Here is a 41,709-nt window from a genome sequence, read left to right on the forward strand (position 1 = left end):
GTTTGTGGGGTATGTGGCGTCAATCTGGGGGGTTTAATGATCCTTGCGGCTCTGGTGGCCCTTATCGCGCTCGGATAAGGGCCACCAGAGCCGCAAGGATCTTGCATGACACCGGCAGGAGGCACCCGTGCCATCCAGCCTGACGGCACCCGGACCGTGCCTCGGCTCGCCGCGATCTGCCAACGCACGAGCTAGCGGAGAACGCGGCCTCGCAGCACGATGCGACGGGGCGCGCGGACCACGCGGAGATCGCTGCGGGGGTCGGTGTCGTAGACGACCAGGTCGGCGAGGCCGCCCTCGACCAGGCCGGGCAGCCCGAGCCAGATTCTCGCGCCCCACGACGCCGCGGCCAGCACCGCCTCGGCGGGCATCCCGGCCATCGTGTGCAGCAACATCATTTCCTCGGCGGCCTCGCCGTGCGCGATCCCGCCGCCCGCGTCCGTCCCGACGTAGATCGGCACGCCCGCCTCGAACGCGGACCGCACCACCTCCGGATTGCGGTCGCGGAGCGCGCGCATGTGCGCGGCGTACCCCGGGAATTTGCCCTCGGCCTGGGAAGCGATGTCGCCGAACGTCAAAATGTTGATCATCGTGGGGACGAACGCGGTGCCGCGCCGGGCCATCTCGTCGATCACATCCGGGCTGAGTCCGGTCCCGTGCTCGACCGAGTCGACCCCGGCCCGCACCATGATCTCCACACCCTCCTCGGAGAACGTGTGCACCGCCGCCCGCGCGCCCGCCGCGTGCGCCGCCTCGACAGCGGCCGTCAGCGTGGCCGCGTCCCAGGTCGGCGCCAGGTCCCCGGCGCCGCGGTCGATCCAGTCCCCGACCAGCTTCACCCAGCCGTTCCCGGCCTTGGCCTGCTCCGCGACGGTCGCCGGGACATCCGCGGCCTCGACCTCGACGGCGGTGTTCCGCAGGTAGCGCCGGGGAGCGGCGATATGCCGTCCCGCCCTGATCAGCCGTGGCATCTCCGGGTCGTCATCCAGTTCGGCGTAGGGCAGCGGCGACCCAGCATCCCTGATCGCAAGCACACCCGCGTCCCGGTCCACGAGCGCGAACCCGCGTGCCTGCTCGACCGACTCCGCCGGCGCCCCGCCGGGCGCGATCCCCGGATGACAGTGGGCGTCCACAAGCCCCGGCAGCACGAACCCGCCGTCCACCACGGTCTCCGCCCCGGGCTGCGGCTCGAACGTGACCCGGTCCCCGACCAGCCACAGATCCCGCACCTCATCATCGGGCAGCAACACCCCACGCACATGCAACGCCATGCGCCCAGTCTTACCCGATCAGCTGCCGGACCGGCCGGATCGGTGCGCAAGCTGCTCGCTTCCCGTTCGGTGGCCCCAGACGACGGGCCACCGCATCCAGACCGATCAGCGACGGCGGCTGGGCGGACCGAGCGCCCGATCGCGTCGCGCCGTGAACGCCGGAAGGTCGATCGCGGTCTTCCACGGCCGCTCGGTCACGAAGACGTCTTCGGTCTCGGTGACGACCTGGTAAAGATCGCCCATGAGCACCCGCTCGGTAAGCGAAATCTGATCACCGCGAGGGTCGATCACCCAGTAGGTCTGCACCCGGGCGCGGGCGAACAACGCGGTCTTGTCCCGCCGGTCTCGTGTCCGGGATTCCGGCGAGATGACCTCGGCAACGAGCAGCGCACCCCGAATCGGCGCCGGGCTCACGCCCGAGTCCTTTTCAGGGATGATCACCACGTCGGGTCTGGGCTCATTACGGTGATCGACAGCCAGGGACAGATCATTCACGACCATGAGGTCGGATGGGCACTCCGCCTCCAACGCGTTCGCCACGTGACGACAGATCCAATTGTGAACACCAACCGCTGACGGCAAGCTGATCAACCTTCCGTTGATCAGCTCGTACCGAAGGTCCGGCGGAAGCTGCGCCAGATCGTCGACCGTCCAGTCGTCCCGGTCGGGCAGGGTGGGCGCCAACGTCATCAGCTCCTCCTTCGAAGTAAGTCGGTACATCTGAGGGGATGTCACCAACTTAATCGACTATGCCGCCTTCGCGCTGGCCGCGCACCCGAACGGGTGAGCGAAATCAGGCCTCGTCGTCACGCTTCTTGGGGGGCTTGTTGAGCTTGTTGAAGTCGAGGTTGGGGAGTTTGAAGCCGGGCATTCCGCCGCCGAGCGCGTTCGGGTCCATGCCCGGGGGGAGCTGGGGCATGCCGCCCATGCCCGGGAAGCCACCGGGCATCCCGCCGGTACGCGGCCGGTTGTTGCCGCCGCCCTTCGTACCCTTGCGCTTGTTCTTGGGGGATTTTGTGGCCTTGCGGCGGTTGTTCGCGCCGGGGAGGCCCATCATGCCGCCCATCTGCTTCATCATCTTCTGCGCGTCGGCGAAGCGGTTGAGCAGCTGGTTCACGTCCATCACCTGGACGCCGGCGCCGTTGGCGATGCGTGCGCGCCGGGAGCCGTTGAGGATCTTCGGGTTGGTGCGCTCGGCCGGGGTCATCGAGCGGATGATCGCGGTGACCCGGTCGAAGTGCTTGTCGTCCAGCTCGGACAGCTGGTCCTTCATCTGGCCCATGCCGGGCATCATGCTCAGCACGTTGGCGATCGGGCCCATCCGGCGGACGGCGACGAGCTGGTCGAGGAAGTCCTCAAGCGTGAACTGCTCGCCACCGAGCAGCTTCGCCGTCATCTTCTCCTTCTGATCCTCGTCGAAGGCCGCCTCGGCCTGCTCGATGAGGGTCAGCACGTCGCCCATGCCGAGGATCCGGCTGGCCATCCGGTCCGGGTGGAAGACGTCGAAGTCCTCCATCTTCTCGCCTGTGGACGCGAAGAGGATCGGCTGGCCGGTGACGTGGCGGACGGAGAGCGCGGCGCCACCGCGGGCGTCGCCGTCGAGCTTGGAGAGGACCACGCCGGTGATGCCGACGCCGTCACGGAACGCCTCGGCGGTACGCACCGCGTCCTGGCCGACCATGGCGTCGATGACGAAGATGACCTCGTCCGGGTCGACGGCGTCGCGGATGCCGGCGGCCTGCGCCATCATCTCCTGGTCGATGCCGAGGCGGCCGGCGGTGTCGACGATGACGATGTCGCGGGCCTGGCGCTTGGCGTGCTCGATGGAGTCGCGGGCGACCTGGATCGGGTCGCCGGCGCCGTTACCCGCGGAGGGTGCGTAGACCTCGACGCCGGCCCGCTCGCCGAGCACCTGCAGCTGGTTCACCGCGTTCGGCCGCTGGAGGTCGGCGGCGACGAGCAGCGGCTGGTGGCCCTGATTCTTGAGCCAGCGGGCGAGCTTGCCGGCGAGTGTGGTCTTACCGGCGCCCTGGAGGCCGGCGAGCATGATCACGGTCGGCGGGTTCTTGGCGAACTGGAGTCGCCGGCCCTCGCCGCCGAGGATGCCGATCAGCTCCTCGTGCACGATCTTGATGACCTGCTGCGCCGGGTTGAGCGCGTCGGAGACGATCGCGCCGCGCGCCCGTTCCTTGAGCGTGTGGATGAACGCCTTGACCACCGGCAGCGCGACGTCCGCCTCAAGCAGCGCGAGACGGATCTCGCGCGCGGTGGCGTCGATGTCGGCGTCGGTGAGCTTGCCCTTGCCGCGGAGCTTGCCGAAGATCCCGGAGAGGCGGTCACTCAAGGTGTCAAACACTGCTCAACATCCCATTCCTGCTGAAGTACGCACGGCACAGAAAGGCCTGAGGCTAGGGTAGCCGCTCCGTCAGTCAAGGGCTGCGGCTGCCAGCACAGCGGCCGACACCTTGTCCCGCAGCGACTCGTCCATCCCGGCCCCGACCAGGTAGAACGCGTCGACGACGTCGCCGCCGAGCGTGGAGATCCGGGCGGCGCGCACTGATGCGCCGGCCTCTTCGAGCGCGGTCGCCAGCCGGTAGAGGAGCCCTGCCGAGTCCGCGGCGCGCACCTCGAGCACCACCGCGTCCGTGGCCACCTCGCGGTGCCAGACGACCTTGGGAGCCGCGCCGGTACGGGTCTGGACCGCGCGCCCCCGCAGCCGCTGGGTCACCGACACGTCGCCGTTGAGCACCCGGCGCAGGTCCGCGGTGAGCGCGATCGGTTCCGCGGGCGTGCCGTACCGCGGCTGTACCCGCAGCTCAAGCACCGCCCGCTCCCCCACTGTGGTCACGTCCGCGGAGAGCACGTCCAGCCGGTGCAGGGAGAGGCAGCCGGCCACGGCCGCGAGCAGCCCGCGCCGGTCCACGGCCGCGACCGCGACCCGGTCCTCGCCGTCCAGGTGCACCGCGGGCAGCGGCGCGTCGAGCAGCGCCGGGTCCGGGGAGGCGAGGCGGGGCAGCGCGCCGGTGTCGAGCGCGGTGTGCACTCGGCTGACCAGCTCCTTTATCAGCCGCCCTTTCCAGTCCGACCAGGCGGCCGGCCCGGTGGCGGTGGCGTCCGCGCGGGCGAGCCCGTGCAGCAGGTCGAGCGTGAGCGGGTCGACGACCGCGTCCGCGACGCGCCTGATGGTGACCGGGTCGCTGAGGTCGCGGCGGGTGGCCACCTCGGGCAGCAGCAGGTGCAGCCGGACCAGCCGTTCGATGAGTGCGACCTCGTCCGGCGGATATCCGATGCGTTCCGCGATTGCGGCCGCGATCGGCGCACCTACCGTGCTGTGGTCGCCGGGCAGGCCCTTGCCGACGTCGTGCAGAAACGCGGCGAGCAGCAGCAGGTCCGGGCGGTCGACCTCGCGGGCGAACGCGGTGGCCTCGGAAGCGGCCTGGACCAGGTGCCGGTCGAGCGTGTAACGGTGTACCGCATTGTGCTGGGGCAGGCTGCGCATGCGGGCCCACTCCGGCAGCCAGCCGTCGACGAGGCCGTACCTGTCGCAGGTCTCCCAGGTGCCGGGCAGGCCGGGGCCGGCGCCGAGCAGCGTGATCAGCGCGGACCGGGCCGCCTCGGGCCAGGGCGCGGGCAGCGGCGGGCAGTAGGTGGCAAGCCACTCGCAGGTGGCGCGCGCGATCGGCAGCTGCGCGACCGCGGCGGCAGCGGCGACCCGGAGCGAGAGGCTGGGGTCCGGGCGCGGGCCGATCGCGGTACGTGCCAGCACGAGTTCGCCGTCGTGCTCGACCACGTCGCGGGCGACCGGCCGGCGGACCGGCGCGTTGGAGCCGAGCGGGCGGCGGCGGCCGGAGCGCAGTCGTTCCGCGGCCCGCCAGGCGTCGTCGACCGCGTGCGCGATGGTTCGCGCGTCGCCGGACACCCGGCGCAGTAGCGCGTCGCCGTCGTCGAGTCCGAGCGAGGTGGCCACGGTCTGCCGTTCCTGGGCGACGAGCCGGTCGACGCGGCGGCCGACCGCGAGGTGCAGCGCGTCGCGGACGTCGAGCATGTGCAGGTTGGCGGCGCGGACCGCGGGGCGCATGGTGTCGGCGATCCCGGCTCGGCCCATGCCGCGGAGGATGGTGACGTCGCGCAGCCCGCCGGCCGCCTCCTTGACGTCGCCCTCAAGCAGGAAGGCCAGCTCACCGTGCGCGCGCCAGCGGCTGTGGGTGACGTCGCGAAGGGCGTCCAGACGGCGGACCGCGGTGCGCCGCCACTGGTCGGCGGACTCGCTGATCAGCCGGGCGGACAGCGCGGCGTCGCCGGCCACGTGCCGCGCGTCGAGCAGGCCGAGCGCGGCCTTGACGTCCTCGGAAGCCACGTCAAGAGCTTCGTCGACGGTACGGACGGAGTGGTCAAGCTTCAGCTTCGCGTCCCAGACCGGGTACCAGATCGTGGCGGCGAGCTCCTCGACGCCGGGCACGCCGGTGTGCACGAGCACCAGGTCGAGGTCGCTGAACGGGGCGACCTCCCGGCGGCCGAGCCCACCCACCGCGACAAGTGAGACGCCGGGTACGCCGGCCGGGAAGAGCGTGGTCAGCCAGGTGTCGAACGCCGCCGCACGCGAGGTGCGTGCGGCGGCGCCGATGGTGTTCATATTCGCGTTGCTTACAGCGCGTCGAGGCCGCGCTCGCCGGTCCGGACCCGGATGACGTCGTCGACGGTGGTCACCCAGACCTTGCCGTCGCCGATCTTCCCGGTACGGGCGGCGGTGACGACCGCGTCGACGACCTTCTCGACGTCGATCTCGTCGGTCAGCACCTCGACCCGGATCTTGGGCAGGAACTCCACCGTGTACTCCGCGCCGCGGTAGACCTCGGTGTGCCCCTTCTGCCGGCCATAGCCCTGCACCTCGCTCACGGTGAGCCCGGCGACGCCGAGGGCGTGCAGGGCCTCCTTCACCGCGTCGAGCTGGTACGGCTTGATGACCGCGGTCACCAGCTTCATGCTCAGTCCCTCCATCGTGGCAACTTAACCGGCGACCTTTTCGGCCTTTTCACTGGCCGGGGCGGGCTCGACGCTTGTGTCAACGCCGGCCGAGGGGGCGATGCCCGCCATGGCGAACGCGCCGCCACCTGTGGGAGCGGAGAAGTCGTACGCGCTCTCCGCGTGCTCGGTCTGGTCGACGCCCTGCGACTCTGCCTCGGCCGTGACGGTCATGCCGATCGTCTTGTCGATGGCGAAGCCGAGGATCATCGAGATGATCAGGGAGTACGCGAGCACCGCGAACGCCGCGATCGCCTGCTTGCCCAGCTGCCCAGCGCCGCCGCCGTAGAACAGGCCCAGCGGGCCCGCCTCGCCGTAGAACTTCTGGGTGGCGATCAGGCCGATGGACAGCGCACCGACGAGGCCGCCGACCATGTGCACGCCGACCACGTCGAGCGAGTCGTCGAAGCCGAGCTTGTACTTCAGGCCGACCGCCAGGGCGCAGATTGCGCCGGTGACGATGCCCAGGCCGATAGCGCCGATGGGCTCGACGAAGGCACAGGCGGGGGTGATCGCGACCAGGCCGGCGATCGCGCCGGAGGACGCGCCGAGCAGCGTGGGCTTGCCGTCGCGGATCCACTCCACGACGAGCCAGCCGATGATCGCGGCGGCGGTGGCGACCTGGGTGTTCAGGAACGCGACACCGGCGATCGCGTCGGCCGCGCCCTCGGAGCCGGCGTTGAAGCCGAACCAGCCGAACCAGAGCAGGCCGGCGCCGAGCGCCACGGTCGGGACGTTGTGCGGCTTGTAGGCGCCGGACGGCCAGCCGTTGCGCTTGCGCAGGATGATCGCGAGGCCCAGGGCCGCCGCACCCGCGTTGATGTGGACCGCGGTGCCGCCGGCGAAGTCGAAGGCGCCCAGCTCGAAGATCCAGCCGCCGCCCCAGACCCAGTTGGCGACCGGGAAGTAGACGATCGAGGCCCACAGGACCGCGTAGATGATCCAGCCGGCGAACTTGCCACGGTCGGCGAGCACGCCGCTGATCAGCGCGACCGTGATGATGGCGAACATCATCTGGAAGACCGCGAAAACGAACGTCGGGACCGGGACCAGCTCCGACCAGGCGCCGGTGAGGTCCTGCGTCATGAACGCGTACTGCGAGATGTCGCCGAAGTAACCGTTCGTCTTACCGAACGCGAGTGAGAAGCCGTAGAAGACCCAGAGCAGGGACACGATGCCGATGGAGCTGAAGCTCATCATCATCATGTTCAGGATGCCCTTGGACTTGGTCATGCCACCGTAGAAGAGCGCGAGGCCCGGCGTCATGAGCAGGACAAGAGCGGATGAAACAAGCAACCAGGCGGTGTGCCCGGAATCGACTTCGACCGGCACGCTGCCTCCTCTCGGTTTGAATTCCTCCATCCCGGTGGCAGGGCGGCGTCGCCCCGTCGCCGGTTGGGCGAGAGCTTCGCGGGCCGCTGTTTCGCGCTGGGTCTCCAGACCGTTTCCTGAGAGTCACGCCTTGTTTCCAACGTGTGAAGAACTTCTCACCATCAGCAGAACGGATGGTGACAGATCACCTGATCAGCTAGCTTTTCGCCACGATCGACTATCGCAGAGTGTACTCAAGTGCATTCCGCTCGTAGTCGAGCAGCCGCAAATCGCGCATCGGGCGACGGAGATGCCCCTTCTGCACGATGGTCACGAACGCGGGGTCGCCTGCCGCGGCCATCCGCCGGATGCCCTCGACGTGGTCGACGATGCGCTTGCGGATGGTCCGGACCAGGCGGTGCCGGTCGCGCGGGATCAGCCCGTAGGCGTCCGCGAACAGCCGCAGGCGCCGGGGCCGGTTCGGCCGCTTCCAGCCGAGCGTCTGCGAATCCCGGTCGGAGAAGAGCGGCACCCAGGTCCAGGCCGCGTACGCCACGTCGTAGATCCGCGCGCCGGGCGAGGCCAGGTCGAAGTCGATGAGCGCGAGCGTGCCGTCCGGCCGCCAGATCACGTTGTGCGGCGCGGCGTCGTGGTGACAGATCACCTCGGTGTCCGGCGGCGGCGGCCCGAACGAGCGCCATACCGCCCCGGGCGGCGGCTGGAAGCCGTACTGCGCGTCGTGGAACATCCGCAGCATGGTGGCGACCGTGACAAGCGCCTCGTCAGTGACCCAGTGCTCGGCAAGCGGATATTCACCGCACTCGCCCTCGAGGTACGACAGCACCTCGCGCTTCTTCTCGTCTATGCCGAGCGCGCGCGGTGAGCCGCTGAAGCCGACGTACTCCAGGTGGCGCAGCAGCGCGTGCACTGACGGCGTCCACGGGCCCGCGTTGCGGCGCACGGTGTCGCCGACGCGGTGCACGGTGCTGACGTTGCCACCACGCAGCGGCACCTCCTCGTACCCCGGCTCGGGGTGCAGTTGTGGCACCGGCTGTGGCCGGGCCGGCTGCTGGGGCTGCTGCGGCGGGTACTGGTGCACGGGCGGCGGCTGATGCGGCGGCTGGTGCTGCGGCGGCGCCTGGTGATACACGGGCGGCGGCTGCTGTGGCGGCTGGGAGTGCTGGGGCGCGTAGGGCTGCCCGCCCCCGCCCGGCGGCGGCCACGACATGTTCGGCGCGTGGTTCGGATGCGTCATCGACGGATTACGCGTCAGACCCGAGGAGCGCGTCGACGAACTGCACGGGCTCGAAGGGCGCCAGATCGTCCGGGCCCTCGCCCAGTCCGACCAGCTTGACCGGGATGCCCAGCTTGCGCTGCACCGCGATCACGATCCCCCCCTTCGCCGTGCCGTCCAGCTTGGTCAGCACGACACCCGTCACGTCGACCACCTCTGTGAAGACTCTTGCCTGCTCAAGACCGTTCTGCCCGGTGGTGGCGTCGAGTACCAGCAGCGTCTCGTCCACCGGCCCGTGCTTCTCCACGACCCGCTTGACCTTACCCAGCTCGTCCATCAGGCCGACCTTGTTCTGCAGCCGGCCAGCGGTGTCGACCAACACGGTATCCACCCGGATCTCGATACCCCGTTTGACGGCGTCGAAAGCGACGCTCGCCGGGTCTGCCCCCTCCGGCCCGCGGACCACCTCGGCGCCGACCCGGGAACCCCAGGTGGCGAGCTGCTCGGCGGCGGCGGCCCGGAACGTGTCGGCCGCGCCCATCAATACGGTACGCCCGTCCGCGATCAGCACCCGGGCGATCTTGCCGCATGTGGTGGTCTTGCCGGCGCCGTTCACGCCGACCACGAGCACGACGGCCGGGCGGTCGCCGGTGGGCGAGGACTTCAGGGTCCGGTCCATCGCCGGGTCGAGCGCCTCGACCAGCTCCTCGGCCAGCAGCGCGCGCACCTCCGCGGCGGAGCGGGTGCCGAGCACGCGGGTGCGCTCACGCAGCCGCTCGACGATCACTGTGGTCGCCTCGATGCCGACGTCCGCGCCGATCAGGCTGTCCTCGACCTCTTCCCACGTGTCGTCGTCGATGTGGTCGCGGGCGAGCAGGCCGAGCAGGCCCTTGCCGAACACGTTCTGCGAGCGGGACAGCCGGGCCCGCAGCCGGACGAGCCGCCCGGCGGACGGCTCGGGCCGCTCGACGGCCGGCGCCTCGGGAACGACAGGCGCTTCCGGAACGGCAGGCGCTTCCGGAACAACCGGGGCGTCGGCCACCGGAGAGGGAACAACCGGAGAGGGAACAACCGGCGCCGTGACGACGGGCGGCTCCGGGGAGGGCGTAACGGGCGGCAGTGTGGGCCGGCGGCGCAGCCGTGGCACCACCAGACCGATCCCGCCGAGCACCAGCACGCCCAGCAACGCAAGAGCGACGACCACGTAGTCCATTACCGAATCCTGTCAGATAGCCCCACGTGCGTCCCGCCGACCGCACCACCCCTTACCGGGACGGCCCCGGCCCCGTTCAAGCAACGCCCGGGCTCAGCCCCCGGGAACGGGCGGTCGACCCCCGGCCACCGTCCCGGTCAGGTGACCCGCGACACGCCCCGGCTGGCGCGCGGTGGCGGCGGGTGGGCAGGATTAGGCCCACCATCCCCTGGAGGTCCGTTCCATGACGACCGACACGTTGCTCGTCGGGCCGCTGCTGCGGCGCATCGCCGGCACCCGGGCCACGATCTGGGTGGAGACCGCCCACGCGTCCGAGGTCGAGGTGCGGGCCGGCGAGGCGGGTGGGCACGCGACCACGTTCTCGGCGTTCGGTCACCACTACGCGCTTGTCGTGGTGGAGGGGCTGGCAACCGGCTCCGCCACCCCCTACGAGGTGTACGTCAACGGCGAGCACGTCTGGCCGCCGGCGGACTCGCCGTACCCCCGCAGCATCATCCGGACCCGGGGCGACGCGGAGGGTGAGACGACGGCGAAACTGGTGTTCGGGACCTGCCGGGAGACGACGCAGCACGCGACCACGCGGCGGCTGCCGCCGGACGCGCTCGACGCCTACGCGCGCCGCCTGATGCAGCACGAGGGCGACCCCGGGGCCTGGCCGGACATGCTGGTGCTGCTCGGCGACCAGGTCTACGCGGACAAGACGTCGCCGACCGTCCGCCAGCAGCTCAAGGCCCGGCGGTTGCCGCACCACGGGCTGCAGGACGACGTGCAGACGTTCGACGAGTACACGAAGCTCTATCTAGAGTCGTGGCGCGATCCGGAGATCCGCTGGCTCTTCTCCACGGTGCCGTCCGTGATGATGTTCGACGACCACGAGATCATCGACGACTGGAACTCGTCGGCCGCCTGGCGCACGGACATGAAGAACGAGCCGTGGTGGGCCGAGCGGATCGTGAACGGACTCGCCTCCTACTGGGTCTACCAGCACATGGGCAACCTGGCGCCGGAGCAGCTGGAGCTGGACGCGCTCTACCCGAAGGTCGCCGCGGCAGGTGACGCCACCGAGGTGCTGCGCGAGTTCGCCGCCCGGGTGGACCAGGAGGCGGACGTCGGGCATCTGCCGGACAGCTGGAAGTCGCGGCAGTACCAGTGGAGCTTCGCGATCGACCTCGGGCGTACCCGGCTGGTGGTCCTGGACAACCGCTGCAGCCGGGTGCTCGACCCGGACCATCGCGCGATGCTGCCGGCGGCGGAGTGGTCCTGGTTCCTGTCCCAGGCGCACGGCACCACCTTCGATCATCTGGTGGTGGGTTCGTCGCTGCCGTGGCTGATGCCGCCGGCGATCCACCACCTGGAGGCGTGGAACGAGCGGATCAGCGCGTCCCGGCGGCCCCGGGTGGCAGCGTTCGGCGAGAAGCTGCGCCGCGCCGTGGACCTGGAGCACTGGGCCGCGTTCCAGACCTCGTTCGAGGCGATGGCGGACCTGTTCCGGGTGGTGGGCCGCAGCAGCACCGGCCCGGCGTCCATCTCGGTGCTCTCCGGTGATGTACATCACTCGTACGTGGCCCGTGCGGAGTTCGGCCGGGACATCCCGACGCCTGTGCACCAGCTAACCTGTTCGCCGATCCACAACCAGGTGCCGAGCTTCATGCGGCCGCTGATGCGGATCGGCTGGTCGCGCTGGGCCGCGGTGGTCGCGCGCGGGATGGCCGCGCTGACCGGCGTGCGCGGACCGTCGCTGCGCTGGTCCAAGCGCGGCGACGGGCCCTACTTCGGCAACGCGGTCGCCACGCTTACCCACCGGGGGCTTGAGGCGCGGGTGACGATCGAGGGCACCACGCCCGGCGGTGAGCTGGACACGGTCGCCGACGTGGTCCTCACGAAGCAGTAACCTCCGCGTACGGCCCGTTGTTGAACCACAACGCGTCGATGGTGAACGCCTGTCCACTGCCCGTGAACCGCACGACGAGGCGCTCCGGCGACGGCTGGGCCACGTCCGCGGTGAAGCCGCCGGCGGGTGTGGCGGACACCAGGCTCACCACCTGATCCCGGATCTCGATCACCGTCTGCCCGCCGTCAACCTTGAAACTTCGGACATATGTCACCTTGCCGTTCTTTTCGGTCGCCGTCCACCCGTTCACGACCGTCTGTTTCGGCGCGGACGACGTCGGCGACGGCGTGGGAGCGCTACTACGAACCACTGACGGCGTCGGTGACGGTGGCGCCGAGGTCCGTGGCGCCGAGGAGGTCGGCGCCGTCGTCGGCGACTCGGTCACTGTCGGTGAAATCGCGGGCGGGGCCGGCGCAATCGGCGAAGGCGACAACCTGCGCAGATCTGACGCGGACAGCGGAATGCCGCGATCCGGCAGCGCCGTCTCCAACACGGGGCGTAACCCCACCCATACCGTCGCCACACCGAGCACGGTGGCGAGAAGCCACGCGAGCATCCCGCCGCCTTGCTGCCAGATCCGCACGGGACTCATAGTGCCAACTCGGGATAGCGTGCTGCCATGCCCCTCGTCCTGCTCGTCGACGACGACCCCACGGTGCGCGGCGCGATCGCGCACACGCTGACCGATCTCGGTCACGCCGTCCGCGCGGTCGGCAGCGCCATGGAGGCGTTGCAGGAGATCACCAACAACCCTCCTGACCTGGTGATCCTCGACCTCGGCCTGCCCGACCTCGACGGTGCGGACGCGTTGCGCATGCTTCGCACCATCTGCGACGTGCCGGTGATCGTCGCGACCGGACGACGCGGCGAGCTGGACATCATCCGCCTGCTCAACGCGGGTGCGGACGACTACGTGGTGAAGCCGTTCTCGACCGCGCACCTGGCCGCCCGGGTCACCGCCGTGCTGCGCAGACACCGCCCGGCCGCGCCGCAGCAGAGCTCCGAGCCGATGCGCGTCGGCGGGCTGTGCGTCGATCCGTCCCGCCGCTCCATCACGCTCGACGGGGAAACCCTGAAACTCACCCGAAAGGAGTACGAGCTGCTCGCCTACCTCGCCGGCCGGGCCGGGCAGGTCGTCACCCGCAAGGAGTTGGTGACCGAGGTGTGGCGCGCGCCGTACGCCGGCTTCGAGAAGACGCTCGACGTCCACATCTCGTGGCTGCGCCGCAAGCTGGGCGAGACCGCCGCCCAGCCCCGCCTGCTGCACGCCGTCCGCGGCGTCGGCATCATGCTTGCCGATCACAGTTGAGGGCCGCGCTCGCCCGGCTCGCGCTGGCCGTGACGACGATGGTCGCGTTGTCCTTCGTCGTGCCGCTGGCCCTCGTCGTGATGGAGATCGCCGAGGACCGCGCGGTCGTCGACGCACAGCAGCAGGCCGCCGGCATGGTCGCGGCGCTTGCCGTCTCGGACGATCCGGACGTGCTCACCCGCGCCATGGCCTCGACCGCCGCCGGGGCGGACGGGCGGCTCGCCGTGCACCTCGCGGGCTCGCCGGTGATGGGCGTGACAGTGGCCGACCCGTCGGACGTGCAGCTTGTGGAGTCCCGCCGGCAGGCGACCACCGCGACCGTGCCCGGCGGCCTGGTCTACCTGCAGGCGACCGCGATCGACGGGAACCGTACCGCCGTGATCGAGGTCTTCGTGCCCGACTCGGACCTGCGCCGGGGCGTCCACACGGCCTGGATCGCGATGGCCGGCCTGGCGATCGTGCTGGTGGCCGGCTCCGTGTTCGTCGCGGACCGGATCGGCGTGCGCCTGGTCATGTCCGCCCGGTCGCTTGCCGGCGCGGCCCGCGCGTTCGGTGCGAAGGACCTGTCCGCGCGCGTCACGCCGCAGGGCCCGTCCGAGCTGCGTGAGGCCGGCGCCGCCTTCAACACGATGGCCGACCGCATGATCCAGTTCATCGACAAGGAGCGCGAGCTCGCGTCCGACCTGTCGCACCGGCTGCACACGCCGCTGACCGCGCTGCGCCTGGACGCGGACCGCATCCCGCCCGGCCCGGTCGCGGACCGGGTGCGCCAGGCCGTGTCGGATCTCCAACACGAGATCGACGAGATCATCAGTGGCGCACGACGGCCGGTCACCGAGCGTACCGACGCGCAGACCGACCTGGTCGACGTGCTGGCCGACCGGCTCTCCTTCTGGGCCGTGCTCGCGGACGACCACGGCCGCCCCTGGCAGGTCGTCGGCGCGGACCGCCCGGTCTTCGTCCCCGTACCCGAAGAGGATCTGATCGGGGTCGTCGACGCGCTCATCGGCAACGTCTTCGAGCACACGCCGCAGGGCACGCCCTTCCTGGTCACGGTCTCCGAGCAGGCGCTGACCGTCTCCGACGCCGGCCCCGGCATCGCGGACGCGCGCGCTGCGCTCCAGCGGGGTCACAGCGGCGGCGGCTCCACAGGCCTCGGCCTGTCGATCGTCCACCGCGTCGCGATGGAGCTGGGCGGCGGCGTCGAGATCGGCCGCGGCGAGCTCGGCGGAGCGCGGGTCACCCTGCACCTCAAACCGGTCGAGGCACACGCGCTATCTTGATCGGTCCGTCTCGCCTGAACGGCCGGCACGCGCGCCGGCGGAGGGAAGATCCATTCCGTGAACATCCTCGAAGCGGTGCTGCTCGGCGCCGTCGAAGGCTTCACCGAGTTCCTGCCGGTCTCCAGCACGGGTCACCTCACCATCCTGGAGAAGCTGCTCGGCTACCAGATCGACGCGCCCGACATCACGGCCTTCACCGCGATCATCCAGGTCGGCGCCGTGATGGCCACGCTGCTCTACCTGCGCATGGACATCATCCGGATCATCAAGGCCTGGTTCGGCGGTCTGTTCAAGGCGGAGAACCGCGGCACCCTCGACTACCGGTTCAGCTGGGCGGTCATCCTTGGCTCGGTCCCGATCGCGATCATCGGCCTGCTGTTCAAGGACCAGATCGAGACCACGCTGCGCAGCCTCTGGTTCGTCGGCAGCGCACTCATCGTGTGGAGCTTCGTCATGTGGTTCGCCGACCGCGCGGCCACCCAGGTCCGCCACGAGGCGGACGTGACCTGGAAAGACACGCTGATCATCGGCATCACTCAGTGCCTGGCGCTGATCCCCGGCGTATCCCGCTCCGGCGCCACCATGTCCGCCGGCCTGCTCCGTGACCTGGACCGCGTCACAGTCACCCGCCTGTCGTTCTTCCTGTCGATCCCCGCGCTGACCGCCGCCACCGCACTCCAGGTGATCACCGAGTTCGACAACATCTCCAACGGCGTCGGCTGGGTGAACACGCTTGTCGCGACCGTCGTCAGCTTCATCGTGGCGTACTTCGCGGTCAACTGGCTGCTCAAGTTCGTCGCCAAGCACAGCTACACGGTCTTCATCGTCTACCGCCTCATCCTGGGCACCGTCGTACTCGCCCTCGTCGCCACCAACACCATCTCAGCCACCTAAAGCCAATTCATCCACCCACTCTGTGGGGTAGTCCGGCCCGCACGCTCCCGCGGGCAAACCTCGCGCCGGGCTCCGCTGGCGCTCCGCTCGCCGCTCGGAGCCGGTTCCGCCGGACTTTCACCCCACCACCCCAGGGCGGGTCCCCCGATCACCGGGAGACCCGCCCTTCCCCACCCCGCCCACCCCGGCCCTCGGACCGGCCGCCCTCAATGCGACGTCAAGAGCGGCACCGAGACCAGGCACCCCGTCACCGCCACCCTTCACCGGACCTCACCGACGCAGAGTCAAGAGCAGCAACGAATAGCAGCCACCACGCCACCCCCCAGACCTAACGCATCGCAAGGTCAAAGCGGCACCGCAGCCCGGCAACCACGCCACCGCCGGCCCCGGCAAGACCTCACGCACCGCAAGGTCACGAGCGGCACCACAGCCTGGCAACCACGCCACCGCTGTACCCGCCACCTCACGCACCGCAAGGTCAAGAGCGGCACCGCGATCCGGCGCTCGCTGCCGGCCCTTCGCCAGGCCCCGGGCGCAGGCTCTCTCAAGAACGACGACGCTCACCGCCAGCCTCGACAGTTCCAGCAAGACGCAAGATCGAAAGGGCAGGCGCTTCGCGCCCGAAATTTCGGCTTATCTGGCTACTTGCGCATAGCGTTCCCGCCGTCGTACGACCCATGCGGAATGATCATCCGGCGCGCATCCAGAATGGATCAATGAGTGGAGCAAAAGATAGGTCAACTAGCGAAGTTGACCTATCTTTTGCTCCACTCATTGATCGTCGGACGCGAACCTCCAACCACACGGTGACTGTCCCGCTCCGCTGAAGGCTTTGAAGTGACGCATCGGCCTCGGGCGCCCGCGTTCCAGGGCCGCGCGGCGGCGGCCGCCGGGAGGTGGCGTCCAGCTGACCGAATGCAAGATCGTTGTTTCGCTCAGGGATGGTTCGCGAGCACGGAAACAACCCTGAGCGAAACAACGATCTTGCTGACCACCTGGAAGTCGATGGCCAGCAAGGCGTGCGCGGCATTTAGGACATGCTGATCTTTCGCAGTGAGGGTGCGGCGCAGGCCCTTCGTGTCCTAATGTGCAGACTCGACCGCCGGCGGGTGCGCTCACCCCCACTCCAGAGGGTCAGTAATGTCGTGGATGCCGAGGCGACGCATCCGCAGCGCCAGGCCCGCACCGCGCGCAGCCGTCCGTTTCGGTGCCGGTCCTTGCGCTCACCCAGGCCAGAGCCGAGCTGACCGGCCGCCGCTGAGGCGATAGCCGCGCCCCAGGAAGCGACCGGAAGCGACTGTCTCGGAGCAAGCGGGCTAAAGCCACGCCGTGAGCGAGAAGATCGGAACTGCCGTCGTCCCCAGGCCAACCCGAGCGCCCCGGGAGCGCACCGCCCGACTTCGTTGACGTTTCCGGCACAGCAGCGCCGTCGTCAGGGCTTTAATCCGAAAAGATGTCGGCCCGGTCCGGCAGAATCGCGCGCATGACGACCGAATGGACCGTGCCTGTCATCGAGCGCGCCTCCGAGCCCTTTGTCGCTCCCGAGCGGGAGATGCTGGAGGGCTGGCTGGACTGGCACCGCCACACCCTGCTCACCAAGTGCGCGGGGCTGGGCGCCGCCCAGCTGAGAACCGCAAGCGTGCCGCCGTCGAACCTGACGCTGCTCGGCCTGGTGCGCCATATGGCGGAGGTGGAGCGCTGGTGGTTCCGGGTCTTCACCGGCGTCGCACCTGAGTTGACCGACATCTTCTGCACCCCGGACCAGCCGGACGGCGACTTCGAGAACGTCGCGGAGGCGGATGCGGAGCGGGACTTCGCCACGTTCATCTCCGAGACGGAGGAGGCGCGCGCCGCCGTGAAGTCGGTCGGCCTCGACCACATCTACCGGCACCCGACGAAGGAGACCGAGAAGAACCTGCGCTGGATCTACGTGCACATGATCGAGGAGTACGCGCGGCACAACGGTCACGCCGACCTGCTGCGCGAGCGCATTGACGGCGTGACCGGCGACTGAGGCCGCTACAGCTCCAACGCGGCCCGGACGTAGCGGAGATCGTCCGGGCCGCTCCAGCGCAGCGCGGACAGTCCCGCGGCCCGGGCGCCGCGTACCGCCCGGTCGTCGTCGTCGATGAAGAGCACGAGCGGCGGGGGTACGCGTATCGCCTGGCAGGCCGCGACGAAGAACTCCTTGGCCGGCTTGTGTACGCCCACCGCCGACGAGTTGACCACCACGTCCACCTCGCCGGCGAGACCGAGCGTGTCCAGGTCCGCGTCGAGCACGTCGGTGCCGTTCGTGGCGATCCCGACCGGCAGGCCTGCCGTGCGCACGGAACGGATGAAGTCGAGCACGTCCGCGTCGACGGCGCCGCGATCGGCCTGCCACTCCGCGACCGCGGCCTGCGCGCGCTCATGCCCGCCGGCCGCGAAGACCAGCTCGCCGACCACTGTGGACATCCACTGTGCGTGGGTGACCTCGCCGGCAAGTGCGGGTTGCATGCGGCCCCACACGGATGCGGTCTCCCAGAGGCGGCCGGGCTCCATCCCGTACCGCCGCTCGATCTCCTGGGTTGTGGTCGTGGAGAAGTGCCGGAGCACTCCGTCCAGGTCGACGAGCAGGGCACGTGCCCGCTGCCTACGCATCCGCGCTCTCCTTGACGATCTTCTGGCTGATGACCTGGGTGACGCCGGCGCGCATGGTGATGCCGTAGAGCGCGTCGGCCACCTCCATCGTGCGCTTCTGGTGGGTGATGATGATCAGCTGCGAACGCTCGCGGAGCTGCTCGAACAGCGTGATCAGGCGGCCGAGGTTGACGTCGTCAAGCGCCGCCTCGACCTCGTCCATGATGTAGAACGGGCTGGGGCGGGCCCGGAAGATCGCGCAGAGCATCGCCACCGCGGTGAGCGAGCGCTCGCCACCGGAGAGCAGCGACAGTCGCTTGATCTTCTTGCCGGGCGGGCGGGCCTCGACGTCGACGCCTGTGGTCAGCATGTCCTCCGGGTCGGTCAGGATCAGCCGCCCCTCGCCGCCGGGGAAGAGTACCTGGAAGACGTGCTCGAACTCGCGGGCCGTGTCCTCGAACGCGGACGCGAAGACCTCCAGGATCCGGTCGTCCACGTCCTTGACCACTGTGAGCAGGTCCTTGCGCGTGGCCTTCAGATCCTCCAGCTGGTCGGAGAGGAACTTGAACCGCTCCTCGAGCGCCGCGAACTCCTCAAGCGCCAGCGGGTTGACCTTGCCGAGGAGCGTGAGGTCGCGCTCGGCCTTGGCGGCGCGCTTCTCCTGGGTGGGCCTGTGGAACGGCAGCGGCTCCGGCGCCGGCTTGCCGTCCTTCTCCGCGGCGGTGACATCGGCCTGGGTCGGCGGCACCGGGTTCTGCGGACCGTACTCGCTGGTCAGGGTCTCGACGTCGAGCGAGAAGTCCTCGGCCGCCTTAGCCTCCAACTGTTCCAAACGCAGCCGCTGCTCCGCGCGGGCCACCTCGTCGCGGTGCACCTCGCTGGTCAGCCGGTCCAGCTCGCCGGCCAGCTGCCGGGCGGTGGAGCGGACCTCCTGCAGCTCGGCCTCGCGTGCGGACCGGGTGGTCGCGATCTGGTCCCGGCTGGTCGCGGCCTCGGCCAGCGAGGACGCGATCCGGACCAGGGCCGCGCCGGCGCCGGTGGTGACCGCCCGTGCGATGGCGGCCCCGCGGGCGCGCGCGGCCTTGCGGGCGGCGGCGCGCTCCCGGGCCTGCCGTTCCGCGTTGGCCTGCCGCAGCAGCGAGTCGGCGCGGCCGGCGATCGACGACACCCGTTCCTCCGCGGTACGAACTGCGAGCCGTACCTCCATCTCGTTCTGCCGGGCCTGGGGAACGCTTGCGGCGATCAGGTCGCGCTCGTCCGTCGACGGTTCCTCGTCAAGCGGTGTCTCCTCCGCGGCGCGCAGCCGTTCCTCAAGCTCCTCAAGCCGCATCAGGTCCTGTTCGCGAGCCTGCTCGGCCTTGGCGCGGGAGGTGGCGAGCCGGTCGGTCTCGGCCTTGGCGGAGCGCGCGGCGGCGCCCAGCTCGGCGAGTCGGCGGGCGGCCGCGTTGCGCTGGCTCTCCGCCTCGCGCTTGGCCGCGGCCGCGACCTGCACCTCTTCCTTGCGCGCCGCCACCTCCTCGCGCGCCTCGGCCAACTCCTCCTTGAGCCCGGCGATGGTCGCCTCGGCCGTCTCCCGGTTCGCCCTGGCCTCGTCGACCGCGGCCTGCACCTCGATGTAGCTGACCGCCTTGCCGGAGCCGCCCGCGGCCGCGAACGCGCCAAGCACGTCGCCCTCGGGTGTGACCGCGCGCAGTTCGGGGTTGTTCGCGGCGACCTGGGCGGCCTCTTCAAGCGAGGGTACGAACACCACGTCGCGCAGCGCCCGGTAGACGGCGGGCCGTACCTGCTCCGCGCAGGTGATCAGGTCGGGGGCCCAGGACGCGCCGTCCGGCAGCTTGGGCCGCAGCGCGTCGAGCGAACCCAGGTCACCAGGTCCGGCCTCGCCCGCGACAAGCATCGCGGCCCGGCCGGCGTCGGTGATCTTGAGGGTGCGCATCGCCTCGACGGCCTCGTCGACGCCCGTGACCGCGACCGCGTCGGCAAGCGCGCCGAGCGCGGCGGCAAGCGCGGCCTCGTGGCCGGGACGCACGCTGAGCAGCCCGGCAAGGCTGCCCAGCAGGCCGGGGACCTGCCCGGCCTTGGCCAGCAGCGCGCCCGCGCCGTCCTTGCGCTTGAGTCCCATCGCGAGGGCCTCCTCGCGCGCCTTCCAGCTCGCCGCGTCCTTCTCCGCCTTCCGCTCGGCCTCGGTGAGGTCGCGGACCACCGCGGACGCGGCGTCGTGCGCAGCCACGGTCTCCGCGTGCCGGGCGTCGAGGTCCGCGTTGTCCCGGTCGGCCTCGGTCGACTCGGCCGAGACCGCGTCCACGGCCGCCTGGGCCCGCTCCGCGCGCTCGGCCGCGTCGGTGTGCGCGGTCACCAGGCGGGAGATCTCCTCGGCCGCGGTGGACGACCGGGCCTGCGCGGCGCTGACCTGGCCGGTGAGCTTCGCCAGGCCCTCCCGGCGGTCGGCGATGGCCTTCGCGGCGTTGCGAAGCGCGCGCTCCGCGTCCGCCAGCTGCCGCTCCAGGTCCTGCCGGGCCTCGACCGCCTCGGCCAGCCGTGCCTTGTCCTCCTCGAGCGCCTCCCGGAGCTCCTCCTCCTGGGCCCGTACCTCCTCGGCCTGGGCTTCGAGCATGTCGGGGTCGCGGCCGGGCCGCTCCTCCTCGCCGGGCGCGGACAGGTGCCGCAGCCGCTCGCCGGCCAGCTGCTCGGTGGAGCGGAACCGTTCCTGCAGCGCGGAGAGCTTGTACCAGGCGTCCTGGGCGGCGGCGAGCAGCGGCGCGTCCTCCGCGTGCGCGGCCTCAAGCGTGGCGAGCCGCCCCTGGGCGACCTCGTTCTCCTTCTCCAGCTCGCCGCGGCGGGTCCGGAGCGCGGCCTCGTCCGCGATCTCCTTGTCAAGCGTGGTGCGGAGCGTGGTGAGGTCGTCCGCGAGCAGCCGTAGGCGCGCGTCGCGCAGGTCGGACTGGATGCCGGCGGCGCGGCGGGCCACCTCCGCCTGGCGGCCGAGCGGCTTGAGCTGGCGGCGCAGCTCGGCGGTGAGGTCGGTCAGCCGGTTCAGGTTGACCTGCATGGCGTCCAGCTTGCGGATCGCCTTCTCTTTCCGCTTGCGGTGCTTGAGGACGCCTGCCGCCTCCTCGATGAACGCGCGGCGGTCCTCCGGCTTCGCGTGCAGCATCGAGTCGAGCCGGCCCTGGCCGACGATGATGTGCATCTCGCGGCCGATGCCGCTGTCGGAGAGCAGCTCCTGGATGTCGAGCAGGCGGCAGCCGTTGCCGTTGATCTCGTATTCGCTCTCACCGGAGCGGAACATCCGGCGGGTGATCGAGACCTCGGTGTAGTCGATCGGGAGCGCGCCGTCCGTGTTGTCGATGGTCAGCGTGACCTCGGCCCGGCCCAGGGGCGCACGGCCGGCCGTACCGGCGAAGATGACGTCCTCCATCTTGCCGCCGCGCAGCGCCTTCGCACCCTGCTCGCCGAGCACCCAGGCGATCGCGTCCACGACATTTGACTTGCCGGAGCCGTTCGGGCCCACCACGCAGGTGATGCCGGGCTCCAGGCGCATGGTGGTGGCGCTGGCGAAGGACTTGAAGCCCTTCACCGTAAGGCTCTTGAGATGCACGTTCCCGTATCCTCACCCCGGCGCCCCGCCGCAGGACGCCGGCGGGCAAGAATCCGCAGGGTAACCCGCGGCGGCGAGCATCACCCGGTGACCTCGTCGAGGCAGGGTGCCCCGGGGGCCTAACGAGCGGGCCAGGGTTCCGGGAACGACTCGCGGCCCCACGCTAGCCGCAACGGAGAGGAATGCGCCAACATCACCCTTTACAAAAGGCTGCGCGCCGCCACGAATGATGTGTCGGCGCGCTGTGTGATTCAGTGGGATTCTGTTGTTCGTCAGGCGTTGCTACGGTGACACTGCTGCAGCTGTTCGAACTCTGCAGTGGGCGCCGGGTGGACCGACGCCCCTGGAAATCAGGTCAGCGCCGGTTCGCGCAGACTCAGCAGATCATCCGCCTCGGCGGCGGCAGCGGCGAGCCGATCGTTGTCAGCACGCAACCGCGTGATCTCGAACTCCAGTGCCTGCACCGTGGAACGCAGTCGGTTGACCTCGTCGACGAGGCGCCGGTCTTGCGCCATGCCGACGTGGCCGTAGAGGGCCTTCGCCATTTCGTCTCCTCGTAATGCGCTGCCGGAAAGGCCGGCCAACGCGCGCCCATCAAATCGCGACTCCACACTCGTGGGCACACACGGGCGTGATTGGGCGCGACTGGCGACCCCTCCATAGTCCGCCGCGTCGCCAAAAGAGTCAAGCGCGGCGTGTCCAGCACCACGTCCATCACCCTGGGTAATTAGCATTTTGCGGACGGTCCGACGGTTCTTAGGTCTTCCCTAGGTCTTCCTTAGGTCTGTTGGAAGTCCCTGGTCACCCGATTAGGTTCGGATGGCAATCTGCGCCCATCGATCGCGCTGCGTGAGCACGCGGTTTTTACCGTCTGTGGAGGCGTTCACCCCGTGTCACGGCAAGCCGAGCGAGCGACGAGCCAGCAAGAGCTGCCCCGTGCGGAGGAGTTCACCTCTGGTGGGCGGCACAGCGCGAAAAGGGTCAGGAAGTCCGGTCGACGCCGTGTTCCCGGCGGCACGGTAGGCCTGGTGGCTCTGGTCGCGGCCGTGCTCGCCATCTTCGGCGTCGCCGCGTACGTGATCCCGCCGAACCTCGGCGGCGGCAGCGGAGGCGACGACTCGTCCTATGACGCGAGCGCGGGCGAGGCCAACCGCGGCGATCTGGCCCCGGACCCGGCCGCCGACCGCAGCTCCCCGCGCGCCACCACCACCACCACCACCTCCGCCGAACCGGCCGCGCCGGACCAGGTCAGCGGCGAGGCGGTGATGGGCGAGAACCCGGCCAGCCCGTCGCCGAGCGCTTCTCCGTCCGCGCCGGCCAGCAGCGCGCCGGCCGCACCGAAGCCCGCGCCGAAGCAGACCGGCAGCGGCAACGGCAACGGCGGCACGTCGTCCAACGGCGGCAGCTCCTCCGGCGGCAGCGGTTCGGGCGCCAGCAGCAAGATCACCTCGATGGAGGACGCGGTCACGGCGCTCGTCAACGAGGAGCGCGCCACGGCCGGCTGCGGCAAGGTCACCACGAACGAGAAGCTGCGCACCGCAACCCGCGGGCACAGCCAGGACATGGCCGACCAGGACTACTTCGACCACAAGAGCCTGGACGGGCGCTCGCCCTGGGACCGGGCCGGCGCCGCCGGATACGACAACGCGATCGGCGAGAACATCGCCAAGGGCCAGCAGACGCCGGAAGCGGTCATGGAGTCCTGGATGAACAGCGACGGCCACCGCGCGAACATCCTCAACTGCAAGGCCAAGGAGACGGGCGTCGGTCTCGCCTACGACGGAAACACCCCGATATGGACGCAGATGTTCGGTTCCGGCAGCTGACCCGACCGGGTACGACCGCTGTCCCCAAGCCGACAACCGGCGCTTCGACCTGAGGAAAGCTCGTTGCGCACGGCGTGACCCCGAACTGCTCTTCCGAGCGCGACCCGTACCGGCGATAGGTCACCGGTGCGGGTCGCTCTCGTCACCGAGGCCGGGACACCGGCCGACGCCTGGGCCCGACGACTGATCGGCGCCGTCACCGGGCACACGTTCCACCTGCTCCGGCTGGAGGCCCGCGACACCCACCCGCTGCCGGCCCACGTCGCCTCCGTCCGGAACGTGCGGCCCGGGAGCCGCGGGCCGTCGCTCCCCCGCGCGGACCGGCCCGCCGCCGTCACCGCCGCCATGCTGCTGTTCCGCGGCATGCTCAGCGACTCCTCGCACCGGCAGTTCGCGGACGGGCTGCATCGACTCGCCGTGCTCGCCCGCGACGGCCGGCAACCACTGCACGGCGTGCCGATCGCCGGCGCACTCCTCGACGCGGCCCGGGCCGCGCGGGGCGTCGACAGCACGGTCCCCCGGCTCACGCTGAGACAGGCCCGCCACGCCTCCGGCCTGCTCGAACGCGTGCTCCGGCCACTCGCGGTCCCGGCGCCGGACGCCGACGTCACGCACGCGGCCGCGTCCGGGCCACCGCTGCTGATCGCGCTCGCGGCCCGCTGGCACACCGGCACGCCGTACCTGCTCACCGAACACGACATCCACCTGCGGCGGCGGTACCTGGCACCCGGCGACGACGAGCCGGTGCGCACGGTGCTGCTGCGCTTCCACCGCGCGCTGGCCCGGCTCGGATACGAATCCGCCGCGCTGGTGATCGCTGCAGCCCGCTTCCACAGGCGCTGGCAGCTCCGGCACGGCGCGGACCCGGAACGCGTGCTCGTCGTACCGCCCGGCCTCGACGACCCCGGCCACACCCCGGAACCCGCCGCGCAGGTGCTGCTGTGGCGCGGCAGCATCGGCCCGGACGCGGAGCTGCCCTGTCTGATCAGCGCGTTCAGCCTGGTCCGGGCGCGGGTTCCGGGCGTGCGGCTGCTTGTGGACGGGCCGGTCACGGACCCGTCCTACGCCCGCCACTGCCGCGACCTGGCCCACCGGCTCGGCCTGGACGACGCGCTCCGGTTCGTCGACGACCCGCAGGCGGACGGGCAGGTCGCGGTCGCCACCGATCTGACGGACGGCGTGGCGTACACCCTGGTCAAGGCCTTGATGACTGGTCGTCCGGCGGTGGCCACGGACGTCGGGGCGGCGGCGGAGACGGTCGGCGACGGCGGCCTCGTCGTGCCGCCCGGCGAACCCGGCGCGCTCGCGGACGCCTGCACCCTGCTCCTCACCGACCATGCCCTGCGGCGGCGCACCGGCGCCACGGCCCGCCGCCGGACGCTCGCCCGGCACGCGACGCTCCCCGCCTACGACCACCTCTACCGCGACCTGGGGTACCGATGAACGTTCCGACGGTCGCCGAACTCACCCGCTCCGCCCGCGCGGCCGACGCCGACGACGTGGCCGCCGCACTCGAGGCAGGCGGGCTGACAGACCACGGAGCCCTTCGCGGGTACGGTGCGCCGACCGTCTTCGCGCTCGGTGAATCGCTGCTCGGGCACCTCCGGCGCAGACGCTGGATCCGGGCGGGCGTGCGCTCCGGCCGCGTCCCGTATCTGCGGGCGTCGCTGCGGCGGGCCGCGCTCTACGCGATCCCGGTGCTGCTTGCGGCCGTGGCACCGCTGGACCGGGCGGGGTGGGTGATCGTCGCGGGCGTGCTGCTGCTCGGGTGGCCGGCGGTGCAGGCGTTGACGTCCGTGGGCCGCCTGTACGGGCCGGCCCGGGGCCTGCGGGTGGCGGTGGCGGGATTCGCGCTTCTGGGGATGGCCGCGGCCGGGCTGGTCGGGGCGGCGCTGTGGTGGACCGAAGGCGGCCTGGGCGGGGCGGCGTGGGGGGTGGCGGGTTCGGCTGGGGTGGCGTCGGAGGTGACGGGCTCGGGCGGGGCGCCGTCGGAGGTGACGGGCTCGGGCGGGACGGCGACGGAGGCGACGGGCTCGGACGGGGTGGCGTCGGGAGCGGCAGGCTCGGACGGGACGGCGACGGAGGCGACGGGCTCGGACGGGACGGCGGCGGAGGTGACGGGCTCGGGCGTCGAGGGGTGGGGCTCGGCGGTGCGGGCCGGGATGCAGGGGGTGGCCGGGGCGGAGCCGAGGGCTGTGGCGTGGTCGGCTGCCGCGGGGTTGGCGGTGTTCGCCGCGCTTGTCGCGGCCGTGGTGACGGGCCGGGAAAGGGCGATGCTGCGGGCGTTCCTGCCTGCGTGCGCGGTGGCGATCGTGATGGCCGACGATGGCGGGCCCGCACGGCTCCCGACCGCACCGGCCCTGCTGGTGTGCGTCTTCGGCGCGGCACTGTGGATGCTGCGGCCCGTGTCGTGGACCTGGCGGTCAGCGCCGTGGCCATCTCGCCGTCCGCCGCCGCCGTCTCGCCGTCCGCCGTGGCCGACTCACGAACGGGCGGGGCTGGCCGGATCGGAAGGGACTGACGGGCGTCCGACGGCCGGCCCCGGCGTCTGGCGTACCGCTGCCGGGCATGCCCTCATCGGTTTCGGCCAGATCACCACGTTCGTGCTGGCCTGCCTCCTGGTACCGGGCAGCAGCCCGATGCCGCCGGTCGCCGTCCCGATGTTGATCGCATTGCCGCTGCTGGAGGTGTTCGCGGGCTGGCGCGCCGCCCAGACGGCCGGTGCGCTCGACGCCTATGACACAGTCCGCGCCTATCGACGGCACATAGGCGGCGTGACGCTGGTTTCGATCATCGGACTCACGCCGCCGCTGCTGGTAGGGATCGCTACGACACTCGCGATCCACCTGGTGCCGCATCCGCTGGCCGAACACGCGACGGCTCGGGCCACGGCGCTCAGCCTGACCGCGGGACTGCTCCTCGCCGGTCTCCACGGCGTGATCCTGTTGCTCGCCGCGCAGGGCCGCATCACAACCGCGGCCCTGGTCTCCCTCGTGCCCGCCCCGCTTGCCGCCGCCGCGCTCTGCTTCGGCGCCGCTCTCGTCGATCGGCCGGCTATTGACCTCGCCCTGTCCGTTCTGGCCGGGGCAGCGGCGGTCAGCTACGGCGCCGGTCTGCTGAGCGCCGCAATCGGCCCCGGAGCAACCCGATGATCCTTCCCCGACTCCGCCGGGCCGTTCCACCTCGGCATATTGATCCGGGCGGCTCGGCAGATCGGACGGTCTTTCCCCGACTCCGCCCGGCTGTTCCGCCGGAACGTGCTGATCAGGCGGGCTCGGTACCTCAGGGGGGAGATCTCGGTCCAGCGGCGGTGCCAGATGCGCAGGCCTTCCCTGTGGCTTGGACCGCGACGCGTCGGGCGGTGCCTGAGGCCGCACCCATCGCCGAAGCGGATGCTTCCGTCGCACTGGCGGCACGGGCCGAGACCCACCCAGTAGACCCGGTAGACCCGGTAGACCCGGTAGACCCGGCAGACCCGGCAGACCCGGCAGACCCGGCAGACCCGGCAGACCCGGCAGACCCGACAGAACCGACAGAACCGACAGAACCGACAGAACCGACAGGATCCGCAGGACCGACCGGATCCGCAGGACCGACCGGATCCGCAGGACCGACCGGATCCGCAGGACCGACGGGACCGACAGGACAGACGGGACAGACGGGACAGAAAGGACCGAGAAATTCTGGAGAGCCGCGCAGGATCACCACGACAGCGACGCACGCGTCACCATCGACAGAGGCCGAGGCCCGCCCGACGGCAGCGGCAGCGGCAGCGGCAGCGGCAGCGGCAGCGGCAGCGGCAGCGGCAGCGGCAGCGGCAGCGGCATGCGAGCCCATCACCGCCGCGGCACCACCTTCGCTCCTGACGTGGGCCGGGAGCCGCCCGGCGGTCTCTGATCCGGACTCGGCGCAGGAGCGGCATCGCACCGTGCCGATCCTGCTGCCGTTGGCGGCACACCGGTACTCCCCCGCCGAGACCTGGGCAGCTGTGGCCGGGCCGGGCTGTACGGTCACCGCGGTCCTCGACCTGCCGCCGGCCGAGACGGACGCCGCCGTTGCCGTGCTCACCCGGGCCGGCGTGCGAATGTTCGGCCGGGTGGATCTGGAGCACGGCGAGCGCCCGGTCACCGCGTTGCTGGACGACCTGGCCGGCTGGGTCCGGCACCCGGTCGCCGGCCTGCTGCTGGACCGCTGCCCGGCGGACGCGGACGAGCTGGGCGCCGTGGCGCTCGCGGTCCGCCACGCGCGCCGGCTCGGGATCGCGGAGGTGCTGCTCAACGTGGGTGCCGACCCGCATCCCCGCTACCGGTGCCTGGGGGTGGGAGTCATCGGTTTCGCCGGGAGCTGGCTCGACTACCAGCGTGCCGAGACCCGGCCGGGCGACGCTCACCTTGTCTTCGACGTGCCCGCCGCCCTGCTCCCGCTCGCGCGGCGCCTGATCACGCTCCGCGGCGCGGGATGGGCGCTGGCCACCCCGGTAGCCGCACCCGCCCATGGCACCCACGCCGGTGAGCACCCACGCCAGTGACCGTCCACGCCAGTGACCATCTACGCCAGTGACCACCCACGCCAGCGACCACCCACGCCAGCGACCACCCACGCCAGCGACCGCCCACGCCAGTGACCATCCACATCAGTGACCACCCACGCCGGTGACCACCCGCGCCGGAACGAGTCCGCGCCCCCACCCGGTGATCTGCCGAGCTGCCCTGTCCCAGACCGGCGCCTGCTCCGCCGGAGCCGCAAAGGAAAATCACCCGGGGGTACGAGTTCCCCGCGCAGCGACCGGCCGCGGTGATTGTTCCTGGTCGAAGGCCTGACCCGCGTTCCGGTTTTCTGACCGTGCACCGCGGAACGTGCAGGGGGGAGCGCCAGCGACGACCGGAGCCCGCGGGAGCAAACGGGCCGGACCACCGCGGAAGCGGGAATATCCGCTTTTATCGGGGTTTGGGTTGGCAGCGGGGACAGCTGAAGCTGGACCGGTTCATGAACGACTCGCGGCGGATCGCGGCGCCGCACCTGCTGCACGGCAGGCCCTCCTGGCCGTAGACGTTCAGCGCCCGATCGAAGTAGCCGCTCTCCCCGTTGACGTTGACGTAGAGCGCGTCGAAGCTGGTGCCGCCTTCCTTGATCGCGGCGGACAGCACGTCGCGGACATGGGCGAGGAGGCGCTCGATCGCCGGCCTGCTCAGCGCGTCGGTGGGGCGCGCGCCGTGTAGCTTGGCACGCCACAGCGCCTCGTCCGCGTAGATGTTGCCGACGCCGGAGATGAGCGACTGGTCGAGCAGCGCGCGCTTGATCTCGGTGTGCTTGCGGCGGAGGCGGTCCGCGAACGCGAGGTCGTCGAAGAGCGGATCCATCGGGTCGCGGGCGATGTGTGCGATCTCGCTCGGCAGTTCGGCGCCGCCTGTGGAGACCGCGAGCCCGCCGAACGTGCGCTGGTCGATGAAGCGCAGCTCGGGCCCGTCGTCGTCGAACGCGAACCGGACGCGCAGGTGCGTCTCGTCCGGCGTGCCGGGCGGCTGGACCAGCAGCTGGCCGGACATGCCGAGGTGGCCGATGATCGCGTCGCCGGAGTCAAGCGGCAGCCAGAGGTACTTGCCGCGGCGGCAGACGTCCAGAATGGTGCGTCCGGCCAGGACTGACGCGAAGTGGTCGGCGCCGGGCACGTGGCGGCGGATCGCGCGCGGGTGGCGGACCTCGACCGTGTGCAGGCGGCGGCCGACGACCCAGGTGGTCAGGCCGAGCCGGACGGTCTCGACCTCGGGGAGCTCGGGCACATCGATCCTCAGATGGTGTAGGGCCAGACGGTGACCAGGTAGGCGCCGTACCAGAGGCCGAACGCGGCGTAGCCGGCGAGCGCGGGGACGATCGTGCGCCAGCGTGCCCGGCCGAGTGCGGTCGCCAACGGCAGGAGGACCAGCAGCACGGGTACGAGCAGGCGCGGCTTGGAATGGTAGTAGCCGCCCTGCCCGACCACCAGCACCAGCGTGACCAGCCCGTAGGCGACAAGCGGCCACCAGGGGCGATGAAGCACGGCGACGAACGCGAGCACGACCGCGCCGATCAGGATCCAGGCGACGCTTACCTGCACCCAGCTGTTCCCGGTGCGCATCGTGCCGTCGAGGAAGGCAAGCGTGGTCCGGCCGAAGTCGAACGTGGACCCCCACCCGGCGGTCTGGATGCGGAACCAGGCGTCCCAGTCGCCGATGCGGTGCCCGGCCCAGAGAAGGTAGGCGGGCGTGCCGGCCATCGCCACCCCGGCCGCGGTCAGCGAGGTGATCCGCTCCCGCGTCGTCGACGTGCGCCAGGCGAGCAGCGCGGCCACGCCGAGCGCAACGGTGAGCGCGAAGCCGGTGGGGCGGGTCAGCGCGCCGGCCAGGCCGAGCACGCCCATCGGAATCCAGGCCCGCTTGTGCGCGGCGAGCAGCGCGCCGGACGCGAGCGCAAGGAACAGGCCCTCGGAGTAGCCCATGTTCAGCACCACTGACATCGGCTGGGCGATCACCAGGACGGTGAGCGCGTAGCCGGTGCGGCGGTCGTAGAGGCGCGTGCCGAGCTGGAACAGCGCGAGCGCGGCCGCGGCGCCGCACACCCAGGTGACGACGAGCGCGGCGTCCGGCAGGCTCAGGCCGGTGAACGAGGTCAGCCGGATCAGCGCGGGGTAGAGCGGGAAGAACGCGATGCCGTTGCCGACGAGCACGCCGTCCTGGTCGTAGCTGTAGTTCGTCGGGTAGCCCTCGCCTGCGACGGTGACGAACCAGCCCGCGTCCCAGGAGAGCAGGCTGTCCGCGACTGTCGCGCCGGGCTGCGCCAGCCAGCCGATGGCGGCGGACTGCAGGCCACGGAGGAGCACGTAGAGCGCGAGGATGATTGCCACGTGCCAGAGCGGGGAGAACCGCTCCGGCCCCGCCCGCCCGGTGTCCTCGGCGGCGGCCTCGGTGACGGTGGTCACTGACCGCCGTCCGGGAGGTCGGGCAGGTCCGGCGCGCCGCCCGCGCTGAGCGAGCCGCCGCCCTGGGTGGAGAGCGTCTGCCAGGCCGCCTCAGCCGCCCGCTGCTCCGCCTGCTTCTTGCTCCGGCCCTGCTGGCCGCCGTACTCCCGGCCGGCCACGTGGACCCAGGCGGTGAACGTCTTCGCGTGGTCCGGCCCGGCCTCCTCGATCTTGTACTCCGGCACGCCCAGGCCGAGCGACGCGGTGAGCTCCTGCAGGCTGGTCTTCCAGTCCAGGCTCGGGCCCTGCTTCGAGGACGCGGCCATCAGCGGGTCGAACAACTTGTGGATCACCTCGCCCGCGACGTCCAGGCCGTGCTGCAGGTAGATCGCGCCGAGCAGCGCCTCAAGCGTGTCCGCAAGGATGCTGGCCTTGTCCCGGCCGCCGGTGGTCTCCTCGCCCTTGCCGAGGAACAGGTACGCGCCCAGCCCTTCCGGCCCGAGCGTGCGTGCCACGTCCGCGAGCGCGGTCATGTTGACCACGCTGGCCCGCAGCTTCGCCAGTTTGCCCTCGGGCAGGTCCGGATGGTCGTTGAAGAGCGCCGTGGTGATCACGACGCCGAGCACGGAGTCGCCGAGGAATTCCAGCCGCTCGTTCGTGGGGAGGCCGCCGTTCTCGTACGCGTACGACCTGTGGGTCAGCGCGCGCTCCAGCAGCTCCAGCTCCAGCGACACGCCGAAGGCGGACTCCAGGTGGCCTACCGGCGGACGCTTCCGCTTGTCCCGCTCACTCATGATCTACCCTCGATAAGGTCGCAGAAGGCCGCCACGGCGGCACGTCGATGCAGGTCGGCGGCCAGGGCGATGCCCGAGGCCAGGTCGGCGCCGGTGGCGGCGCCATGACAGACGACCACTGTCCCGCCGATGCCCAGCAGGACGCCGGCGCGGGGTGGGGGTTCTTCGAGCGCGGTCGTGCCAAGGACGCCTTCGACGCCCTTGAGCAGTACGTTTCCGGTGAAGCCGTCGGTCACCAGCACGTCGGCGAGTTCACCTGTGGAGACCTCGTAGCCCTCGACCAGCCCGGCGTACCGGGCGGCGCCGGGCAGTGCCAGGCCGGTCAGTGCGACGTCGGCGGCACGGCGGGGATGATCGCCCTTTCCGGGCTCGGTGCCGATGGAGAGCAGACCGAGGCGTGGGGCGGGCAGGCCCATGACGGCGATGGCGTACGCGGCGCCGAGCAGTCCGTGCTGTACCAGGGTGGTGGGACTCGCCTCGATCGAGGCGCCCACGTCGAGCAACAGCACCGGGCCGTGTGCGGCCGGCAGGACAGCGGCGAGCGCGGGACGGCGGATGCCGGGAAGCCGGCCGAAGGCGAGCACGGCCGCCGTGACGATGGCGCCGCTCGGGCCGGCGGACACCATCGCGTCCGCGTGGTTCTCCACGACGGCGGCGGCTGCCGCGCGCACCGTGGTGTCGGCGCGGCCCCCGGAGGCCGGGGCGTCCGCCATGGCCACCCCCCGCCTCGCGCCGCGCACGGAGACGCGGTCGCGATCGTTCGGCGGGAGGGCGTGGATGATCTCGTCGGCCACCTCTGAGGGGCCGACGAGCAGAAGATGCAGGTCGGAATCGGCCCGGCACGACCGCAGAGCGCCGTCAACCACGACGGCGGGTGCAGAATCCCCGCCGAGGAGGTCGACGGCGATCCGCGCGGTGCCCGGCTCCGATGGAGGAGCCGATGCACCGGGCAGTCGCCGTTGTGCGGACGCGCTCCGACCTGCGGTCGGATGCGTCACCGCGCGGCGTCAGACCTCGAGGACCTGACGGCCGTTGTAGGTGCCGCAGGTGTTGCACGCGGTGTGCGGCAGCTTCGGCGAACGGCACTGCGGGCAGGCCACGGTCGAGACCGCCGTGGTCTTCCACTGCGACCGGCGAGCCCGGGTGTTGCTACGCGACATCTTGCGCTTCGGGACGGCCACGGTAATTACTCCTCGGGTTTGGTCAGGTTGTGCAATGCGGCCCAGCGGGGGTCGGCCAGCTCGTGGGAATGATCCGCGGGCAGGTCGTCCCAGTGCACCCCACACTCGGAGCACAACCCTGGGCAGTCCTCGCGGCACAACGGGTTGGTCGGCAAGGCCAGCACCACCGCGTCCCGCACAGCCGGCTCCAGGTCGATCAGATCGTCCTGCACCCGGCCGAATTCATCTTCGTCGGTCGTCTCGTCCAACACGCTGTTCTCGTACGCGAACAGCTCCTGGACCGTGACGGTCAACGAGTCGCTGATCGGGCGGAGGCAGCGGCCGCACTCGCCGGAGACCGGGCCGGACACGGTCCCGGTCACGAGCACGCCCTCGGACACCGACTGCAGCCTCAGGTCCAGGCTGATCTCGGCACCCTGCGCCACGCCGATCATCTCCACGCCGAGGTCCGCCGGCGCCTCGGTCACCCGGACGACTTCACGCATCGCTCCAGGGCGGCGCGGCAGTTCCCGGGTGTCGAGAACGAGCGGCGACCGAGGGTTGAGGTGACTCGCGGGTTTCTTAGGCATAGCAGTCTCCGGCCGTGAAGGCGGCCGACGAAAAAGGTTACCCGACCGCTGTTGCCAGCGTCGAATCGCCCCAGGCCGCACGTGCTAAAACGGGAGGGGCCGGTCACCCTCGTCAGTTCCGGCGAACGAGCCGATCTCCCGCAAAGCGTGCATCTTGTCACGGCCGCGCTCGATCGATGCGAGCGCACGGGTCAGGAACTGCTCGAAGTTGGCAAGCGCGGTGTCAACATAGTCGTCGACCTCCTCGCGCAGCCGCTGGGCCTCGGCCCGCGCCTCCGCGACGATCCTGGCGCCCTCGTGCTCCGCGGAGACGGTGATCTCGTTCACCGAGACCAGGCGGGCGTGTTCGGCCTCACCCTCCGCGATGATCCGCTCGGCCTCACTGCGGCCCTTGTCGATTATCCGGTCGCGCTCCTCCAGGAGGGCCGCGGCCTTCCGCAGGTCCGTGGGGAGCTCGGCGCGGAGGTCCTCGAGCATGCCGATCATCTCGCCGCGCTCGACCATGCAGTTCGTCCGGGACATCGGCACGGAGCGGGCCTGCTCCACGATGTTGATGACCTCGTCGATGCGGTCGAGCGGGTCCATACGGTCGGACGGGTCCACCGGCGCCTCACTCCTGTCACTGACTGCGGCTGCTCCGCCGTTCTGCTTCCCTCATCATGGGCCCATCGGACCCGTTACGGCGAAACCCTCTTTACCGGCGAGTCGGATCCGTCGCCGTCTCGTTACGCCCGGTTCTGGCGCAACCGGTCCTGCAGACGCCGGTCCACCTCGTCCGGCAGGTGCGCGGAAACGTCGCCGCCCCACTTCGCCACCTCCTTGACCAGGCTCGACGAGAGGAACGAATAGAGCGGGTTGGTCGGCATGAACAGCGTCTCCACGCCGGCCAGCCCGATGTTCATCTGGGCCATCTGCAGCTCGTAGTCGAAATCACTCACCGCCCGCAGACCCTTGACCACCACACCCGCCTCATGGGTACGGCAGAAGTCGACAAGCAGCCCCTGGAAGGACGCCACCCGGACGTTGCCGTAGGAGGCAGTCACCTCGGTGAGCAGCTCGATGCGTTCCTCGATGGTGAAGAGCCCGAGCTTCGACTGATTGATCAGGACTCCGACTATCACCTCGTCGAAGAGCCTGCTGGCCCGACCGATGATGTCGAGATGGCCGTTCGTCACCGGATCGAAGGATCCTGGGCACACCGCGCGTCTCATGATCGGCGACCGTACCAAAGCGTGGTCTCCCCGTACTTCCGGCTGCGGATCGCAGTGATGCCCTCCACCCAGGCCAGCCCGGCGCCACGGCTGGAGCGTTCCACGACCACCACCGCGTCCTCCGCAAGCCAGTCCTGTTCCACAAGCGTCGCGAGCATCTCCAACACCTCAAGATCCGGCATCGGGTACGGCGGATCCGCGAACACCAGGTCGTAGGGCCCGCCGTCCGGCCCGGCCGCAAGCGCGGTGTTCACCTTCGCGGACTGCAGCACGGCCCGGCCGCGCGCGTCGAGCGCCGCGATGTTGCCCCGGATGATCCGCCCGGCCTTGGCGTCGTGCTCCACGAGCAGCACGTGCTCCGCGCCCCTCGACAGCGCCTCCAGCCCGACCGCGCCGGAGCCGGCGTAGAGGTCCGCGACCCGGGCGCCGTCCAGGTCCAGCAGCGTCTCAAGCGTGCTGAACAGCGCCTCGCGTACCCGGTCCGAGGTGGGGCGGGTGTGCGAGCCGATCGGCACTGTCAGCCGCCGCCCGCCGAGCGCGCCCGCGACGATCCTTGTCACACGAGTCCCTTCGGTGGTGCGAAGGAGCCGTCCGGCTCCGGCGGGTACGGGTGCACAGCGATCACCGCGCGCACCGGGATCGGGCCGTAGATGTGCGGGAACAGGTTCTCCACGTCCACGCCGTCGCCGGGCTCCCAGCGCGGTGGCTCGGGCAGCCGGGACTCGTCGATCTCCAGTAGCACCAGGTCGGTGCGGCCACGCGCCCGGATGGTCGCCGGGATGTGCACCTGGGCAGCCGTCGAGCAGTGGATGAACCCCTCGCTCGCAAGCGTGTCCGCGGTGTACTCCCCGGCTCGCTGCGCGTCCGCCCAGACCTCGGCGGCGCAGAAGTGCAGGATCATGAAAACTCAGCCCTTCTCCAGATATTCGGCGCGTTCGCCGTCCACGAGTGCGGCCACCGACGCGGCGAGCGCGGGATGGCGGTCCAGCTCCGGATCCTCCCGGACCAGCGCCAGCGCCCGCCCCCGCGCCTCCGCGATCAACTCCTGGTCCTTGCGCAGCGAGAGCAGCCGCAGGTGGGAACGGCGGCCGGACTGGGCGGCGCCGAGCACATCACCCTCACGGCGCTGTTCCAGGTCCAGCTCGGCAAGCACGAAACCGTCAGTGGTGGAGGCGACCGCGTCCAGCCGGACCCGCGCGGGCGTACCCTCAGGCGCGTCGGTGACCAGCAGGCACAGGCCGGGCGCGCTGCCCCGCCCGACGCGCCCGCGCAGCTGGTGCAGCTGGGAGACGCCGAACCGGTCCGCGTCCAGCACGATCATCACTGTCGCGTTCGGCACGTTCACGCCGACCTCGATGACAGTGGTGGCGATCAGCACGTCCAGGTCGCCGGCCGCGTAGGCGCGCATCACCGCATCCTTCTCGTCGGCCGGGAGCCTGCCGTGCAGGATGCCGATCCGCACGCCCTTGAGGTAGTCCTCCGCGAGGATCGGCGCCACCTCAAGCACCGCGAGCGGGGGCCGTTTGGCGTCCGAGCCGTCCGCCGGGGGCTCCACGTCGTCGTCGCCCTCCTCCGCGCCGATCCGCGGGCACACCACGTACCCCTGATGGCCCTTCTGGATCTCCTCCCGCATGCGCCGCCAGGCGCGGTCGAAGAATGCGGGCTTCTCCGCGTTCGGCACGACGTGGGACGCGATCGGGGAGCGGCCCTGCGGCAGCTGGGCGAGCACCGAGACCTCCAGGTCGCCGAAGACGGTCATGGCGACCGTGCGCGGGATCGGCGTGGCGGTCATCACCAGCACGTGCGGCGGCTGCGCGGCCTTGGCCCGGAGCGCGTCCCGCTGCTCGACGCCGAAGCGGTGCTGCTCGTCCACCACGACCAGGCCCAGATCCTTGAAGTCGACACCCTCGTAGAGCAGCGCGTGCGTGCCGACCACGATCCCGGCCTCGCCGGACGCGACCTCGGCCAGCGCGGCGCGTTTCGCCTTCGCCCCGAGCGAGCCTGTGACAAGCGTGAGCCGGGTGGCGTCCGGGTCCGAGTCCAGCTCACCGGCGCGGCCGAGCGGGCCGAGCAGCTCGGCGATGCCGCGGTGGTGCTGCGCGGCCAGCACCTCGGTCGGGGCCAGCAGCACGGCCTGGCCGCCCGCGTCCACCACCTGCAGCATGGCGCGCACCGCGACAAGCGTCTTGCCGGAGCCGACCTCGCCCTGCAACAGCCGGTGCATCGGGTGCGGCGTACTCAGGTCGGACGCGATCTCCTCGCCCACCTTCGCCTGGCCCTCGGTCAGCTCGAACGGCATGATCACGTCGAACCGCTCGCGCAGGCCGCCGTCGCGGCGCGGTCGCGGGCGGGCCGGGAGCGAGGTGGCCCGCACCTTGCGCTGCACGAGCGTCAGCTGCACCGCGAACGCCTCGTCCCACTTGAGACGCTTCTTGGCGCTGCCCAGCGGGCCCCAGTCCGCCGGCTTGTGGATCTCACGCAACGCCCGGTCCAGGCTCATCAGGTCGTGCTCGGCGCGCAGCGCGGCGGGCAGCGGGTCCTCCGGCATGGTGATCACGCCCATCAGCACGTCCACCGCCTTCGCGATGGTCCAGGTCGGCACCGCGGCCGCGGCCGGGTAGACCGGGATCAGCTTGCCCGCGAAGTCGTCGATCGCGACCTCCGACTCCTCGTCGAAGAGCGTGTAGTCCGGGCTGTTGAGCTGGCGCTTGCCGCGGAAGTCGGTGACCTTGCCGGCGAACATGCCCCACCGGCCCGGCGTCAACTCCCGCTGCCGCCAGGCCTGGCTGAAGAAGGTGAGCGAGATCGTGTTGCCGGTGTCGTCGCCGACAAGCACCTCAAGCAGCTGGCCCCGGCGCTGCCGCATCTGCCGGGACTCGACCCGCTTCACCTGCGCCATGATCGTGACGTCCTCACCGACCTCCAGCTGCCGGATGTCGGTGTGCTCGCCGCGCTGGTCGTGCCGCCGCGGAAAGTGGTAGAGCAGGTCACCCGCGGTGTGCAGGTTGAGCCGCTCGGCGAGCGGCTTTGCCGATTTCGCGCCGAGGACCTTCTCCAGCTGTGTGTCGACCGTGACGGCCGTCTCCGTCATGCGTTCACTCCACGCCGATCAGCAGGGGGTAGACGGGCTGGCCGCCGTCGTAGCCGCGCGCCTCCACGAACGGCCACCGGGCCGCCAGGTGGGCGCGCAACGCCGGCTCCAGCCCCGACGGCGCATCCGCGCCGAAGAGCAGCGTGACAAGCTCGCCGCCGCCGCCGAGCAGCCGGTCCAGCAGCACCGTGCCGACCTCGGTCAGCTCCGTGCCGATCAGCGCGACCTCGCCCTCGATCAGCCCGAGCGCGTCGCCGGCCCGGCAGCGGCCGGCCATGGTCAGCGCCTCCCGGCTGGCGCGGGTGACCTCGGCCCAGCGGCAGGCGCCGGCCGCCTCGGCCATCGCGATCACGTCGTCGTCGAAGCCGCGGGCGTCGTCGCGGACCGCGAGCGCGGCGAGCGTCTGCACCGGCGAGCGGGTCGGCACCACGCTCACCCGGGGACCTTTCACCTCGCGGGCCGCCGCGACCGCGACCGCGCGGGTGTCGCCGTCGTTCGGCAACAGCACGACCTCCGCGGCGCCGCTTGCCGAGATCGCCTCAAGCAGCTCCTGCGGCGACGGGTTCGGCCCGACGACTATCGCGTCCTCGCCGATGTAGAGCGCGGCGAGCCCGGGGCCGTCAGCCATCACCACCGCCACCCGGGTACGGGTCGTGGTCAGGTGCGCCGGCTGATCCGCGAAGCGGGTGACGGAGATCTGGTGCGGGCGGCCCGCGACCACGCCGGCCTCGATCGCGGCGCCCACGTCGTTGACGTGGACGTGGACGTGCCAGACCGGTGGGCGCCCGCCGGAGCCGACCACGACAAGCGAGTCGCCCAGGCCGCCCAGCGCGCGCCGGAGCCGGTCGACCGCCTCGTCCTCCGCATCAAGCAGGTACTGCACCTCGTAGGCGTAGTCGAGCGAACCTGTCTCCCGCGGCGCGGCGGCCGGGCGGGCGACCGGCACGGCGGGCGCCGGCGGCTCCACGACCGTGCCCGGAGCCGCGCTGAACGACTCGACAAGCGCGTCCAGCAGCAGGCACAGGCCGCGACCGCCGGCGTCGACAACACCGGCCCGGGCCAGCACCGGCAGCTGCTCGGGCGTGCGGGCCAGCGCCACCGCCGCGGCCTCGGACGCGGCGCGGGCCACCTCGGCCACGTGCCCGGACCCGGCCCGGGACGCGCCGTCCGCGGCCGCGGAGAGCACAGACAGCACGGTGCCCTCCACCGGCTCGGCCACCGCCGCGTAGGCCGCCGCGGTCGCCGCGCGCAACGCGGCCGCCAGATGCGGGCCGCGCACCTCGGGCACGTCCGCGAGCGAGTCGGCCAGGCCGCGCAGCACCTGAGAGATGATCACGCCGGAGTTGCCGCGCGCGCCGAGCAGCGCGCCGCGGGCCAGCAGGTGCAGCGCGTGACCGTGTGCGGTACGCCCGGTCTCCGCGGAGTTGTCCAGGTCGAGCGCGAGCGCGTGCTGCGCGGAGGTGAGGGTGAGCACCAGGTTCGTCCCGGTGTCGCCGTCGGGCACGGGATAGACGTTGAGCTCGTCGATCTCGCGCTGGTGGGCCCGCAACGCGCTCAGCCCGGCGCCGCTCCAGCGGCGCACGACCGTCACATCAAGGGTGTCCAGCACAGAAAAAGCCTATAGTCGGTCACCGACACTTTCGCGCTCAGGAAGGTCTCCGACACCCGATTCGCTGGTCGGGACCCGCGTCGGGTAGCCTGGTCGGGTTGCCTAGGCCTAGTGCGCGGGTGACCTCATTGTCTGCGGCCCGCGCCGCGGGACTTCCATGCGACCTCAGGTCACATGGAGAGCATCGTTTCGATCGACAGCAGGAGACTTCCGTGGCTAGCGTCTGCGACGTCTGTGGCAAGGGGCCGGGCTTCGGCCACAACGTGTCCCACTCGCACCGGCGGACCAACCGCCGCTGGAACCCGAACATCCAGACGGTGCGCACCCCCGCCGGTGGCGGCAACACCCGCAAGGTCCAGGCCTGCACCTCGTGCATCAAGGCCGGCAAGGTCACCCGGGCCTGAGCCCGAGTAAAACGCTTCTGTCGTACGCCCCGTCGCTCCGGCGACGGGGCGTACGCGCGTTTGTGAGCGTTTCCCCCCGGCGCCCCCACCCCGCTCCCTACTCTGGGACGGGGGTGTGCAGATGGGAAAAACCACCGATCCTGCCGGCGATGAGGCCGTGCTGTCGCTCTCGTTCGACGGCCGGATCACCGACGTCGGCGAAGGCGCACGCACGCTGCTCGGGTACCGCCCGGAGGAACTTTTCGGCCGTCCCGTCGAAGAGGTCATCCCGGAGCCGGGCGGGCTGCTCACCGGCCCCGGCCACGACCTGGGCGCCGCGATCGGCGACGGCTCCTCCCGCTTCGAGCTGAGCTGCCGCTGCGCGGACGGCACCGTCTTCCCCGCGCTGGTCACGGTCTGGCGCAGCATGGAGGAGCACGGGCTCACCATCACGGCAGCGATCCGCCGGCTGAGCGCGGAAGACCAACTGGCCGGCGCGATCAACCTGGTCGGGGCGCTGGTCCGCTCGTCCCACGACGCGATCCTGGCCGCCGACCGGGACGGCCTGATCACCATCTGGAACCCGGCCGCTGAACGCCTCTACGGCTACACCGCGGCGGAGATGCTGGGCCGGCCGCGCGGCGTACTCTTCCCGCCGGACGCGCTTGAGCTGGAGGAGGAGCGGTTCCGCCGCACCATCGCCGGCAGCCACGTGGAGATGTTCTCCGCCACCCGCCGCCACAAGGACGGGCACGTGATCACGGTCGCGGCCACCATCTCCCCGATCGCCGACACACAGGGCCACATCATCGGCGCCGCCGGCTTCTCCCGGGACATCGGCGAGACGAACCGCGCGCAGAGCATGTTCCGCGGCCTGCTCAACGCATTGCAGATCGGCATCATCGGCATCGGCGAGGACGGCCTGATCCGCTTCGTGAACCCGGAGGCCGAACGGCTCTTCGGCTACGACGCCGAGGAGGTGCTGGGCCTGCCGGTCGAACGCCTCATCCCCCGCACCGACTCCCCCGACAATCAAGAGCTCCAGGGGGTACGGAAAGACGGCAGCCGCTTCCCCGCCGAGGTCTCGCTCTCCCCGATCGACGTCGGCTCCGAAACGCTGATCTCCGCCACCGTGGTCGACACCACCGAACGACGCGCCGCCGAAGCCGAACGCACCCGCCTCCAGCAGGAACTGAACGCAGCGCTCCGGCTGGAGAGCGTCGGCCAGCTCGCCGGCGGCGTCGCCCACCACTTCAACAACCTGCTGGCGATCATCGACTCGCACGCCGGCTTCGTGGCCGAGGAGCTGAGCGGCCCGATCACCGGCGCAAGCGTCCGCGAGGCGCTCACCGACATCGCCCAGATCCGGAAAACCGTCGACCGTGCCAGCGGGTACGCCCGCCAACTGCTCGCGTTCGGCCGGCGCGAGGTCGCCCGCCCGGTCCGGCACGACATCTCCAGCACCGTCGCCGAGGTCTACGCCCTGCTCAGCCACTCACTCGGCGACGACATCACGCTGACCACGAACGCCCACAAGGACCTCCCACCCGTCGTCGTCGACCCCGGCCAACTCGAACAGACCCTCGTCAACCTGGCCCTCAACTCCCGCGACGCGATGCCCCACGGCGGCCGCCTCAGCATCACCGCCGAACCGTGCACCCGCAGCGCCCCCGGCGCCCGCGCCGCCCGCTACGTCAAGATCCGGGTCACCGACACCGGCGACGGCATGCCCCCCGAGGTCCTGGAACGCGCCTTCGAACCGTTCTTCACCACCAAGGACCCCACGGTCGTCGGCGGCATGGGCCTGGCCGTCGCCCACGGCATGGTCACCGCCGCCGGCGGCGAGATCAACATCTCCTCCGACCCCGGCCGCGGCACCACAGTCGTCATCATGCTCCCCGCCGAGGACGTCCCCGAGCCCCGCCGCAGCACCGACGACCCCCCGTCCAACGGCGCCGGTTACTCGGAGGACGGGCGCCACACAATCCTCGTCGTCGACGACGAGCCGGACATGCGCGAGGTGGTACGCCGCATGCTCGGCAAATCCGGCTACGACGTCATCGTCGCGGCGGACGGGCCCGAAGCACTGGCCAAGGCGCGCGCCCATCAGGGGCGCATCGACCTGCTGGTTACGGACATCATGATGCCTGAGATGTCTGGCACGGAGTTGGCCGATCGGATCCATGAGTTCCGTGACAGTATTCCGGTTCTGTTTATGTCGGGGTATGCGGCGCCTGTGCTTGCTGAGAAGGGGAGTTTGCATCCGGATACTGTGCTTTTGCAGAAGCCGTTTCGTAAGGCGGAGTTGATTAGCGCTGTTGAGAATGTGTTGGCCGTGCCGGTTTGACGGGGTTTTCGCTGTTTTCGGTTTTGGTCTCGCGGGTTGCGCTGGGTGGGGTGTGGGGGGGGGGGGGGGGGGCGGCCGGGGGGGGGGGGGGGGGCGGCGAAAAAATACCAAACCCCCAC

At 71.0% G+C, this 41,709-nt stretch carries 36 protein-coding genes; 11 read left to right on the forward strand and 25 right to left on the reverse strand.

The window, feature by feature from the left end; all coding sequences use genetic code 11:
- Window positions 1–191 precede the first annotated feature (191 nt).
- From ACIA8K_RS34685 to ftsY, 8 genes are all read right to left on the reverse strand, one after another.
- The gene (locus ACIA8K_RS34685) at window positions 192–1,271 is read right to left on the reverse strand and encodes an amidohydrolase family protein (RefSeq protein ID WP_396067109.1); all 1,080 of its coding nucleotides are present in this window, start codon (window positions 1,269–1,271) and stop codon (window positions 192–194) included.
- A 105-nt stretch (window positions 1,272–1,376) separates the two neighbouring features.
- Complete coding sequence (locus ACIA8K_RS34690; RefSeq protein WP_396067112.1) at window positions 1,377–1,961, reverse strand: Uma2 family endonuclease; 585 nt, start codon at window positions 1,959–1,961, stop codon at window positions 1,377–1,379.
- Window positions 1,962–2,064: 103 nt separating this feature from the next.
- The gene (ffh, locus tag ACIA8K_RS34695; protein WP_396067115.1) at window positions 2,065–3,627 is read right to left on the reverse strand and encodes a signal recognition particle protein; all 1,563 of its coding nucleotides are present in this window, start codon (window positions 3,625–3,627) and stop codon (window positions 2,065–2,067) included.
- A 69-nt stretch (window positions 3,628–3,696) separates the two neighbouring features.
- A complete protein-coding gene (locus ACIA8K_RS34700) occupies window positions 3,697–5,982 on the reverse strand; it encodes a [protein-PII] uridylyltransferase (protein WP_396067314.1) in 2,286 nt (761 codons plus the stop codon).
- Complete coding sequence (locus ACIA8K_RS34705; RefSeq protein ID WP_033343873.1) at window positions 5,916–6,254, reverse strand: P-II family nitrogen regulator; 339 nt, start codon at window positions 6,252–6,254, stop codon at window positions 5,916–5,918. Before ACIA8K_RS34705 ends, ACIA8K_RS34700 begins: the two co-directional genes overlap by 67 nt.
- A 24-nt stretch (window positions 6,255–6,278) precedes the next feature.
- Complete coding sequence (locus ACIA8K_RS34710; protein WP_396067117.1) at window positions 6,279–7,625, reverse strand: ammonium transporter; 1,347 nt, start codon at window positions 7,623–7,625, stop codon at window positions 6,279–6,281.
- Between the two features lie 217 nt (window positions 7,626–7,842).
- Complete coding sequence (locus tag ACIA8K_RS34715; protein WP_232323834.1) at window positions 7,843–8,652, reverse strand: aminoglycoside phosphotransferase family protein; 810 nt, start codon at window positions 8,650–8,652, stop codon at window positions 7,843–7,845.
- 214 nt (window positions 8,653–8,866) lie between these two features.
- Complete coding sequence (gene ftsY, locus ACIA8K_RS34720) at window positions 8,867–10,051, reverse strand: signal recognition particle-docking protein FtsY (protein WP_396067120.1); 1,185 nt, start codon at window positions 10,049–10,051, stop codon at window positions 8,867–8,869.
- A gap of 223 nt (window positions 10,052–10,274) precedes the next feature.
- Between ftsY and ACIA8K_RS34725 the strand changes: the two genes are divergently transcribed.
- Window positions 10,275–11,942 (forward strand): alkaline phosphatase D family protein, encoded by a 1,668-nt coding sequence (locus ACIA8K_RS34725; protein ID WP_396067124.1) that lies wholly within the window; start codon window positions 10,275–10,277, stop codon window positions 11,940–11,942.
- Here ACIA8K_RS34725 and ACIA8K_RS34730 read toward each other — a convergent pair.
- Window positions 11,929–12,156: a hypothetical protein gene (locus ACIA8K_RS34730; RefSeq protein ID WP_396067127.1), complete on the reverse strand. Its 228-nt coding sequence runs from the start codon at window positions 12,154–12,156 to the stop codon at window positions 11,929–11,931. The genes ACIA8K_RS34725 and ACIA8K_RS34730 overlap by 14 nt on opposite strands.
- A 405-nt stretch (window positions 12,157–12,561) precedes the next feature.
- On the opposite strand from ACIA8K_RS34730, the gene ACIA8K_RS34735 reads away from it, so the two are divergent.
- The 4 genes from ACIA8K_RS34735 to ACIA8K_RS34750 all read left to right on the forward strand — a co-directional run bounded on the left by ACIA8K_RS34735 (window position 12,562) and on the right by ACIA8K_RS34750 (window position 17,442).
- A complete protein-coding gene (locus ACIA8K_RS34735; RefSeq protein ID WP_396067129.1) occupies window positions 12,562–13,251 on the forward strand; it encodes a response regulator transcription factor in 690 nt (229 codons plus the stop codon).
- Complete coding sequence (locus ACIA8K_RS34740) at window positions 13,248–14,534, forward strand: sensor histidine kinase (RefSeq protein ID WP_396067131.1); 1,287 nt, start codon at window positions 13,248–13,250, stop codon at window positions 14,532–14,534. Before ACIA8K_RS34735 ends, ACIA8K_RS34740 begins: the two co-directional genes overlap by 4 nt.
- A 57-nt stretch (window positions 14,535–14,591) precedes the next feature.
- A complete protein-coding gene (locus ACIA8K_RS34745) occupies window positions 14,592–15,428 on the forward strand; it encodes an undecaprenyl-diphosphate phosphatase (protein WP_396067133.1) in 837 nt (278 codons plus the stop codon).
- A 1,483-nt stretch (window positions 15,429–16,911) separates the two neighbouring features.
- A complete protein-coding gene (locus ACIA8K_RS34750; RefSeq protein WP_396067135.1) occupies window positions 16,912–17,442 on the forward strand; it encodes a DinB family protein in 531 nt (176 codons plus the stop codon).
- Window positions 17,443–17,447: 5 nt separating this feature from the next.
- Here ACIA8K_RS34750 and ACIA8K_RS34755 read toward each other — a convergent pair whose 3' ends face one another.
- From ACIA8K_RS34755 to ACIA8K_RS34765, 3 genes are all read right to left on the reverse strand, one after another.
- Window positions 17,448–18,068 carry an HAD family hydrolase gene (locus tag ACIA8K_RS34755; protein WP_396067137.1) on the reverse strand — a complete coding sequence of 207 codons (621 nt, stop codon included), beginning with the start codon at window positions 18,066–18,068 and terminating at the stop codon, window positions 17,448–17,450.
- Window positions 18,061–21,645, reverse strand: a complete 3,585-nt coding sequence (smc, locus tag ACIA8K_RS34760; protein ID WP_396067140.1) for a chromosome segregation protein SMC — start codon at window positions 21,643–21,645, stop codon at window positions 18,061–18,063. The genes ACIA8K_RS34755 and smc overlap by 8 nt, the downstream gene beginning before the upstream one ends.
- A gap of 350 nt (window positions 21,646–21,995) precedes the next feature.
- Window positions 21,996–22,190 (reverse strand): hypothetical protein, encoded by a 195-nt coding sequence (locus tag ACIA8K_RS34765; protein ID WP_033343883.1) that lies wholly within the window; start codon window positions 22,188–22,190, stop codon window positions 21,996–21,998.
- A 483-nt stretch (window positions 22,191–22,673) separates the two neighbouring features.
- Between ACIA8K_RS34765 and ACIA8K_RS34770 the strand changes: the two genes are divergently transcribed.
- From ACIA8K_RS34770 to ACIA8K_RS34780, 3 genes are all read left to right on the forward strand, one after another.
- Window positions 22,674–23,471 carry a CAP domain-containing protein gene (locus ACIA8K_RS34770; RefSeq protein ID WP_396067142.1) on the forward strand — a complete coding sequence of 266 codons (798 nt, stop codon included), beginning with the start codon at window positions 22,674–22,676 and terminating at the stop codon, window positions 23,469–23,471.
- Between the two features lie 126 nt (window positions 23,472–23,597).
- Window positions 23,598–24,914, forward strand: coding sequence for a DUF3492 domain-containing protein (locus tag ACIA8K_RS34775; RefSeq protein ID WP_396067144.1), 1,317 nt, complete (start codon window positions 23,598–23,600; stop codon window positions 24,912–24,914).
- Window positions 24,911–26,623 carry a hypothetical protein gene (locus ACIA8K_RS34780; RefSeq protein ID WP_396067146.1) on the forward strand — a complete coding sequence of 571 codons (1,713 nt, stop codon included), beginning with the start codon at window positions 24,911–24,913 and terminating at the stop codon, window positions 26,621–26,623. Before ACIA8K_RS34775 ends, ACIA8K_RS34780 begins: the two co-directional genes overlap by 4 nt.
- 549 nt (window positions 26,624–27,172) lie before the next feature.
- On the opposite strand, the gene ACIA8K_RS34785 is transcribed toward ACIA8K_RS34780, so the two are convergent.
- Window positions 27,173–27,298, reverse strand: coding sequence for a hypothetical protein (locus ACIA8K_RS34785; protein ID WP_396067148.1), 126 nt, complete (start codon window positions 27,296–27,298; stop codon window positions 27,173–27,175).
- Between the two features lie 101 nt (window positions 27,299–27,399).
- Here ACIA8K_RS34785 and ACIA8K_RS34790 point away from each other — a divergent pair, with 101 nt between their 5' ends.
- Window positions 27,400–27,999, forward strand: a complete 600-nt coding sequence (locus tag ACIA8K_RS34790; protein WP_396067150.1) for a Spherulin-4 — start codon at window positions 27,400–27,402, stop codon at window positions 27,997–27,999.
- Between the two features lie 409 nt (window positions 28,000–28,408).
- Here the strand turns inward: ACIA8K_RS34790 and mutM are convergent, their stop codons facing one another.
- The 12 genes from mutM to ACIA8K_RS34850 all read right to left on the reverse strand — a co-directional run bounded on the left by mutM (window position 28,409) and on the right by ACIA8K_RS34850 (window position 38,860).
- Window positions 28,409–29,251 carry a bifunctional DNA-formamidopyrimidine glycosylase/DNA-(apurinic or apyrimidinic site) lyase gene (gene mutM, locus ACIA8K_RS34795; RefSeq protein WP_396067152.1) on the reverse strand — a complete coding sequence of 281 codons (843 nt, stop codon included), beginning with the start codon at window positions 29,249–29,251 and terminating at the stop codon, window positions 28,409–28,411.
- An 8-nt stretch (window positions 29,252–29,259) separates the two neighbouring features.
- Entirely contained in the window at window positions 29,260–30,426 is a 1,167-nt protein-coding gene (locus ACIA8K_RS34800) for a hypothetical protein (protein ID WP_396067154.1), read from the reverse strand.
- Window positions 30,423–31,199 carry a ribonuclease III gene (gene rnc, locus ACIA8K_RS34805; RefSeq protein ID WP_396067156.1) on the reverse strand — a complete coding sequence of 259 codons (777 nt, stop codon included), beginning with the start codon at window positions 31,197–31,199 and terminating at the stop codon, window positions 30,423–30,425. Before rnc ends, ACIA8K_RS34800 begins: the two co-directional genes overlap by 4 nt.
- Complete coding sequence (locus ACIA8K_RS34810) at window positions 31,196–32,152, reverse strand: phosphate acyltransferase PlsX (RefSeq protein WP_396067316.1); 957 nt, start codon at window positions 32,150–32,152, stop codon at window positions 31,196–31,198. Before ACIA8K_RS34810 ends, rnc begins: the two co-directional genes overlap by 4 nt.
- A 54-nt stretch (window positions 32,153–32,206) precedes the next feature.
- A complete protein-coding gene (rpmF, locus tag ACIA8K_RS34815; protein WP_396067158.1) occupies window positions 32,207–32,380 on the reverse strand; it encodes a 50S ribosomal protein L32 in 174 nt (57 codons plus the stop codon).
- 5 nt (window positions 32,381–32,385) lie between these two features.
- Window positions 32,386–32,949 carry a YceD family protein gene (locus ACIA8K_RS34820; protein WP_396067160.1) on the reverse strand — a complete coding sequence of 188 codons (564 nt, stop codon included), beginning with the start codon at window positions 32,947–32,949 and terminating at the stop codon, window positions 32,386–32,388.
- An 84-nt stretch (window positions 32,950–33,033) separates the two neighbouring features.
- Window positions 33,034–33,534, reverse strand: a complete 501-nt coding sequence (locus ACIA8K_RS34825) for a hypothetical protein (RefSeq protein ID WP_396067318.1) — start codon at window positions 33,532–33,534, stop codon at window positions 33,034–33,036.
- Window positions 33,535–33,674: 140 nt separating this feature from the next.
- Window positions 33,675–34,160, reverse strand: coding sequence for a pantetheine-phosphate adenylyltransferase (gene coaD, locus ACIA8K_RS34830; protein WP_396067162.1), 486 nt, complete (start codon window positions 34,158–34,160; stop codon window positions 33,675–33,677).
- On the reverse strand, window positions 34,157–34,720 hold the full coding sequence (rsmD, locus tag ACIA8K_RS34835; RefSeq protein ID WP_396067164.1) for a 16S rRNA (guanine(966)-N(2))-methyltransferase RsmD: 564 nt from the start codon (window positions 34,718–34,720) through the stop codon (window positions 34,157–34,159). Before rsmD ends, coaD begins: the two co-directional genes overlap by 4 nt.
- Entirely contained in the window at window positions 34,717–35,061 is a 345-nt protein-coding gene (locus ACIA8K_RS34840) for a DUF952 domain-containing protein (protein WP_396067166.1), read from the reverse strand. The genes rsmD and ACIA8K_RS34840 overlap by 4 nt, the downstream gene beginning before the upstream one ends.
- 6 nt (window positions 35,062–35,067) lie before the next feature.
- On the reverse strand, window positions 35,068–37,251 hold the full coding sequence (gene recG / locus ACIA8K_RS34845) for an ATP-dependent DNA helicase RecG (protein ID WP_396067168.1): 2,184 nt from the start codon (window positions 37,249–37,251) through the stop codon (window positions 35,068–35,070).
- Between the two features lie 4 nt (window positions 37,252–37,255).
- Window positions 37,256–38,860 (reverse strand): DAK2 domain-containing protein, encoded by a 1,605-nt coding sequence (locus tag ACIA8K_RS34850; RefSeq protein WP_396067171.1) that lies wholly within the window; start codon window positions 38,858–38,860, stop codon window positions 37,256–37,258.
- 212 nt (window positions 38,861–39,072) lie between these two features.
- Between ACIA8K_RS34850 and rpmB the strand changes: the two genes are divergently transcribed.
- The gene (gene rpmB / locus ACIA8K_RS34855) at window positions 39,073–39,264 is read left to right on the forward strand and encodes a 50S ribosomal protein L28 (protein ID WP_033343896.1); all 192 of its coding nucleotides are present in this window, start codon (window positions 39,073–39,075) and stop codon (window positions 39,262–39,264) included.
- A 121-nt stretch (window positions 39,265–39,385) separates the two neighbouring features.
- Window positions 39,386–41,590: a PAS domain S-box protein gene (locus tag ACIA8K_RS34860; protein ID WP_396067173.1), complete on the forward strand. Its 2,205-nt coding sequence runs from the start codon at window positions 39,386–39,388 to the stop codon at window positions 41,588–41,590.
- Window positions 41,591–41,709 lie beyond the last annotated feature (119 nt).

Source organism: Catenuloplanes sp. NPDC051500, assembly GCF_044454585.1.
Classification (GTDB): Bacteria; Actinomycetota; Actinomycetes; order Mycobacteriales; family Micromonosporaceae; genus Catenuloplanes.

Coding starts and splice junctions, on each gene's coding strand:
- rnc (WP_396067156.1), bottom strand. CDS start 31,199: ATGAGTGAGCGGGACAAGCGGAAGCGTCCGCCGGTAGGCCACCTGGAG.
- ACIA8K_RS34840 (WP_396067166.1), bottom strand. CDS start 35,061: ATGATCCTGCACTTCTGCGCCGCCGAGGTCTGGGCGGACGCGCAGCGA.
- ACIA8K_RS34750 (WP_396067135.1), top strand. CDS start 16,912: ATGACGACCGAATGGACCGTGCCTGTCATCGAGCGCGCCTCCGAGCCC.
- ACIA8K_RS34705 (WP_033343873.1), bottom strand. CDS start 6,254: ATGAAGCTGGTGACCGCGGTCATCAAGCCGTACCAGCTCGACGCGGTG.
- ACIA8K_RS34765 (WP_033343883.1), bottom strand. CDS start 22,190: ATGGCGAAGGCCCTCTACGGCCACGTCGGCATGGCGCAAGACCGGCGC.
- ftsY (WP_396067120.1), bottom strand. CDS start 10,051: ATGGACTACGTGGTCGTCGCTCTTGCGTTGCTGGGCGTGCTGGTGCTC.
- ACIA8K_RS34725 (WP_396067124.1), top strand. CDS start 10,275: ATGACGACCGACACGTTGCTCGTCGGGCCGCTGCTGCGGCGCATCGCC.
- ACIA8K_RS34860 (WP_396067173.1), top strand. CDS start 39,386: ATGGGAAAAACCACCGATCCTGCCGGCGATGAGGCCGTGCTGTCGCTC.
- ACIA8K_RS34735 (WP_396067129.1), top strand. CDS start 12,562: ATGCCCCTCGTCCTGCTCGTCGACGACGACCCCACGGTGCGCGGCGCG.
- ACIA8K_RS34690 (WP_396067112.1), bottom strand. CDS start 1,961: ATGACGTTGGCGCCCACCCTGCCCGACCGGGACGACTGGACGGTCGAC.
- ACIA8K_RS34755 (WP_396067137.1), bottom strand. CDS start 18,068: ATGCGTAGGCAGCGGGCACGTGCCCTGCTCGTCGACCTGGACGGAGTG.
- ACIA8K_RS34780 (WP_396067146.1), top strand. CDS start 24,911: ATGAACGTTCCGACGGTCGCCGAACTCACCCGCTCCGCCCGCGCGGCC.
- ACIA8K_RS34785 (WP_396067148.1), bottom strand. CDS start 27,298: ATGCCGCTGCCGCTGCCGCTGCCGCTGCCGCTGCCGCTGCCGCTGCCG.
- recG (WP_396067168.1), bottom strand. CDS start 37,251: ATGACGGAGACGGCCGTCACGGTCGACACACAGCTGGAGAAGGTCCTC.
- ACIA8K_RS34820 (WP_396067160.1), bottom strand. CDS start 32,949: ATGCCTAAGAAACCCGCGAGTCACCTCAACCCTCGGTCGCCGCTCGTT.
- coaD (WP_396067162.1), bottom strand. CDS start 34,160: ATGAGACGCGCGGTGTGCCCAGGATCCTTCGATCCGGTGACGAACGGC.
- ACIA8K_RS34825 (WP_396067318.1), bottom strand. CDS start 33,534: ATGGACCCGCTCGACCGCATCGACGAGGTCATCAACATCGTGGAGCAG.
- ACIA8K_RS34685 (WP_396067109.1), bottom strand. CDS start 1,271: ATGGCGTTGCATGTGCGTGGGGTGTTGCTGCCCGATGATGAGGTGCGG.